The 56922-nt window shown below is 67.7% G+C and carries 57 protein-coding genes and 1 tRNA gene (2 of these 58 running past the window's edge); 36 read left to right on the top strand and 22 right to left on the bottom strand.

Features of this window, described 5'->3' with window-relative positions:
• The 5 genes from BHE75_RS05270 to BHE75_RS05250 all read left to right on the top strand — a co-directional run.
• Positions 1-557, top strand: partial view of a tryptophan halogenase family protein gene (locus tag BHE75_RS05270; protein ID WP_070932895.1) — the 3' end only. The gene continues 1009 nt to the left of window position 1, outside the view; only the last 557 of its 1566 coding nucleotides appear in the window; its start codon lies off the left edge, out of view; the stop codon is at positions 555-557.
• Positions 554-2053 carry a tryptophan 7-halogenase gene (locus BHE75_RS05265; RefSeq protein WP_070932893.1) on the top strand — a complete coding sequence of 500 codons (1500 nt, stop codon included), beginning with the start codon at positions 554-556 and terminating at the stop codon, positions 2051-2053. Before BHE75_RS05270 ends, BHE75_RS05265 begins: the two co-directional genes overlap by 4 nt.
• Entirely contained in the window at positions 2046-3086 is a 1041-nt protein-coding gene (locus BHE75_RS05260; protein WP_202192012.1) for a cupin-like domain-containing protein, read from the top strand. The genes BHE75_RS05265 and BHE75_RS05260 overlap by 8 nt, the downstream gene beginning before the upstream one ends.
• A gap of 50 nt (positions 3087-3136) precedes the next feature.
• Positions 3137-5155, top strand: a complete 2019-nt coding sequence (locus BHE75_RS05255; RefSeq protein WP_070932891.1) for a glycoside hydrolase family 97 protein — start codon at positions 3137-3139, stop codon at positions 5153-5155.
• A gap of 262 nt (positions 5156-5417) precedes the next feature.
• The gene (locus BHE75_RS05250) at positions 5418-7553 is read left to right on the top strand and encodes a sodium-translocating pyrophosphatase (protein WP_015459612.1); all 2136 of its coding nucleotides are present in this window, start codon (positions 5418-5420) and stop codon (positions 7551-7553) included.
• Positions 7554-7621: 68 nt separating this feature from the next.
• On the opposite strand, the gene BHE75_RS24375 is transcribed toward BHE75_RS05250, so the two are convergent.
• From BHE75_RS24375 to BHE75_RS05215, 7 genes are all read right to left on the bottom strand, one after another.
• Positions 7622-7795, bottom strand: coding sequence for a hypothetical protein (locus tag BHE75_RS24375; protein ID WP_191225149.1), 174 nt, complete (start codon positions 7793-7795; stop codon positions 7622-7624).
• 4 nt (positions 7796-7799) lie between these two features.
• The gene (locus BHE75_RS05240) at positions 7800-8501 is read right to left on the bottom strand and encodes a lysophospholipid acyltransferase family protein (protein WP_070935516.1); all 702 of its coding nucleotides are present in this window, start codon (positions 8499-8501) and stop codon (positions 7800-7802) included.
• 5 nt (positions 8502-8506) lie between these two features.
• Positions 8507-9037, bottom strand: a complete 531-nt coding sequence (locus BHE75_RS05235) for a YdcF family protein (protein ID WP_015459609.1) — start codon at positions 9035-9037, stop codon at positions 8507-8509.
• Positions 9038-9050: 13 nt separating this feature from the next.
• Positions 9051-9935, bottom strand: coding sequence for a cell division protein FtsX (locus tag BHE75_RS05230; protein WP_070932887.1), 885 nt, complete (start codon positions 9933-9935; stop codon positions 9051-9053).
• A 10-nt stretch (positions 9936-9945) separates the two neighbouring features.
• A complete protein-coding gene (gene ftsE / locus BHE75_RS05225; RefSeq protein WP_070932885.1) occupies positions 9946-10650 on the bottom strand; it encodes a cell division ATP-binding protein FtsE in 705 nt (234 codons plus the stop codon).
• A gap of 201 nt (positions 10651-10851) precedes the next feature.
• The gene (locus BHE75_RS05220; RefSeq protein ID WP_070932883.1) at positions 10852-11238 is read right to left on the bottom strand and encodes a hypothetical protein; all 387 of its coding nucleotides are present in this window, start codon (positions 11236-11238) and stop codon (positions 10852-10854) included.
• Positions 11239-11293: 55 nt separating this feature from the next.
• Positions 11294-12838, bottom strand: coding sequence for a M23 family metallopeptidase (locus tag BHE75_RS05215; RefSeq protein WP_070932881.1), 1545 nt, complete (start codon positions 12836-12838; stop codon positions 11294-11296).
• Positions 12839-13071: 233 nt separating this feature from the next.
• Here BHE75_RS05215 and BHE75_RS05210 point away from each other — a divergent pair, with 233 nt between their 5' ends.
• The 4 genes from BHE75_RS05210 (at position 13072) to BHE75_RS05195 (ending at position 17182) form a co-directional block, all read left to right on the top strand.
• Positions 13072-15615 (top strand): helicase-related protein, encoded by a 2544-nt coding sequence (locus BHE75_RS05210; protein WP_070932879.1) that lies wholly within the window; start codon positions 13072-13074, stop codon positions 15613-15615.
• A complete protein-coding gene (locus BHE75_RS05205) occupies positions 15608-15922 on the top strand; it encodes an RNA-binding S4 domain-containing protein (protein ID WP_070932877.1) in 315 nt (104 codons plus the stop codon). The genes BHE75_RS05210 and BHE75_RS05205 overlap by 8 nt, the downstream gene beginning before the upstream one ends.
• A 138-nt stretch (positions 15923-16060) precedes the next feature.
• Positions 16061-16399 (top strand): ferredoxin FdxA, encoded by a 339-nt coding sequence (gene fdxA / locus BHE75_RS05200; RefSeq protein WP_015459602.1) that lies wholly within the window; start codon positions 16061-16063, stop codon positions 16397-16399.
• A gap of 264 nt (positions 16400-16663) precedes the next feature.
• The gene (locus BHE75_RS05195) at positions 16664-17182 is read left to right on the top strand and encodes a CarD family transcriptional regulator (RefSeq protein WP_015459601.1); all 519 of its coding nucleotides are present in this window, start codon (positions 16664-16666) and stop codon (positions 17180-17182) included.
• 305 nt (positions 17183-17487) lie between these two features.
• On the opposite strand, the gene BHE75_RS05190 is transcribed toward BHE75_RS05195, so the two are convergent.
• Complete coding sequence (locus BHE75_RS05190) at positions 17488-18174, bottom strand: S24 family peptidase (protein ID WP_070932875.1); 687 nt, start codon at positions 18172-18174, stop codon at positions 17488-17490.
• 106 nt (positions 18175-18280) lie between these two features.
• Between BHE75_RS05190 and BHE75_RS05185 the strand changes: the two genes are divergently transcribed.
• Complete coding sequence (locus tag BHE75_RS05185; protein ID WP_070935514.1) at positions 18281-18469, top strand: hypothetical protein; 189 nt, start codon at positions 18281-18283, stop codon at positions 18467-18469.
• Positions 18466-18774, top strand: coding sequence for a hypothetical protein (locus tag BHE75_RS05180; RefSeq protein WP_070932872.1), 309 nt, complete (start codon positions 18466-18468; stop codon positions 18772-18774). The genes BHE75_RS05185 and BHE75_RS05180 overlap by 4 nt, the downstream gene beginning before the upstream one ends.
• A gap of 23 nt (positions 18775-18797) precedes the next feature.
• Here the strand turns inward: BHE75_RS05180 and BHE75_RS05175 are convergent, their stop codons facing one another.
• Positions 18798-19538, bottom strand: a complete 741-nt coding sequence (locus BHE75_RS05175; protein ID WP_139181648.1) for a hypothetical protein — start codon at positions 19536-19538, stop codon at positions 18798-18800.
• Positions 19539-19680: 142 nt separating this feature from the next.
• Between BHE75_RS05175 and BHE75_RS05170 the strand changes: the two genes are divergently transcribed.
• The 15 genes from BHE75_RS05170 (at position 19681) to BHE75_RS05105 (ending at position 32601) form a co-directional block, all read left to right on the top strand.
• Positions 19681-20700, top strand: coding sequence for a DNA topoisomerase IB (locus BHE75_RS05170; protein ID WP_070932867.1), 1020 nt, complete (start codon positions 19681-19683; stop codon positions 20698-20700).
• Entirely contained in the window at positions 20700-21875 is a 1176-nt protein-coding gene (locus BHE75_RS05165) for a mechanosensitive ion channel family protein (RefSeq protein ID WP_070932864.1), read from the top strand. Before BHE75_RS05170 ends, BHE75_RS05165 begins: the two co-directional genes overlap by 1 nt.
• Positions 21876-21927: 52 nt before the next feature.
• Positions 21928-22386, top strand: a complete 459-nt coding sequence (locus tag BHE75_RS05160; RefSeq protein WP_015459594.1) for a MaoC family dehydratase — start codon at positions 21928-21930, stop codon at positions 22384-22386.
• 36 nt (positions 22387-22422) lie between these two features.
• Positions 22423-23598 (top strand): acetyl-CoA C-acyltransferase, encoded by a 1176-nt coding sequence (locus tag BHE75_RS05155; RefSeq protein WP_070932862.1) that lies wholly within the window; start codon positions 22423-22425, stop codon positions 23596-23598.
• A gap of 340 nt (positions 23599-23938) precedes the next feature.
• The gene (locus BHE75_RS05150; protein WP_084652940.1) at positions 23939-25192 is read left to right on the top strand and encodes a tyrosine-type recombinase/integrase; all 1254 of its coding nucleotides are present in this window, start codon (positions 23939-23941) and stop codon (positions 25190-25192) included.
• An 8-nt stretch (positions 25193-25200) separates the two neighbouring features.
• The gene (locus tag BHE75_RS05145; RefSeq protein WP_139181647.1) at positions 25201-25428 is read left to right on the top strand and encodes a hypothetical protein; all 228 of its coding nucleotides are present in this window, start codon (positions 25201-25203) and stop codon (positions 25426-25428) included.
• On the top strand, positions 25425-26063 hold the full coding sequence (locus BHE75_RS05140) for a hypothetical protein (protein WP_070932853.1): 639 nt from the start codon (positions 25425-25427) through the stop codon (positions 26061-26063). The genes BHE75_RS05145 and BHE75_RS05140 overlap by 4 nt, the downstream gene beginning before the upstream one ends.
• 70 nt (positions 26064-26133) lie before the next feature.
• Complete coding sequence (locus BHE75_RS05135) at positions 26134-26427, top strand: helix-turn-helix transcriptional regulator (RefSeq protein ID WP_217494711.1); 294 nt, start codon at positions 26134-26136, stop codon at positions 26425-26427.
• Positions 26424-26678, top strand: coding sequence for a hypothetical protein (locus BHE75_RS05130; protein WP_070932849.1), 255 nt, complete (start codon positions 26424-26426; stop codon positions 26676-26678). Before BHE75_RS05135 ends, BHE75_RS05130 begins: the two co-directional genes overlap by 4 nt.
• Before the next feature lie 153 nt (positions 26679-26831).
• The gene (locus tag BHE75_RS05125; protein ID WP_139181646.1) at positions 26832-28454 is read left to right on the top strand and encodes a DUF5906 domain-containing protein; all 1623 of its coding nucleotides are present in this window, start codon (positions 26832-26834) and stop codon (positions 28452-28454) included.
• Positions 28455-28910: 456 nt separating this feature from the next.
• On the top strand, positions 28911-29360 hold the full coding sequence (locus BHE75_RS05120; RefSeq protein ID WP_070932844.1) for a hypothetical protein: 450 nt from the start codon (positions 28911-28913) through the stop codon (positions 29358-29360).
• Entirely contained in the window at positions 29347-30732 is a 1386-nt protein-coding gene (locus BHE75_RS05115; RefSeq protein WP_070932842.1) for a phage terminase large subunit, read from the top strand. Before BHE75_RS05120 ends, BHE75_RS05115 begins: the two co-directional genes overlap by 14 nt.
• A gap of 13 nt (positions 30733-30745) precedes the next feature.
• Positions 30746-31573, top strand: coding sequence for a hypothetical protein (locus BHE75_RS05110; RefSeq protein WP_070932838.1), 828 nt, complete (start codon positions 30746-30748; stop codon positions 31571-31573).
• On the top strand, positions 31570-31770 hold the full coding sequence (locus tag BHE75_RS23920; protein ID WP_139181645.1) for a hypothetical protein: 201 nt from the start codon (positions 31570-31572) through the stop codon (positions 31768-31770). Before BHE75_RS05110 ends, BHE75_RS23920 begins: the two co-directional genes overlap by 4 nt.
• Positions 31771-31998: 228 nt before the next feature.
• On the top strand, positions 31999-32601 hold the full coding sequence (locus BHE75_RS05105) for a hypothetical protein (protein ID WP_070932835.1): 603 nt from the start codon (positions 31999-32001) through the stop codon (positions 32599-32601).
• Here the strand turns inward: BHE75_RS05105 and BHE75_RS05100 are convergent.
• Positions 32590-33690 (bottom strand): DNA-methyltransferase, encoded by a 1101-nt coding sequence (locus BHE75_RS05100; protein ID WP_084652938.1) that lies wholly within the window; start codon positions 33688-33690, stop codon positions 32590-32592. The genes BHE75_RS05105 and BHE75_RS05100 overlap by 12 nt on opposite strands.
• A gap of 259 nt (positions 33691-33949) precedes the next feature.
• Between BHE75_RS05100 and BHE75_RS05095 the strand changes: the two genes are divergently transcribed.
• Entirely contained in the window at positions 33950-34216 is a 267-nt protein-coding gene (locus BHE75_RS05095; protein WP_139181644.1) for a hypothetical protein, read from the top strand.
• A 77-nt stretch (positions 34217-34293) separates the two neighbouring features.
• Here the strand turns inward: BHE75_RS05095 and BHE75_RS05090 are convergent.
• A tRNA-Thr gene (locus tag BHE75_RS05090) sits at positions 34294-34368 on the bottom strand.
• A gap of 232 nt (positions 34369-34600) precedes the next feature.
• On the opposite strand from BHE75_RS05090, the gene BHE75_RS24370 reads away from it, so the two are divergent.
• Complete coding sequence (locus BHE75_RS24370; RefSeq protein WP_170112590.1) at positions 34601-34750, top strand: hypothetical protein; 150 nt, start codon at positions 34601-34603, stop codon at positions 34748-34750.
• Between the two features lie 24 nt (positions 34751-34774).
• Here BHE75_RS24370 and BHE75_RS05080 read toward each other — a convergent pair whose 3' ends face one another.
• Together BHE75_RS05080 and BHE75_RS05075 are read right to left on the bottom strand one after the other, a co-directional pair.
• Complete coding sequence (locus tag BHE75_RS05080) at positions 34775-35383, bottom strand: glutathione peroxidase (RefSeq protein WP_070932830.1); 609 nt, start codon at positions 35381-35383, stop codon at positions 34775-34777.
• Positions 35384-35400: 17 nt separating this feature from the next.
• On the bottom strand, positions 35401-37182 hold the full coding sequence (locus tag BHE75_RS05075; RefSeq protein ID WP_070932828.1) for an aminopeptidase P family protein: 1782 nt from the start codon (positions 37180-37182) through the stop codon (positions 35401-35403).
• A gap of 74 nt (positions 37183-37256) precedes the next feature.
• On the opposite strand from BHE75_RS05075, the gene BHE75_RS05070 reads away from it, so the two are divergent.
• Together BHE75_RS05070 and BHE75_RS05065 are read left to right on the top strand one after the other, a co-directional pair.
• Complete coding sequence (locus BHE75_RS05070; protein WP_070935510.1) at positions 37257-39299, top strand: S9 family peptidase; 2043 nt, start codon at positions 37257-37259, stop codon at positions 39297-39299.
• A 111-nt stretch (positions 39300-39410) separates the two neighbouring features.
• Entirely contained in the window at positions 39411-39812 is a 402-nt protein-coding gene (locus BHE75_RS05065) for an acyl-CoA thioesterase (RefSeq protein WP_015459589.1), read from the top strand.
• A gap of 32 nt (positions 39813-39844) precedes the next feature.
• Here BHE75_RS05065 and BHE75_RS05060 read toward each other — a convergent pair whose 3' ends face one another.
• Positions 39845-40567, bottom strand: a complete 723-nt coding sequence (locus BHE75_RS05060) for an alpha/beta fold hydrolase (RefSeq protein WP_070932826.1) — start codon at positions 40565-40567, stop codon at positions 39845-39847.
• 91 nt (positions 40568-40658) lie between these two features.
• On the opposite strand from BHE75_RS05060, the gene BHE75_RS05055 reads away from it, so the two are divergent.
• Entirely contained in the window at positions 40659-41264 is a 606-nt protein-coding gene (locus BHE75_RS05055; protein WP_070935508.1) for a DUF938 domain-containing protein, read from the top strand.
• A 52-nt stretch (positions 41265-41316) separates the two neighbouring features.
• Here BHE75_RS05055 and BHE75_RS05050 read toward each other — a convergent pair whose 3' ends face one another.
• Both BHE75_RS05050 and serB read right to left on the bottom strand, forming a co-directional pair.
• Complete coding sequence (locus tag BHE75_RS05050; protein WP_070932824.1) at positions 41317-44088, bottom strand: valine--tRNA ligase; 2772 nt, start codon at positions 44086-44088, stop codon at positions 41317-41319.
• Positions 44089-44807: 719 nt separating this feature from the next.
• Positions 44808-45680, bottom strand: coding sequence for a phosphoserine phosphatase SerB (serB, locus tag BHE75_RS05045; RefSeq protein WP_070932821.1), 873 nt, complete (start codon positions 45678-45680; stop codon positions 44808-44810).
• Between serB and miaA the strand changes: the two genes are divergently transcribed.
• The 5 genes from miaA (at position 45673) to BHE75_RS05020 (ending at position 50698) form a co-directional block, all read left to right on the top strand.
• Positions 45673-46653: a tRNA (adenosine(37)-N6)-dimethylallyltransferase MiaA gene (gene miaA / locus BHE75_RS05040; RefSeq protein WP_070932820.1), complete on the top strand. Its 981-nt coding sequence runs from the start codon at positions 45673-45675 to the stop codon at positions 46651-46653. The two genes, serB and miaA, sit on opposite strands and share 8 nt — an antisense overlap.
• Before the next feature lie 124 nt (positions 46654-46777).
• Positions 46778-48532 (top strand): acetolactate synthase 3 large subunit, encoded by a 1755-nt coding sequence (locus tag BHE75_RS05035; protein WP_070935506.1) that lies wholly within the window; start codon positions 46778-46780, stop codon positions 48530-48532.
• 113 nt (positions 48533-48645) lie between these two features.
• Positions 48646-49161, top strand: coding sequence for an acetolactate synthase small subunit (gene ilvN / locus BHE75_RS05030; RefSeq protein WP_015459582.1), 516 nt, complete (start codon positions 48646-48648; stop codon positions 49159-49161).
• Positions 49162-49225: 64 nt separating this feature from the next.
• A complete protein-coding gene (gene ilvC, locus BHE75_RS05025; RefSeq protein ID WP_015459581.1) occupies positions 49226-50245 on the top strand; it encodes a ketol-acid reductoisomerase in 1020 nt (339 codons plus the stop codon).
• Positions 50246-50314: 69 nt separating this feature from the next.
• Positions 50315-50698, top strand: a complete 384-nt coding sequence (locus BHE75_RS05020; protein ID WP_070932817.1) for a nuclear transport factor 2 family protein — start codon at positions 50315-50317, stop codon at positions 50696-50698.
• Here the strand turns inward: BHE75_RS05020 and BHE75_RS05015 are convergent.
• From BHE75_RS05015 to BHE75_RS04990, 6 genes are all read right to left on the bottom strand, one after another.
• Positions 50695-51345 carry a Pr6Pr family membrane protein gene (locus BHE75_RS05015; RefSeq protein ID WP_070932814.1) on the bottom strand — a complete coding sequence of 217 codons (651 nt, stop codon included), beginning with the start codon at positions 51343-51345 and terminating at the stop codon, positions 50695-50697. The genes BHE75_RS05020 and BHE75_RS05015 overlap by 4 nt on opposite strands.
• A 66-nt stretch (positions 51346-51411) precedes the next feature.
• Positions 51412-52233: a pyrroline-5-carboxylate reductase gene (gene proC / locus BHE75_RS05010; RefSeq protein ID WP_070932810.1), complete on the bottom strand. Its 822-nt coding sequence runs from the start codon at positions 52231-52233 to the stop codon at positions 51412-51414.
• Between the two features lie 58 nt (positions 52234-52291).
• Complete coding sequence (locus BHE75_RS05005) at positions 52292-52801, bottom strand: YbjN domain-containing protein (protein ID WP_015459578.1); 510 nt, start codon at positions 52799-52801, stop codon at positions 52292-52294.
• 113 nt (positions 52802-52914) lie between these two features.
• Positions 52915-53208 (bottom strand): accessory factor UbiK family protein, encoded by a 294-nt coding sequence (locus BHE75_RS05000; RefSeq protein WP_015459577.1) that lies wholly within the window; start codon positions 53206-53208, stop codon positions 52915-52917.
• 32 nt (positions 53209-53240) lie between these two features.
• The gene (locus BHE75_RS04995; protein WP_015459576.1) at positions 53241-53795 is read right to left on the bottom strand and encodes a TspO/MBR family protein; all 555 of its coding nucleotides are present in this window, start codon (positions 53793-53795) and stop codon (positions 53241-53243) included.
• 127 nt (positions 53796-53922) lie between these two features.
• Positions 53923-56922, bottom strand: the 3' portion of a protein-coding gene (locus BHE75_RS04990) for an efflux RND transporter permease subunit (protein ID WP_015459575.1). Its footprint extends 129 nt past the window's final position; 3000 of the gene's 3129 nt are visible here — the last part of the coding sequence; the start codon falls outside the window, past its right edge; its stop codon occupies positions 53923-53925.

Raw genomic sequence — 56922 nt, 5'->3', positions numbered from 1 at the left:
TCGGCATCGGCCTGGCCGGCGGCTTCCTGGAACCGCTGGAATCGACCAGCATCTTCCTGATCCAGGCGGCGGTGATCGATCTCGCCAGCCTGATGCCCACGCCCGGCTTCGGCAATCGCATGGACCCGCGGCTGATCGCCGAATTCAATCGCCTGTTCGAGATCCAATATGATCGGGTGCGCGATTTCCTGGTGCTGCATTATGCCGCCAACAGCCGCGAGGGCGAGCCGCTGTGGGATCATGTCCGCGCCATGCGGCTGCCCGACAGCCTGACCCACAAGATCGAGCTGTTCGAGGCCAGCGCCGCCGCGCCCGATTACACTTACGGCCTCTTTTCCCGCGACAGCTGGCTTTCCGTGCTGTTCGGCCAGGGGCTGCGGCCCCGCGCCTATAACCGGCTGGCCGATCATCTTCCCCTGGAAGAGCTGGAAAGGCGGATGCGCGACCTCAGGAGCCGCATCGCCGCCAATGCCGGGCTGATGACGGCGCAGGAGGATTTCATCGCCGGCTACTGCACCGCGTCGCCCCCTGCCCCGCCGATGGAGAGCGCGGCATGAGCGCGCCGATCGAGACGGTCGTCATCGTCGGCAGCGACACGACGCTGTGGCTGGCGGCGGCCGTCCTGCGCAATGCGTTGCGACCGGCGGGGCTGGCGGTCGAGGCGGTCGAGCTGCCGGCCACGCTCCGCCCCGCCGACGTCCACGCCACCCTGCCGCCGCTGGAGGCGCTGCACGCGCAGCTCCGCATCGACGAGAAGGCGCTGTTGCGTAGCACGGGCGGCGCCTTCTCGCTCGGCCAGAACTTCACCGATACCAGCGGCGCGGCGACCGCCTTCCTGCACGCCTATGGCTCGTGCGGCGCGCCGATCGAGGATCGCGAATTCTTCGCTTACTGGCTGAAGGCCCGGCGGCTCGGCCTGGGGGTGCCGCTGGACGATTTCTCGCTCACCGCATCGGCCGCCCGCCATGGCCGGCTGATGATCCCGGATGATGAGACCGATCGTTACGGCCGCGCGGACTATGGCTATCACCTGCCCGCCCTCGCTTATGCCCGCAGCCTGAAGATGCTGGCGATCCGCGATGGCGTGCGGGCGCACGAGACCAGCGCGCTCGGCATCGCCCTCGATCCCGACAGAGGCACGATCAAGGCGGTGGAGCTGGAAGGCGGCCGGCGCATCGAGGGCCAATTGTTCATCGACGCCACCGCCGACGCCCGGCTGATCGGCCGCGCGCTCGGCGTGCGCGTGGAAAGCTGGCGCGATCACTTCCCCGTCGACCGGGTTCTCGCCGCCACCGGCCCGCGCTTCGCCTCGATCCCCATCTATGCCGAGGTGCGCGCGTCCGAAGGCGGCTGGACGGCACTCCATCCGACCCAGGCCGCGACCCATGTCGTCCATGCCTATGCCAGCGCTTCCGCCAGCGACGAGGAAGCGGCGGTGGCGGCCGCCCGCGCGGCGGGCATGCCGATCGCCGACATCGCGATACGATCGCCGGAGCCCGGACGCCGCGAAAGCGCGTGGGCCGGCAATTGCGTGGCGATCGGGGCGGCCGCCTGCACCTTCGATCCGGTCCATGGCGTCGATCTGCACGCCGCCCAGCTCGGGCTGGTGCACCTGCTGTCCTTTTTCCCCGCCGGAACCGATCATGCGGCCGAGCGCGCGGAATATAACCGGATCATGCGATCGGGCCTCTGCCGGCTGCGCGATTTCCAGTCCGCTCATTATGCGCTCAACCGCTATGGAGACGCCCCTTTCTGGACGACGGCGCGCGAAGCGGTGCTGCCGGCCGAGCTCGCGCAGGACATCGCCACCTTCCGCGCGCGCGGCCTCGTCGCGCCGCGCGAGGATGAAAGCTTCTCCCCCGATAGCTGGCGCGCCCTGTTCGTCGGCCATGGCACCGTGCCGGAAAGCTATATCCCGGCGGTCGATACCGTGCCGGCCGATATGGTGAAGGAACATTTCCGGCGGATGCTGGGCTTCGTGCGCGATCAGGTGATGCGCCAGCCCACGCACGATCAGTATCTGGACGGCATCGGCGGGGCTTCCCGTGGCTGAAGCGGCGCGCCTCGATCCCATGGCGGCGATATTCGATATCGATGCCCTGCCCGAGGTGGCGGCGATCGCGCGCCCGGCGGATATCGCGGCACTGGTCGCGGCGGAAACGCCCGTTGTCGTCAAGGGCCTCGTCGATGCCTGGCCGGCGGCGGCGATCGGCCGGCGATCGCCGCAACAGCTCAACGCCTATCTCAAGGCCATGGATCGCGGCGCGCCCGGCCCGGTGATGGAGGCCCCGGCGCGCGGCGGCGGACGGTTCGGCTACGGGCCGGACATGCGCGAATTCAGCTTCACCAGGCGCCAGGCCCGGATCGGCGAGACGCTGGACCGGATGGAACGCCTGATCGGCCAGCCCAATGCGCCGTTCGTGGCGATCCAGATGCTGCCGCTCGCCAGCCATCTGCCAGATTTCGCAGCGGCCAACCCGATGCCGCTGCTGCCGGGGGTGATGCCCCTGCTGTGGATCGGCGGCCCCGTCCGGTCACAGACCCATAATGACCGCGACCATAACCTGGCCTGCGTCATCGCCGGGCGGCGGCGCTTCCTGCTCTTTCCGCCCGATCAGGTCGGCAATCTCTATATCGGCCCACCCGATCGGCCGCCGCCCTTGTCGCTGGTCGATCCCGAGGCGCCGGACCTCGATCGCTTCCCGCGTTTCCGCGCGGCGATGGCGGCCGCCCGCGTCGCCCGGCTTGATCCCGGCGACGCGCTGTTCCTGCCCCGTTACTGGTGGCACCACGTCACCTCGCTCGATCCCTATAATGCGATGGTGAACTATTGGTGGGGCGGCGCGCCCGCCGGGATCGAGAATCCCAACGACATCTTCCAGGCGGCGCTGCTTGCCATCAAGGAGCTGCCCGACAGCGAGCGGGCCTATTGGCGCGCGATGTTCGACGCCCATGTCTTCCGCGCGGAGGACGATGCCGTCGCGCATATCCCGCCCGATCTGCGCGGCCCCCTTGGCCCGATGCGCCCTGGCCAGCGCGCCGCCCTGAAGCAGCAGTTGCTGGCCGCGCTCGCCCGATCGCCATGATGCCCGGCCGAACCTTCCCCTTTTCCTCCCCACGAAAGAGATCCGCCCTGATGATCCTCCGTCCGCTTGCCCTTATCGCCGCGCTCGGCCTGCCTGTCGCAGCACAGGCGGCCAACCGCGAATGCGCGCAGTCGCCTGGCAAGGTGATCGAGCTGTGCGTGTTCGTGGATCAGGGCCAGGCCTTCTACCAGGTCAGCCGGCGCGGTGTGCCGGTGCTGGCCCCTTCCACGCTCGGCCTCGGCTTCGCCGGCGAACCGCGGGCGCGCTACACCGCGCTCGGCAATGCGCGCCGCGCCGCGGTGGACACCCAGTGGGAACAGCCCTGGGGCGAACAGCGGCTGATCCGCGACAATCATAACGAGCTGGCCGTGACGCTTACCGGCGATACCCCGCTCAACAGCAGCGTCGGCGTCACCTTCCGCCTGTTCGATGACGGCATCGGCTTCCGCTACGATTATGGCGCGATACCCGCTGGCCAGGCCGTGTCCGTCACCGCCGACCATAGCCAGTTCCGCACGGTCGGCGCCTATCAGGCCTGGTGGTATGAGGCGCTGGGGCAGGAGCGCGACGAATATCTCTACACGCAGACCGACGCCCGCCGCATCACGCTGGCCGAAACGCCGCTGACGATGAAGGGCGAGAACGGCCTTTACCTTTCCTTCCACGAAGCCGCCCTGGTCGATTTCCCGAGCATGCTGCTGGCCGGCGACGGCGCGGGCACGCTCAGCGCGCGGCCGATGCCCTGGCCGGATGGCGTGCTGGCCCGCAAGACCGGCCCCTTCACCACCCCCTGGCGCACCGTCCTGATCGGGGAGAGCGCCGGGGCGCTGGCGGACAGCCGGATCGAGCTCAACCTGAACGAGCCCAGCCGCATCGCCGACATATCCTGGTTCAAGCCGACCAAATATGTCGGCGTATGGTGGGAGATGCACCTCAAGAAGACGACATGGGGCAGCGGCCCCACGCATGGCGCCAACACCGCCAATGTCGAACGCTACATGGATTTCGCCGCCAAATATGGTTTCGGCGGGGTGCTGGTGGAAGGCTGGAACAAGGGCTGGGACGGCGAATGGACCGAGCATGGCGACCAGTTCAGCTTCACCGAGCCCTATCCCGATTTCGATATCCGGGCGATCACCGCTTATGGCAAGGCCAAGGGGGTCGAGCTGATCGGCCATCATGAAACCGGCGGGGCGGTGGTGAATTACGCGGCCCAGCTTGAGGACGCGATGAAGCTCTATCAGGATGTCGGCGTCTCGGTCGTCAAGACCGGCTATGTGAAGCATAGCGGCGACATCCTGGACGAGAATGGCGGCAAGCAGTGGTTCGCCGGCCAATATATGGTTCGCCATCACCTGCATGCCGTGGAGGTCGCGGCCGCGCACCGGATTGCGATCGACGCTCACGAACCGGTGAAGGATACCGGGCTGCGCCGCACCTGGCCCAACATGATCAGCCGCGAAGGCGCGCGCGGGCAGGAATTCAACGCCTGGGGCACGCCGACCAATCCGCCCGAGCATACGGTGATCCTGCCCTTCACCCGCATGCTCGCGGGGCCGATGGATTATACGCCTGGCATCTTTGACATCACCCACGGCAAGGCGGAGGTGACCGAGCGGGTCCAGTCCACGCTGGCCACCCAGCTTGCCCTCTATGTGGTGCTATACAGCCCCGTGCAGATGGCAGCCGACCTGCCGGAGAATTACGAGGCGCGGCCCGATGCCTTCCAGTTCATCCGCGACGTGCCGACCGACTGGGAGACGTCCAGGACGCTCGCGGGCGAGATCGGCGACTATATCGTCGTCGCCCGCCAGCCGCGCGGCGGCAAGGACTGGTTCCTCGGCGCGCTGACCGACGAGGAAGCCCGCACCCTCGGCCAGCCGCTGACATTCCTCACCCCCGGCAAGCGTTACGAGGCGCAGATCTATCGCGACGGGCCGGATGCCGATTACCGCACCAATCCGACCGCGCTCGTCACCGAACGCAGGATCGTGACCAGCAAGGACGTGCTGACCTTCAACCTCGCGCCGGGCGGCGGCACCGCGATCCGCTTCAAGCTGCTGAACTGAAGGGGGAGGCGGGGTGCACCGTCGATCGGGCCGCATCCCGCCAGCCGCCATATCGATCTGTTGCGCCGGCACCTTCCGAGCATTGCCGAACAGCCAATAATTCGAATTGGCGACATGATGCGGACAGCCGTTTTTCCTTGTCCGTCACGGGATTGCCAAAGTCGATTCCCCCCCTATTCTGCCCGTCCAGCGTGAAGGGGCGGCACGAACGCACGAGAACGCCGGCCCGAACCTTCGCGCCCCAACAGGGGAAGGAGATCGGATGCCTATCGTCTATCTGGCCATAGCCTGCGGCGTCATCGCCATATTATACGGTTTGCTTACCAGTCGACAGGTTCTCGCCGCATCGCCCGGCAATGAGAAGATGCAGGATATCGCTGCCGCCATCCAGGAAGGCGCGCAGGCCTATCTGGGGCGGCAATATCGCACCATCGCCATCGTCGGCGTCGTGGTGGCGGCGCTGGTCCTGTATTTCCTGGGGCGCATATCGGCGGTCGGTTTCGTCATCGGCGCCGTGCTTTCCGGCGTCACCGGCTATATCGGCATGAACATCTCGGTTCGCGCCAATGTCCGCACCGCGGAAGCCGCGCGCGGCAGCCTGCAGGGCGGGCTCACCCTCGCCTTCCGCGCGGGCGCCGTCACCGGTATGCTCGTGGCGGGGCTGGGCCTGCTCGCGATCGCGATCTTCTTCTGGTATCTGACCGGGCCGGGCGGCATGTCGCTCGACATCCCCGAACAGAAGCGCGTGGTGATCGACGCGCTGGTGGCGTTGGCCTTCGGCGCCTCTCTGATCTCCATCTTCGCGCGCCTCGGCGGCGGCATCTTCACCAAGGCGGCGGACGTCGGCGCTGACCTCGTCGGCAAGGTCGAGGCCGGCATCCCCGAGGACGATCCCCGCAACCCCGCCGTGATCGCGGACAATGTGGGCGACAATGTCGGCGACTGCGCCGGCATGGCGGCCGACCTGTTCGAAACCTATGTCGTGACGCTCGGCGTGACGATGGTTTCGATCGCCCTGCTCATCACCGCGGCGCCCGCCGAGTTGGGCGCGCTGATGTCGTTGCCGCTGGCGATCGGCGGCGTGTGCATCATCACCTCGATCATCGGCACCTACATGGTGCGGCTGGGCAAGAGCCAGTCGATCATGGGCGCGCTCTACAAGGGCTTCTGGACATCGGCGATCCTGGCGGTGCCGGCCTTCTGGTTCGTCACCAACTGGGCGCTCGCCGGCTATGGCGGCATGGCGGCCACCTTCACGATCAACGATTTCAGCGGCAGCCCGATCGTCTTCACGGCGCTGGACCTGTTCTGGTGCATGCTGACGGGCCTTGCCGTGACCGGCGCGATCGTGTGGATCACCGAATATTATACGGGCACCAACTTCCGCCCGGTGCGATCGATCGCCCGCGCATCGGAAACCGGCCACGGCACCAATGTGATCCAGGGCCTGGCGATCAGCCTGGAGGCGACCGCGCTGCCGACGCTGGTGATCGTCGTCGCGGTGGTGCTGGCCTATCAGCTCGCCGGCATCGTCGGCCTCGCCTTCGGCGCCACCGCCATGCTGGCGCTGGCCGGCATGGTCGTGGCCCTCGACGCCTACGGCCCGGTAACGGACAATGCCGGCGGCATCGCCGAAATGGCGGGGCTGGACGATAGCGTCCGGGTCAAGACCGACGCGCTCGACGCGGTGGGCAACACGACCAAGGCCGTGACCAAGGGCTATGCCATCGGTTCGGCGGGGCTGGCGGCGCTGGTGCTGTTCGGTGCCTACACCACCGATCTCGGCATCTTCTTCCCGGAACTGAACGTCAACTTCTCGCTCGGCAATCCCTACGTCATCGTCGGGCTGCTGCTGGGGGCGCTGCTGCCCTATCTGTTCGGCGCCTTCGGCATGACCGCCGTGGGCCGCGCCGCCGGATCGGTGGTAGAGGAAGTCCGCGCCCAGTTCCGCGACAATCCGGGGATCATGGCGGGCACCAGCCGGCCGAATTATGCCCGCACGGTCGACCTCGTCACCAAGGCCGCGATCAAGGAGATGATCATCCCCTCGCTGCTGCCGGTGCTGGCGCCGATCGTCGTGTTCTTCGCCATCCGCGCGGTGGCGGGCGAGGCCAACGGCTTCGCGGCGCTGGGCGCGCTGCTGCTCGGCGTGATCGTGTCCGGCCTGTTCGTCGCCATCTCGATGACGTCGGGCGGCGGCGCGTGGGACAATGCCAAGAAATATATCGAGGACGGCCATCATGGCGGCAAGGGCAGCGACGCCCACAAGGCGGCCGTGACCGGCGACACGGTGGGCGATCCCTATAAGGACACCGCCGGCCCGGCGGTGAACCCGATGATCAAGATCACCAACATCGTAGCACTGCTGCTGCTGGCGGCGCTCGCCCACGCGGGCTGAATTTCCTGAAGAATGCTGGCCCGTCCGGAGCGATCCGGGCGGGCTTTCTTTTCGGCCGGGCGCGGGGCCTACCGTCCTTTCCGCTCGTCCCGTTCCTCGATCCGGTCCATCGCCTCGTCAAATTCCTCGATCGCCTCGGGCGTCGCGTCGTGGCGATTTTCCTGCTGGCTCAGGCGCCGGTTGACCTCCCAGCCGAGCATGACGGCGATGAGCAGGAACAGCAGACCGACAAGGTAGAGCACCGCATCATCCTCCTTCGGCGAGCGTATCGAGCGCATTGATCCGTTGGTGCACCGCCGTCTCTATCTCGGTGCGGGGCAGCCCTGGCGGAAGCAGATCGGCGAACCGGAAGGTGACGATGCCGGCATGGCGCACGAAGCCGTGCCGGGGATAGAGCCTGCCGCTGTCGATCGCGACCGCCGCGACCGGCAGGCTCAGCGACTTGTAGAGGCCGGCGAATCCCGCCCGCAGCGGCGGCTGCTGGCCCGGCGGAACGCGCGTCCCTTCCGGGAAGATCAGGATCGACCGCCCTTCGGCGATCGCCGCCCTGCCCGCGACCAGCATCCGGCGGAGCGCCGCCGCCGATCCGGTGCGATCCACCGGGATGGCGCCGTAACGCCGCGCGATCGTGCCCCAGCCGGGCATGTCCGCCAGCTCGCGCTTCAGCACCACGGCGGGTTCGTGAAGGACGCGGAGCAGTTCCAGCGTCTCATACATCGACTGGTGCTTGGCGGCGATCAGCACGCAGCCCTCGGGCACCGGCCCCTCGATCCGGCTGCGGATGCCGAGCAGGTTGCGCGCGCACCAGCTGTGGAAGCGCGTCCATCCCACCGCATGGCGGCGCAACGCCGCCGGGCCGGCCAGCGCCACCGGAAAGGCGACCAGCACGGCCACGACCGATCCGGGATAGAAGACCAGTGCGAACAGCAACGAACGGAGAAACGCCATCGGCTTCATATTCCCAGCGGCGCCGCCACCCGGCGCAGCAGATATTTATGATATTCGGTGAAGAGGACGCCGAGGCCCGGCTCGCTCGGCACCGCATCGGCCAGCAGCAGCACATTGCCGCCCAGCACGCGCGACAGCTCGAAACGGGCGCGGCGCATATGCCAGTCGGTGGTGACGAGCCGGACCGAGCGATAATGGTGGCGCGTCACCCATTCCACCGTCTCGTCGGCGTTGGATCGGGTATCGACCGCCTCATTGCCCAGATCGACGCAGCAATCGACCAGCTTTAGCGGTGCGCCATAGGCCTCCGCGAACTCGGCCGGGCGCACACGGCGGTCGGCGCCCGATACCAGCATCCGTTTCGCCTTGTTGCGTTCGAGCAGGTGCAGCCCGCGCTGGATGCGGCCCGGCCCGCCGGTCAGCACGACGATCGCGTCGGTCGTGCGATCGTCCGCCGGGCCGGGCATCGCGATGGCGAACCAGGCGAAGCCCAGCATCCAGAGGAGCAGCGCGCCGGCGACGATGCGCGAGATCATGGCCGCCGCCCCTTCATAACATCCGCCTCAATGCCGCCACGACCGTCCAGCGGGCGGCGAGCATCGCCATCACCATGCCCGCCAGCGGCAACGCGGCCAGCAATGCCCAATGCATCGGAGAAAGCGCGAAGGCCCCCACCAGTTCCGAACCGAGCGCCGCCAGCCGCGTCCCCAGCAGGGCGAGCACGGCGACAGCGGCGGCCAGGCCGAGCAACCCGCCCGCCAGCGCGTCGATGGCGATGCGGCGCTGGAAAAGGCGCGCGATCTGGACGTCCGTCGCGCCCAGAAGATGCATCACGTCGATGGTCGGGCGGTGGTTGTTGAGCGCGCCGCGCGCCGTCAGCACCACCACGGCGGCGGTGGCCCCGGCCATCAGCAGCACCAGCACCCCGGCCAGCCATTTGAGCGTGCCGATCACGCCGGCCAGCGGCGCCAGCGCGCGGGCATGATCGTCCACCCGCGCCGCCGGGGCGACGGGGGCGATGGCGGCCGCGATCCCTCCGGCATGGCGGCCCGGCTTCAACGTGGCATCGATCAGCACCGGCACCGGCAGGTCGCCAGACAAGGTTTCCTTGCCCAGCCACGGCGCCAACAGCGCCTGCATCTCTGCGTCGGTCACGCGGTGGACGGACGCGATGGCGGGGTGACGGACGAGCACCGCCATCGCCCGGCCGGCCTGTGCTTCGCGCAGGTCGGCGTTCGCTTCCACGATCTGCACGGTGATGCGACCGACCAGGTCGCCGCCCATGGCCCGCGCGGCCCCCGCCATGGCGAGGCCGCCGGCCGCCGCCAGCACCATCAGGAACATCATGATCGCGATCACCCAGGGCATCGGCCCCGCCAGCCGCGCATCGGGCAGCAGCCGCCCCTGGCCGGCGATGAAGGCGGGTAGCTTCACGGCCGCCTCCTCATGCCGGACGCGTCGGCGGATGGCGAAGCGCGCCGGTGGGATCTTCCAGCCGCCCGCGATCGAGCCGCATCATCCGCGCATGGCCGATGCGGTTGATAAGATGCGCGTCGTGCGTGGCGACGACGATCGTGGTGCCCAGCTTGTTGAGTGCATCGAAAAGATGGATCAGCCGCCCCGCCATTTCGGGATCGACATTGCCGGTGGGCTCGTCCGCCACCAGCACCTCCGGCCGGCCGATCACCGCGCGGGCGATGGCGACGCGCTGCTGCTCGCCGCCCGAAAGCGTCGCCGGCCGGGCGGCGGCGCGGTTGGCGAGGCCCACCCAGGCCAGCATCTCGCGCACCGGCTCGTCCAGCTCGCGTTCGGAGACGCCGGCCACGCGCAGCGGCAGCGCCACATTGTCATAAGCAGAAAGATAGGGGACCAGCCGGAAATCCTGGAACACCACGCCGATGCGGCGGCGGAAGCCCGGCAGGCGGCTGCGCGGCATGGTGACGATATCTTCGCCGAAAAGCTGGATCAGCCCCCGGCTCGGCCGCTGGGCGAGGTAGAGCAGCTTGAGCAGCGACGTCTTGCCCGCCCCCGACGGGCCGGTCAGCACGTAGAAGGCGCCCGCCGCCAGGGTGAAGCTGATGTCCGACAGGGTTTCCGCGCCCGTGCCATAGCGCAGACCGACATTATCGAACTGGACGATTCCGCCCATGCCTGCCCCGCCTGCTCCCCACTATGCGCGGATACGCCCCCGCTTCCGTCCCATGGCACGGGCGGGGCGAGAAGGTAAAGGCGGTGGCGACGTTTCGCGATGGGACGGCATCGCAAAGGCTTGCGGCCATTCGATCCGGAGGCCGGCCGGCCCCGCGTGAAAACGATATGCCGGGCGGCGGACGGCACCGGCCGCGGGGCTTCAATCCCCCGGATTGGCCTCGGCGACGGCCTCGGCGACGGCTTTGGCGATCCGCGCTTCGAGATCCGCCTTGGCGAGGTTCAGCAGCAGCCCGTCTTCATTCTTGCCGAAAGCGGCCAGCGGCACCCGCGTCTTGCCCGCGCTCGTCGCCAGCACCGCGCCCGCCGCCTCCACACTTTCGATCGTGCCGATCACCTCGCCATCCTTGTCGCGCACGGTGCTGCCGGCGGTGACGTCCTCGGCCTTGGCCGGCCCCGCCTGCGCCTTGCCCTTCCGGGACGAATGGCCGGCGCCATCCTTGCCGTCGTCCCGCGCCGCCGCGGGCATGGCGACCGCCAGCGCGCAGCCGATCAGCATGGCGCCCGTCATGATCTTCGGCATGTTCATTTTCCCCCTCCCCTTATGATCCCATCCGGGCGCCGGCTCGACGAAGGAGGGGCGCTCAGCCGCGTGTCGCGGGTTTCCGGGCTTCCGCCGACTTCTGCGGCTCCGGCGCGTCCGCGCCCGCCGGGCGCACCGCCAGCAGCCGGCCGAGCTGCGCCTTGAAGCGGGCGAGATCGCCGCCGGCGAGCTGCGAGGTGGTCGTGAAGCTCATCGTCGCCGGGTTGACCGCGACGTTGTTCTTATAGACCTCGTAATGGAGGTGCGGGCCGGTCGACAGGCCGGTCGATCCGACATAGCCGATTACCTGTCCCTGGGCCACGCGCTGTCCCGGCCGGGCGACGATGCGGCTCATATGCGCATAGCCGGTGGCCATGCCGCTGCCGTGGTTCAGCTTCACATAATTGCCGTGGCCGCCATGCCAGCCGGCGAAGGCGACGGTGCCGTCGATCGCGGCGAGGATCGGCGATCCATAGGCCGCGCCGATATCCATGCCCTTGTGCAGCCGGCCATAGCCCAGCAGCGGGTGCCGGCGCATGCCGAAGCTCGACGTCATCCGCCCGACCACGGGCATCCGCATCAGCCCCTTGCGCTCGCCGATGCCGGACGCTTCATACCATTGGGTGCTGCCGGCGGCCGTCCATTGCATCAGCCGCGTCTGGCGCTTGCCCTGGTCCAGCCCGGCGAAAAGCAGCTTGCCGACCTCCACCTCGCCCGTTTCGGCGCGGCGATGCTCGACGATGATGTCGAAGCGGTCGGTGGAGCGGACGTCGCGTCCCACCGACATGCGGCTGCCGATCGCGCGGATATAGGCTTCGACCGCCTTGGCCGGCGCGCCCGCCGCCCGGGCCGCGCGATAGAGGCTGGAGCCGGCGAAGCCCTGAATGCGCAGCGGCGTATCGTCGACCGCGATCGGGATGCGCTTCAGCGCCAGCGCGCCGTTGATCCGTTCGACGCCGAGCTTGAGATCGAAGCGGGCGCGGAACAGCAGGTGATCCAGCGGGCGCGGATCGGATTTGCGGGCGCGGCGGCCGAGGGTGAGGTCGATCCGCGTGCCCGCCTTGATATCGGCGAGCGAAGCTGCGCCGGACACCATCTTCGCGACCGCCTGCGCCTCCGCCTTGGCGACGCCGGCGCGTTCCAGGACGCGGGCGAAACCGTCGCCCTGGCCGATGGTGGCGACCAGATCGATCGACGGGCGCTCGGGCGTGTCGGCCAGCGGCTGGGCGGTGTCGGTCGGCGCCATGCGGCGGCCGGTGTCCGCGCCCAGGCCCAGCGGCGCGATGGCGATGGCGCGCGCCTCCTGCCATTGCGGCTCCGCCATCGGCGCAGGCGAGGGCGCCGGCAGCGCGGCGAATTTCGGGAAAAAGGCGATCGGCGCGGCGCAGAGCGCAAGGCACGTGGCAAGCCCGCGAAACCAGTGCAGGCTGCCGATGCGCGCGCCCAGATCGACGACCAGATCGAGATCGTGGATCACGGCGCGCCAGCCGGCAAGTTCGGGAAGGACGGGAGCGGCAATGCCCAGCGACGATCGCGGACCGCCATCCAGCGCCAGCGCCACGGCGCCTCCGCCCTGGCCGAATCCGGCTTCGTCCCGCTGATACAAGGCTGGCTGCCCCCGATCCTGTTGAAACCCCCGCCCGCGTTCACAATGGTCGCGCGGCCGGTGCATAGGACTCTTGCGAAAAGGGGTTAAAGTCAAATTAAAGGGCGGAATCCGGGGATTTTCTTGCGACGAGCCGGGGGCCGGCCACGACAAGCCGAATCGCACGCCCGGAACGAAACGGTCCCGTTCGCCCGCCTCTTGTGTTTGTCGAAGCCACGGACAATCTTGGGCGCATGTCGCGCTTCGCCGCTTCGCCGATCGCCGCCGTGCTCGGCCCGACCAATACGGGGAAGACGCATCTCGCGATCGAGCGGATGTGCGGCCACTCGTCCGGCATGATCGGCTTCCCGCTGCGGCTGCTGGCGCGCGAGGTCTACGAGCGCGTCGTCGCGATCAAGGGCGCGGAACGGGTGGCGCTGATCACCGGAGAGGAGAAGATCCTGCCGCCCCATGCCCGCTGGTTCTGCTGTACCGCCGAATCCATGCCGATGGACCGCGAATTCGCCTTCGTCGCGCTGGATGAGGCGCAGCTGGGCGCGGACCCGGAGCGCGGCCACGTCTTCACCGATCGGCTGCTGCGCGCACGGGGCCGAGACGAAACGATGATCCTGGGATCGGAAACGCTGCGGCCGATGCTCCGCCAGCTCATCCCCGATGCGGAGATCATCAACCGTCCCCGCTTCTCCACCCTCACTTATGCCGGCCCGGCCAAGCTTTCGCGCCTGCCGCCGCGATCGGCGATCGTCGCCTTCTCCGCCGAGGAGGTCTATGCCGTGGCGGAGATGCTGCGGCGCCTGCGCGGCGGCGCGGCGGTGGTGATGGGGGCGCTCAGCCCGCGCACCCGCAACGCCCAGGTGGCGATGTTCCAGGCGGGCGAGGTCGATTATCTCGTCGCCACCGACGCGATCGGCATGGGCCTCAACATGGATGTCGCCCATGTCGCCTTCGCATCGCTGCGCAAGTTCGACGGCAAGCGCAGCCGGCGGCTCACCGTTTCGGAAATGGCGCAGATCGCCGGGCGGGCTGGCCGCCACCAGCGCGACGGCACCTTCGGCACGCTGGCGGTGGAAGGCGGGCGCGGCGGCTTCGAGGAAGAAGAAGTCGAGGCGATCGAGCAGCATCATTTCCCGCCGCTCGACCATCTCTACTGGCGGGAGGGCGCGCCCGATTTCTCCAGCGTCGATGCCCTCATCGCCTCGCTGGAAAGACGCCCCCAGGCGGCCGTGCTGCGGATGGCCCCCCAGGCGATCGACCTTGCCGTGCTCAAGCGGCTGGCGGACGAGGACTGGGTGCGCGATCGCACGCGCGGAACCCGGCTGGTGCAGCGGCTATGGACCGCCTGCGGCCTGCCCGATTTCCGCAAGACCGGCGCGGAGCCGCACAGCCGCCTCGTCGCCCGCATCTATCGCCACCTGAGCGAAGGCATGGGCCATATCCCCTCGCAATGGTTCGCCGAGGAGATCGCCCGGCTGGACAGCGTGCAGGGCGACGTCGAAACGCTGTCGGACCGGATCGCGGCGGCGCGGACCTGGGCCTATATCGCCCACCGCGCCGATTGGCTGGACGATCCCGCCAAATGGGCGGAGCGCACCCGCGCGCTGGAGGAGAAGCTGTCGGATGCGCTTCACCAGAGGCTCACCCAGCGCTTCGTCGATCGGCGCACGGCGGTGCTGATGCGCGATCTCGGCGCGCGGGGCGTGGATGCCCTGCCCGTCACCGTCGCCGAGGACGGACAGGTCGCGGTGGACGGCGAAACCATCGGCCGGCTGGAGGGATTCCGCTTCAAGGCCGATCACCTCGCCCGCCATCACGACATGAAGCGGCTGATGGCGGCGGCGGAGCGGCGGCTGGGGGGCGAGCTTTCGCGGCGCGCGCGCGCGCTGGTCGCCGATGGCGATCCCGCCTTCAGCCTCGATACCGATGCCGGCCGGCCGGTCGCCATCTTCTGGCGCGGCGATATCGTCGCCCGGCTGGAGCGCGGCCGCGACCTCCTCACCCCGCGCATCACCCTCTACAAGGCGCTCGACGCGCTCGCCCCCGACGAGCGCAAGGCCGTGAGCGACAGGCTCGCCCGCTGGATCGGGTTCGAGGTCGATCGCGTGCTGAAGCCGCTGGCCACGATCAGCGCGGCCGCGCGAGACAGGGATGTGCCACCGGCGCTGCGCGGTCTCTACGCGCCGCTCGCCGAAGCCGGCGGCATCGCCTCCCGCCAGCCGCTGGAAGCCGCGATCGCCGGCATCGATCGCGACATGCGCCAGGCGGCGGCCAAGGCCGGCATCAAGCTCGGCACGCTCGACGTCTACATCCCCGCGCTGCTGAAGCCCGAACCGATGCGCTGGCGCCTCGCGCTTGCCGCCGCGTTCGACAATGGCGTCATGCCGCCGCTTCCCGCCCCCGGCGCGGCGGCGCTGCAGACGCCGGCGGACGGCGAGATATTCGCCGCCTTCGCCCGCGCCGGCTATCGCCCGCTCGGCGCGCAGATGCTGCGGATCGACCTTGCCGAGCGGCTTGCCCGCATCGCCCACGACCGGCGGCTGAGCGAGGGCCGATCGGGCCGCGCGGCCTTCGCGCCGGACCCGGCGCTCGCCACGTCGCTGGGGCTCAGGCCGCCAAGTTTCGCCCAGCTCATGCTCGCGCTCGGCTTCCGCCCCACCGAGGCGGAGGACGGTGCGCGGCCCCATTGGAAATGGCATGGCGCCCGCCGCCCGCGCCGCGCGGAGCGCACGCGGCCCGGCAACGCCTTCGCCGTGCTCGCCACCATGCGGCCCCATGAGTGAGACGATCAGGATCGACAAATTCCTGTGGTTCATCCGGCTCGCGCGGACCCGCGGCCTGGCGCAGGATATCGTCGCCGCCGGCCGGATGCGCGTCACCGGCCGCATCGTGGAACGGGCGCATACCGCCGTCCGGGTGGGCGATGTCCTCACCTTTCCGATGCACGGACGGGTAAGGGTGATCCGGGTGGAGATGATCCCGACCCGCCGCGGCCCCGCCGTGGAAGCGCGCGCCTGCTATACCGACCTGTCGCCGGCGCCCGTGCCGGAAGGGGATCACCGCGACGCCGACCTCAACGGACAGGCATGAGACCCCGGCCCGCAGCCCCCACCCGGCGTGGCACCGCGCCAACACCGTCCCTGCGAACGTCTCGCAGAAATAAGGCAAATATTGACGCGCCTGCCGTGGCACCATAGCAGAGCGGCGTTCGAGGAGAGAGAAGCGACCATGACATACGTCGTCACCGATGCCTGCATCCGCTGCAAGTATATGGATTGCGTCGAAGTTTGCCCGGTCGACTGCTTCTATGAAGGCGAGAACATGCTCGTCATCAACCCGAACGAGTGCATCGATTGCGGCGTGTGCGAGCCCGAATGCCCCGCCGAGGCGATCCTTCCCGATACCGAAAGCGGCCTGGAAAAGTGGCTGGAGGTCAACGCCACCTTCTCCGCCCAGTGGCCCAACCTCACCCGCAAGGGCGAGCAGCCGGCCGATGCCGACGAGCATAAGGGCGAGGAAGGCAAGTATGAGAAATATTTCTCGCCCGAACCCGGCCAGGGCGACTGATAGCGCTATAGCCGGCTGACGGCTTTTTACCCCGCGCAACCCCTTGGAACAAAAGGCTGCTGACACCGTTGTCCACGGTGCTGGCCTTTTTCCTGCGAATCTGTTACAGTTCGCGGGTTGGGTGTGTGCGTAACATAAGTAACGTTGATCGCACCGTTCGGGACGCATTGATTCGTCGTCGCTTGCTGCTGCCGGCAAGGCTACCCATATGGATGGCCTGACCGCGCAGGGCGCGGCGACAATTCCAAGGAAGGGTCGAAATTGATGGCTGCCAAGGCGCTGAGCTTCGTTGTCGGCGATTATGTTGTGTACCCCAAGCACGGCGTGGGTCGTGTGATCGAACTTCAGAGCCAGGAGATTGCTGGCGCCAAGCTCGAACTCTACGTTCTCCGTTTCGAGAAGGAGCGGATGACGCTCCGCGTGCCCACCAACAAGGCGGAAGCCGTCGGCATGCGCAAGCTGTCGTCCAGCGTGACGCTGCAGGAAGCGCTGCAGACGCTGAAGGGCAAGCCCAAGATCAAGCGCACCATGTGGTCGCGCCGCGCCCAGGAATATGAGGCGAAGATCAATTCGGGCGATCTCGTCTCGATCGCCGAGGTGGTGCGCGATCTATTCCGGGCCGACGACCAGCCGGAACAGAGCTATTCCGAACGCCAGATCTTCGAAGCGGCCACCAGCCGCCTCGCCCGCGAGCTGGCGGCGATGGAACAGACCGACGAACCCGCCGCGCAGGACAAGATCCTCGATATCCTCCGCGCCGCGGCCGCCACGCACAACAAGTAAGCGCGGCACTGCGATACCGGCCCTCGCTCGGGCCGGACGAGAAAGGGGCGGCCTGTGGGGGGCCGCCCTTTTCGTTTGAGTGGAGGGCCACGGCGCCCTGGGCGCTTTGTCCGCCACTCCGCGAAGGCGGTCCTTCCGCGCGATGCGAAGCCCGATTTCGGCCTTCATCGCCTCCGAGCCTGCTTAACGGACCATTTCTCCAGATCACGCGCACGGCCCGAGCAGCCCCATGGATGCCGGAGCGACGGGAATGACGGTCCTGCTTCAAGGTAGAGGAAAGTAGCTTTCCGGCCACGGAGCCCGCTTCAGCGGAACCGCCGGCCGCCCCAGATCACCCGGCCGACCACCCCGATATCATCCAGCGCGCAATCGGGGATCGGCGGATAGGCCGGATTGTCGCTGGCGATCGTCACCCGCCGCGCGGCCGGGTCCACCAGCAGCCGCTTGACCAGCAGCACCTCGCCCATCCGCAGCACATAGATGCCGTCACGCAGCCGATCCGGCCCGTCGCCGCGATCGACCAATATGTCGTCGCCATCGGCCAGGGTCGGCAGCATGGAATCGCCCGATGCGCGGATCAGCGAGAGGCCCGCCGTGCCCGCCGTCGCCACGGCCCGCAGCCAGGCAGCGTCGAACAGGAAGGGCTGGCCGATCTCCCCTTCCGCGGAGACCGCCCCCGGCCCCGCCGATGCCCGCACCGCCAGCCGGGGCACCGCCACGAAATCGGCATCGCGCCGCGCCGCGCCCTTCGCCGCCGGCGCGATGCGCGGCGCAGGCTGCCGTTCCGGCCCGCCGAGCAGCGCCTCCTCCACGCCCAGATATCGCGCCAGCGTCGCGCGATCCTCCTCGTCCAGCTTGCGGGGCACGCCGCGCTTGATGAACTGCTGAATATAAGCGGGGTTGCGGCCGATCAGCCGGGAAAGCGAGGTATAATCCTCCCCGCGCTCGCGTATGAGCGCATCCAGCACCGCGCGGGGATCCCCATCGGACATGCCTGCACTCTACAGATAGGAAAATTCCTAGACAAGTAGGATTTTCCCCATGAGAACATATAGCGAACATCTCTCGCGACTCGCGGGACGGAAGATGGAGATGGCGATGCACCTCTTGTCCACGATCGAACGGCACCTCCGCCGCAACAGAGTGCCCCCGACGCGCTTCGGGCGCGAGGCGGTGAACGATCCGCGCTTCGTGCTCGATCTGCGCCGGGGGCGGGAACCGCGCGCGGCCACGCGGGATCGGGTGCTGGCCTATATCGCCATGCACCGGGAACAGGCCGGCGCATGACCGTGGCCGCAACGAAGCAGCTCGCCGCCGCGCTGGCGGCATGGCTAGGCCCCATCGGGCCGGTGGAACTGATCGATCATCGGACGGCCGACTGGGCGAGCGCCACCTTCGTCGGCCAGCGCCACGATATCCGGCTGCGGATCGCCACCGCCGCGCCGCTGCCGCCCGGGCTGACGGAGGATCTTGCCGAGGCCGATCTGCCCATGGCCGGCCATGTCGCCGCCGATATCCTGCTGGCGGGCATCACCGCCGGCGACGGCGCCGTCCTGCTCGATATCGAGGCTCTCACCCTCGTCGATGCCTGAAGCGCGGAGGCCGCGCCCGCCTTTCAGCCCCGGCGCGCCGCCAGCCTCTGCAGGTCCAGGATCGCGGCGCGCAGCGCATCCTCATCGGGCACGGCCGCTGCCGCCGGGGGCGCATTCCCGTGGCGGGGAAGCGGCCGATGGCCTTCCGCATCGCGCGGCCGCAAGGCGGGCGGCGCCAGCGTGCCCATTTCGGCCGCAAGCTTTTCCATCAGTTCGGCAATCGGCACGTTCATGCCGGATCGCGCGGGCTCCGGCTCGTCGTCGATCATCTCGTCGAGCAGCAGTTCATCCGATTCTGGCGGGGGGAAGCAGGGGGTGGGCGGGAACGCCGCCGGCCCTTCCACCGGCGCGGCCGTATCGACCGGAAAATCGGCTATCGCATCCAGGATCAGCGGCCTCACCACCACGGGTTCGGGCTTCACGATCAGTGGCTCCTTGACCCGGCGGGCCGGCGGGGTCAGCCAGTCCTCCTGATCGTCCCCCTCATCCTCGATCCTGGCGCGGCGCGCGGCGCGCGCGTCAAGCCCGCGGAATATCGCCCAGGTCGACGCTCCGGTCGCCAGCGCGGGGATAATGATGAAGGCGGTGCGGGCATCCGCGCCCGCCGGCAGCCCGAGGCCCTTCAGCCACAGCCATACCGTCATGTCCGGGATCGACCAGCAGAAGAACGCCGTCGCGCCCGCCAGCATCCATGCCGCCATCCCGGCCACCGGCCATGTTTCGATCCGCGCCCCCGCGCGGGCCATCCAGCTTGATCCGCTCACCGCGTCCGCCTGCGAACTGTTGATGGGAAACGCGTAAACGGCAATGCTTAACGCCCCCTTGTGCCAGACATGCCCCGCAGGAACGAAGCGCGCAAGCCGCGCGTTCGACCGGCGCGCTTCGCCAGGGAGAATCCCGCCGCTTATGCTCCATTATGTCGATGATGCCGACCCCGGCATTACCCGCCAGCGGATCGGGCCGGATGGAGCGCAGACCAGATGGGCCTATTTCGACGCCCGGGGCCGCCGCATCACCCGGCGGGCGGAAATCGACCGGCTGAACGCCATCGCGCTGCCGCCGGCCTATGTCGATGCCTGGTTCTGCCCCCGGCCGAACGGCCATATCCAGGCGATCGGCTGGGACGAACGGGGGCGCAAGCAATATCGCTATCACCCCGATTTCCGCGCGGCGCGCGATGCCGCCAAATATGATCGCTGCGCCGATTTCGGCCGCGCGCTTCCCGCGATCCGCGCCGCCGTGGAACGCGATCTCGCCCGGCCCACGCTGGGCCGGGATCGCGTGGTCGCGGCCGTCGTCCGCCTGCTCGACCTCGGCCGCGTCCGCGTCGGCAACGAAGCCTATGCGAAAGCCAATCGCAGCTTCGGCGCCACCACCCTGCGCCATCGCCACGCCAATGTGCGCGGCCACAGCATTCACTTGGAATATATGGGGAAATCCGGGAAGCTTCGGCGGCTCTCCATCCGGGATGCGCGGCTCAGCCGGCTGGTGCGGCGCTGCCAGGACCTGCCCGGCCAGCATCTGTTCCAATATCTCGACGCCGATGGCACGCCCTGCCCTGTCACCTCGGGCGACGTGAACGATTATCTGCGCCGGGTGAGCGGCGGCGATTTCACCGCCAAGCATTTCCGCACCTGGGGCGCCAGCGTCATCGCCTTCGGTGCGCTGGTCGCGGCCGGCGGCCACATATCGCTGAAGGCGATGCTGACGCCCGTCGCCGAGGCGCTGGGCAACACCCCCGCGATCGCGCGCAAATCCTATGTCCACCCCGCCCTGATCGAACTGGCGGGAAATCGGGGAGATTCGCCCCTCGCGGGGTTGAAGCTGCCACGCCGCACGAAATATCTCTCGTCACTGGAACGCGGCCTGATAGCCTTTTTGGACAATCTCGCCGATCCGCCCGAAACCATATCGAAGGCAGCCTGATGACGACAGCCAGCAACAGCACCGCCCCTTGGCCGGCGGGCGGGGAACCCTTCGACGCCCAGATCCATCGGCTGTGGACGGACTCGCTGGCCTGGACGACGCAGCACGGCCTCCAGATCATCGCGGCGGGAATCGGCGCGGCCATCATCGTGCTGCTGCTGGTGGCGCTCAAGCGCTTCGGCCTCCGCCTCTGCCGCAACCACACCAACCGCAACGAATGGCCGTTCATCATCGGCCAGGCGCTCGGAAAGACGCGGCTGTGGTTCATGGTCGCCGTCGCGGCGCAGCTCGTGGCCACCTATGCGGACGCCCCCGTCTATCTCGGCCGCACGATCGCCTTCTTCTTCACGGTTGCCTCCGTATTGCAGGTGGCGGTGTGGGCGCGGGTGCTGATCCTGGGCCTGATCGCCCACCGCGCGGGCGGGGCCGCCAATGCCAGCAGCCTCGGCAGCGCGATGGGGATCATCCGGCTGCTCGTCACCATCGCGGTGTTCGCGATCGCCGCGATCGTCATCCTCGACAATCTCGGCGTCAACGTCACCGGCCTGATCGCCGGCCTCGGCATCGGCGGCATCGCCATCGGCCTCGCCGCGCAGGGCATCTTCCAGGATCTGTTCGCGGCGCTTTCGATCCTGTTCGACAAGCCGTTCCAGCGCGGCGAAGGGATCAGCTACGATACGACCAGCGGATCGGTGGAGGCGATCGGCCTCAAGTCCACGCGCATCCGTTCGGCCACGGGGGAGGAGATCGTCATCTCCAACGCCAACCTCCTCAACAAGGAGCTGCGGAACTTCACCCGCCTCAAGCGGCGGCGGATGATCCACCGCTTCGGCGTGATCTACCAGACGGCGCCCGACGTGCTGGCATCCATCCCCGCAAAGGTCCGCGCGATCGTGGAAGCGGAGCCCAAGACCGAATTCCTGCGCTGCGGCATGGTCGGCCTCGGCGCCTCCAGCCTCGATTTCGAGCTGCAATATGACATCCGATCGACCGATTATGAGGAGGTGTTCGCCACCAACCACCGCGTGCTGATCGCCATCCTCACCCAGTTCAATGCCGAGGGCGTGGATTTCGCCTATCCCACCCAGACGACGTTCACCGCCGCCCCGGACGGCCGCATGGTGATGCCCTATCCCGAACCGGCCGGACACGACACCTCGCCCGCCGCCACTTGACGTTAACGTCAGCACTGCCCACAAACTTCGCCCGACAAGAATGGAGGGGATGATGGGCACGATCAGCGTGGCGGATTATCAGGCGAAGGTCGGCGAGACGGTCGGCTCGTCGGAATGGATATTGATCGACCAGGCGATGATCGATCGCTTCGCCGATGCGACGGGCGACCACCAGTTCATCCACGTCGATCCCGAACGCGCGAAGCAGACGCCGTTTGGCGGCACCATCGCCCACGGCTTCCTCACCCTCTCGCTGCTGCCGGTGATGCGGGAAAAGAGCGACGTGCCCACGATCGAAGGGCTGAAGATGGGCCTCAACTACGGCGGCAACAAGGTGCGCTTCCTCACCCCCGTGCCTTCCGGATCGCGCGTGCGCGGCCATTTCAAGCTGCTGGAATTCGCGGAGAAGGGGCCGGGCCGCTACCAGGAGACGGCTGAGCTTTCCGTCGAGATCGAAGGCAAGGACAAGCCGGCGCTCATCGCCGAATGGATCGCCCAGATCTTCGTGTGACACCCGCAGCCCTGCCGGAACGGAAAGGATAATCCGATGCGTGATGCCGTGATCGTTTCCACCGCCCGCACGCCGATCGGCCGTGCCTATCGCGGTGCCTTCAACGCCACCCCATCCCCCACGCTGGCCGCGCACGCGATCCGTGCGGCGGTGGAGCGCGCCCGGCTCGATCCGGCGGAAGTCGACGACGTGGTGATGGGCGCGGCGCTCCAGCAGGGCGTGCAGGCCACCATCGGCCGCACCGCGGCGCTGCGCGCGGGCCTGCCCGTCACCGTCGCCGGCATGTCGGTGGACCGGCAATGCGCCTCGGGGCTGGAAGCCGTCGCCATCGCCGCGCGCAAGGTGATCGTCGACAAGGAGGATGTCGTCGTGGCCGGCGGCGTCGAATCCATCTCGCTGGTGCAGACCAAGGACATGCGCGTCGGCTTCGATCCGGAACTGATCGCCATGCACGACGATGTCTACATGCCGATGCTGCAGACGGCGGAGGTCGTCGCCAACCGCTACGGCATCAGCCGCGCGGCGCAGGACGAATATGCCCTCCAGTCGCAGCAGCGCACCGCCGCCGCCCAGGCCGCCGGACGCTTCGATGCGGAGATCATCCCCGTCACCGCGACGATGACGGTGACGGACAAGGCCACGGGCGAGGTTTCGCAAAGGCAGGTCACGCTGGCCAAGGACGAAGGCAACCGCCCGGAAACCACGCTGGAAGGGCTGGCCTCGCTCCAGCCCGTCGTCGGCCCGCAGGGCTTCATCACCGCCGGCAATGCCAGCCAGCTATCCGACGGCGCATCGGCCTGCGTGGTGATGGAGCGCGGCCTGGCGGAAGCCCGCAACCTCGCGCCGCTCGGCCGCTTCGTCGGCATGGCGGTAGCGGGCACCAAGCCCGACGAGATGGGCATCGGCCCCGTCTTCGCCATCCCCAAGCTGCTCGAACGCTTCGACCTGCGCATGGCCGATATCGGCCTGTGGGAGCTGAACGAGGCCTTCGCCGTGCAGGTGATCTACTGCCGCGACACGCTGGGCATCCCCAACGACCTCATGAACGTGAACGGCGGCGCGATCTCGATCGGCCACCCCTATGGCATGTCGGGCGCCCGCATGGTCGGCCACGCCCTGATCGAGGGCAAGCGGCGCGGGGTGAAGCATGTCGTCGTCACCATGTGCGTCGGCGGCGGCATGGGCGCGGCCGGCCTGTTCGAGGTGCTGTAAGGCCCGCCCGGCATGGCAGGGACAAGGCGCCGGGCCGGTGGAACCTCACCGTCCGGCGCTTCCGCACGAGCGCCGAGCGACCATGCGCGTGCCGGCGGGAAGCCGGTTTAGTTTCCAGATTCTCGGGGAGAAAATGGTGCTGCCGGGGAGGATTGAACTCCCGACCTCAGCCTTACCAAGGCTTTGTTCGGCAGGCCCGTCCGGTTCCCGCCAGAAACTTTCATGACATTCTAAGTGCTTGCCTTTGCTGGCAATACTGGGCACGGTTCGTTCCGTCCGGTTCCGGGGAAGCCCCTGCAAATCTGCTCCCCCGGTGCTCCCCCGGCAAGAGAGGGCAGCGATGGCAAAGGGTTTGAAAAAGGCATTCACCGAGGAAGGCGTGGCGCGCATGTCCGCGCCGCGCGGCACCCGCCGCGAGATTGGCGACGCCGTGCAGCGGGGGTTGGTCCTCCGCATCGGCGAAACGGGCGTGAAGTCGTGGTCGGTCATCTACAAGGTGCCCGGCGAGCGAGGCGTTAGCCCGACCGGCCGACCGCTCAAGGGGTCGCAGAAGCGCATCACCATCGGGCAATATCCGATGGTCGGCGTGGCGGCGGCGCGGGCGGAGGCCAGCCGGATCATCGGGCAGGCCCTCACCGGGCGCGACCCCCGCCCGGAGCGGCGGGACGCCAACCTGCTGCGCCACACCAACAGCGTCGAGGCCGTGTCGAAGCGCATGATCGAGCTTGCGAAGAAGCAGGTCGAAAGCTGGCCGAAGATCGAGCAGATTTTGAAGGACTACGTCTGGCCCTCTCTGGGCACCCGCCCCATCGTGGACGTGGCGCAGGCCGATATTCACAAGCTGCTGGACGATCTTGTTGCCCAGGACAAGCACGGCACCGCCCGCGAAGTCCGCAAGATGATGTCGCGCCTGATGAATTACGCGGCGGAGAAGTCCCTTATCCCGGCTTCGCCAATGGCGGGCATGAAGCGCCGCGACCTGACCTTGCAGCCCAGCGAGCGGGCGCTGACGGACGAGGAAATCAAGGCGGTGTGGGCCGCGACGGAGGAAATGGGCTATCCCTTCGGCACCCTCGCCCGGACCATCCTGCTGACCGGCCAGCGCAAGTCGGATTGGAGCGACGCCCGCTGGTCGGAAGTCGAGGCGGCGGNGCGGTGGCTGTCCATCCCGATGGAACGCTTCAAGAGCCGCCGGGGGCATGTTGTGCCGCTGGTCGGCGCGGCATGGGAGCTTGTCGAGGGCCTGCCCCGGTGGAACGGCAAAGACCCGCACCTGTTTTCCACCACCGGCGGCGAGAAGGCGTCCGAGTTGGGCCAGAAGCCCGTCGCCAAGCTGCGGGAGCTTACCCTCAAGCATCTGCGGAAGCTGCGGGACGACCCGGAGGCGGAGCTTGAGCACTTCACCCCGCACGACTTCCGGCGCACCTGCGAAACGCGCCTCGCCCGGCTGGGCTATAATCAGGAAGTCCGCGACGCCGTGCTGGGCCACGCCAAGGCGGGCCTACAGCGCACCTACAACAAGCACGATTATCTGGCGGAGAAGCGGGCGGCGCTGGCCGCCTACGGCGACCACATCATGGGGCTGGTGAAGTGAGGCGGGCCGTGCTGGTAATGGTCGCCGCGCTACTGGACGGCTGCACCATGCGCCCGGAAGGGCTTAACTGGCTCCCGCCCGAAGCCCACGGCTCCCGCCCCGATCTGGCCGTGGCGGGCGGCGGAACGACCGGCGGCACTTCTATCGTGCAGCATGGCCGGGTGATCGCCACCATCCCCGGCGAAGGGCGCGGCGGCTTCATATATCTGCCGCCGAGCAAGGGGGACGACCGATGATCGACTACGAAGCGGACATTCGCCTTCGCGTCGAACGGGCGTGGGTTGGTGGCGACCGTGCGGCGGAACTTGCCGCGCTGGCGGACGTGCCCGGCGAGCGGGAGGCCGTCGCGGCGATGCTCAATGGCGTCGTCGGCGTCTATGTCGGCGCGATGATCGCGGAGGCCGCGCGGGACAATCCGCCATCGCACGAGCTTCCCAGCCCCGACCCTTGGGCGGATTGGCGCGGCGATGACGGTTGGAGCGATGGCGACCATAGCGCCTTGCTCGCCAAGGGCGAGGGTGCCGGTGGCGTCGGCCAGCCCGCGCGGAATGCCCTCTTGGCCGTGTATGAAACCCTCTGGGCATGGTGGGAGGATTTGCCGCCCCCTCCGGGCATGAAGCGCCGCAACCTTTGGCGACCGGAGTTTTTCCGGGATGCGGAGGCCGGGCTGACCTTGCCCAAGAACGTGCCGGGCGAAGTGTTCCTGTTCGTCGCGCAACACTGCCTTGACCGCGCAATCACAGCGTCGCATTGCAATAGCGTCGTCTCCCGCGTGAGAGAGCGCCGCAAGTCGCCCGAAGGGAAGGCCAAGCGGCGGGAAAGCAACAGCGCGCGCGCTGCGCGTCATCGCGCAAAGGCGCGGGGAGAATAACCCTCCGATCTTTTGGCTCCGGCCCGAACCATCATCCCCGCCGGTTACTTCAATTGGTGGAGGCGCGGCGGTGGCTGAGCGTTTCATTACGATGGTGGAGGTCCGGCAGCGCGTCGCGCTGTCCAAGACCGAGATCTACCGCAAGATCAACAAGGGCAATTTCCCCCGCCCCGTCCCGCTAGGTTCGCAGAAGGTGGTGTGGGTGGAAAGCGAAGTCGCCGCCTGGATGGCGGAGCGGCTGGCCGCGCGGGAAGCCCAGGAAGGGGCGGAAGTCCGTGCCGCCAGCGGGCGGAGGGCGCAGGCCGCGTCCTATGGCGGTCAGGCGCGGTTGATCGACCGGGTGGTCGATAGGGGCGCGGCATGAAGCCGTTTTCGGCATTCGTGCGGTCGCACCATTTCGACCGCTGGCAGGGGGACGGAGCCGATGGCGCCGAGTTCCGCTCCCGGCTCTCCCGCGCCAAGATCGCGTCGCTCTGCGAGCTACAGACGTGGACGCGGGAACGCTATCCCAATTTCTATAAGCGGCGTTCCATCTTCTTGGACGGGCGCACCGGCAAGGAAGTCATTGGCGACATTTGGGCCGACTATCTGCGCTGGGCTGAATGCCCCGCATAGAAAAGCGGCCCGCGTCCGGGGGCAATGGACGCGGGCCGATTGGCAAAGCCGGGCCGCACAACCCGAACGGAGATACGGATTATGCCTATTGATTCATGCCCAGAGGGCAACGGCGCGGCAATCACTTCCGGCGCGCGCGCCCTGTTGCTCCCCGTGACCGGAACGCTCCGCGTCGTCTCGCCCGAATACATCAACGCCATGCCGTGGGTTCAGCGCCAGCGCATGACCTACGAGGCGTTCTGCGCCCACGCGGCAGCTCAGGGCCTTCCCCTGCCGACGACCGAACAGTGGCTCGACACCTACAGCCTGACCCCCGCCGAAATGGACGAGTTGCGGGCGATGATCGACGCTTGCGACAACACCCCCGCCGGGTTGCGCGAGTTGGACGGGCATTTCTTCATCCGCAAGTTCGGCAACAAGCCCCGCGTGTGCTGGCGGCAGGCGGACGGGCGGCTGGGCCAGATGTCCGTGGACGACTTCAAGACGGCCTACGGGGACAAGTATGTTCAGGCCGGGCAGAACAAGCAGGGGGTGCCGATCTTGAAGCCGCTGGCCGAAGCATGGCTCAAGCATCCCCGCTCCCCCCGTTACGACCGCGTAGAGTTCCTGCCCGGCCAGCGCCATTGGGAAGTGGCGGAAGGCACCTACAACCTTTGGGCGGGCTGGCCGGACGGCCTCGCGCGGGAACGGGATATGCGCCCCGCGCTGCTGGGCGACGTGCCGGAGCCGGACGACGAGTTCGACGGGGACAGCGAGCCGGAACAGTGCCAGCTTCTCCTCGCGCACCTGCATGACAATGTCTGCGGCAGCGATCATGAAGTCTATATGTATCTTCTCGGCTGGCTGGCCGATGCCCTGTTACGCCCCGGTCCCAACGAAGTTGCGGTGGTGATGACCGGCCCCAGCGGCAGCGGCAAGGGCACCGTCGCCAATCTGTTCGGGGAGTTCTTCGGGCCGCATTTCTTCGTCGCCAACCGCCCGGAGCAGATCGAGGGCAAGTTCAACCGGCACCTGATGGAGACGCAGTTTCTGTTCGGGGACGAAGTGGACTTCGGGCGGGGAGAGGCCGCGAACAAGCGGCTGCGGAACCTTGTCACGGAACCGACCGTGCCTATCGAGCCGAAGGGCGTTGACGCCTTCCATGCCCGCAAGTGGTTCCGCATCATGCTCGCCACCAACGATGAACACGCGATCGGCGCTCTCAAGGATGATCGCCGCTACCTTGTGCTGAACGTGGATGCCGGCGAACACAACCGGGACCGCCCCTACTTCGCCGCGATCCGCCGGGAATGGGAGAACGGCGGCAAGGTGGCGTTCTTCCGCTGGCTGACGGGCCGCTCGTGGCGCGAGTATCTGGAAAGCGGCGGCTGGGACGTGGGCAAGCGCCCAGAGACGGATGCGCTACAGGAACAGAAGGTGCTCAGCCTGTCGGCTGCTGACCAGCTTCTCTTGGGCATCTTGGAGGATGGCCGTTTGCCCGCCGAGCATCCGGTAAACAGGAATGCGCCACCTAACACCGTCTTGTCGCAGCCCTTGTTCGAGGCAATGCGCGAGCACTCGCCTGACCTGCGTTTCTGGTCGGATCAGAAGCTCACCACCATGCTGAGGGGCTGGCGCTGCGAGGGGTGGAAGTCGAATAGCGAACGTGGCTGGACCTTCCCGCCGCTGGGCGAGATGCGGGCGGCATGGGTAACGCGCATGGGCGAATATAGCTGGCCGGACGAAGCCAGCGACTGGCATGTTCCCGATTGGCGCGATCCGCAGACGCCGTTCTAGGTCCGCCCTCCGCCCTTCGCTCCGCCCTGCATTAACCTTCCGCAATTGCAGCATTATTCGCAAATCAGGGCGGAGCGGGCGTGTAGGGCGGGTTTGCTCCCTACCCGGTCCCCCTAGGCCCAGGGGGGAGGGGTAGGTGGAGGTATATAGTCTTTCCTTCTAGAATAAGAAAAAGTCCGCCCTCTCCGAACTGTGCGCCCTACGCATTGTATTCCTTGGGCTTTTTGGAGGGCGGATGCAGGGCGGAGTTGGGGCAGGTCCGCCCTGCCTCTGGGCAATTCCCAGCCCACCCCGCTTTCCTGTCAGCTAAAAAAGGGCTGTCTCAGCACTTAACGGGCCGTTTCCCGTCCCTGCTCCCCCGATGCTCCCCGAATGCCCACTTCTCTGGTCTAAGTTACCGAAATGCAAGGAATAACCCTCCGAGCGCGCGGCCCTAGGTAGGCTAAGCTCCGGGGCATGAACACCGAAACCAGCCCCCCGGCCAGCCTGCCCACGTCGCGCGACGGCAAGCACGGCACGGCGGTCATTCACGCCCCCGGCCTCGCCACCATTACCGACATGGCGCGCAACGGCCACCCGGCCAACGGCATCGCCGCTGCGCTGGGCATGTCCGGCGAAGCCTTTCGCCAATGCCGCAAGCGCCAGCCGGAAGTGGAAGCGGCGATGGCCGAGGGCCTCGCGGGTCTGGAACAGGAGCTAGTGCATAGCCTGCTGGTGGCGGCGCGGAAGGGCCAGATTGCCGCCGCCATGTTTCTCTTGAAGTGCCGCCACGGCTACCGCGAGACGGGGCAGACCGACACGGCCCCCAAGGTCGCGGTGCAGATCAACCTGCCCGCCGCGATGGAGGCCAAGGCTTACGCGGCGATGGTCGAGGCGGAAGGGGGAGCGCGCGATGGCGACGCCTAAGCTCACCACCCCGACGCCTTGGCAGGAACGGGTGCTGGCGGTGCCCGAAGACCTGAACCTTGCCCTGCTGGGCGGGCGCGGGTCCGGCAAGACGACCGCGCTGGCGCTGCTCGCCCTGCGGCACTGCGTCCAGTATGAGGACAAGGCCCGCGTCCTCATCCTCCGGGCCACCTACAAGAGCCTCGCCAATCTCTGGGACGAGCTTGAGGCCCTGTTCCGCGACGCCTTCCCCGGCGGCATCACCAGCAACCGCGCCGATTTCGTAATCCGCTGCCCGAACGGCGCGGTCGTCACGCTGGGCAACCTGTCGTCGCAGAAGGACGTGGCGAAGTGGCAGGGGCAGGAGGCGAACCTGCTGGCGGTCGATGAGATCACCAATTTCACGACGCTGCGCCACATCAACATGCTGCGCGCCAACCTGCGCGGCCCGGCGGGCATCCCCACCCGCATGATCGTGCTGGGCAACCCCGGCGGGCCGCTCCACGCCACCATCGCCCGGATGCACGTTCATGGCCGGACCCCTTGGAAGCCCTACGAGCTACCGGACGGCTCGCGTTGGGTATATGCGCCTTCCACCTACATCGACAATCCGACCATCGACACCGAGCGTTACGCCCGGTCGATCATCGCATCGTCCGGCGGCGACCGGGCGCTGGCCGAGGCATGGCTGAACAACAACTGGAACGACCTTGCCGGGGCGTTCTTCGCGGACGTGTTCGGGGACCATCTCATCATCCCCGACGACCCCGGTTTCCGGGTGCCGAAGGGCAAGGGCCACGGCTGGTATAGCGCCGTCGCGCTGGACTGGGGTTGGTCGGCCCCTACCGCCGCCGTGCTGGCCGTTCACGCCCGCCAGCCCGGCCTCATCGGCCCCGCCGGTCGCGTCTATCCCAAGGGATCGTGGATCATCGTGGACGAAGTGCATAGCGCCCGTTCCGACGACCCCTCTCTGGGCAAGGGCTGGCCGCCGCAGATGGTGGCGGAGGAAGTGTTGGCGGCCTGCGAACGCTGGGGCATCCGGCCGCATGGCGTGGGCGACGATGCACGCGGGTTGCAGAACGACACGCTGCTGGAACAGCTTGGCCGCCACGGCCTGCACCTGACCAAGCCGACGAAGGATCGCATTAGCGGCTGGGTGAAGGTGAAGGCGCTCATGGCCGCCGCCCGCGACGGCGACCCGGACACGCCCGGCCTCTGGATTTCCGAACGCTGCCGCTACGGCCTCGAAACCCTGCCGCTGCTGCCCCGCGACGATGTGCGGATGGAGGACGTGGACACGTCCGCCAACGACCATTGGGCGGACGCGCTCCGCTACCTCGTCAACTCCGCACCCCGGATCGTCACGTCCGGCCGGACCATCGGCCATTACTGAGAAGGAGAAGCCCATGCCGACGCCCCTTGATGAGAGCACCCCCGTTCGCGGCGACGTACCGCTGTCCATGCACCCCGACGCATTGCTGAGCATCAGCGACACCCTCACCCGCCCCGACACCCTGGGCATTCCCGCCCTCGCTGCCGCCCGCGAAGCCATGCGGCTCTGCTACGACTGCTACGGGCGGCTGAATGACGCGGAGCGGGATTTGCAGGCAATGGCCGAACCAGCGGTGCGCCGCCAGCATCCCGCTGACCGGGGCGGGCACACGGAAGTCAGCGGCAATGTCCGCATGGTGAACGGCAAGCCCACCCGCATTGTCGATGCGGAGGAGTTCATCGACGCCGCCAAGCGCGCATTGGACCGCGTCGCTCCGGCGGTTGACCGTCGCATGACGGAATTGAAGGGCTACCGTGACACGCTGGCCCAGCGAGTGGCAACCGCGCTGGACCTGCCCGCCCGCAAGACGCCCGAGGGCCTTGCGCTGGCCTCCGAGGTCCGGGCGCACATCAAGGCGATGAAGCAGCCCGCCGCGCGGGGCAAGTTCGTTCTGGACGCGGTGGAGGCGGGCGACCTGCCCACGGTCGCCGCCGTGCTTCATGCCCCGCCCTTCCTCTCTGGGCTTGATGCCGGAACCCATGCCCTCGTCCGCTCGCGGGCGGCGGCAAGGTTCGCCCCGGTCGATAGCGGCCAGCTTGAGGCAACGGAAGTTGCCATTGCCCATGTTGCGGCGGCGGGCAGCGCGACCACCCGGCGCTTCGGGGACGTGCTGGCCTTGCGGACCACGCCCGCCGTGAAGGCCGCAAAGTCGCTCAAGGCCCTGTCGGGGGCTGGCGCGTGACCCTCTCCGTCGCCGCCGCCAACCGCATCGCCCGCGCGGCGGCGGCACGTCGCATGGCGGACGAAGCCCGCCGCCTTGCGGCGCTGGCGTTGCGCGGGGCCTACGACCCGCCCCGCTGGGTGCTGGACCGGCTCACGCGCGGCGACCGGATGGAATACGAGGCCGCGCGCGATGAGGCGCGGAAGGGCAAGGCGTGACCAAGCCCCGGCAGGTCGGTCAGAGCCGGTTGGCTGGGAGCCGCGCGCCAGTCACGACGGTCCGGCCCTGCATCACCTGCGGCAAGCCTTTCCCCAGCGAAGGGCCAGGCAACCGCATGTGCCACCATTGCCGTGCCTGTCGGGACACCAACCCGTTCGAGCCGTAACCCTCGACAGCCTCTCGCCAATGATGCAGTGTCGCCGCCCATCAGAGGGGCGGAGGGATGAGTGTCGGTCAGAGAAACTGTCAATCGCGATTGGTTCAATCCGAACATCGAGCTTCCATACCAACTGCGGCTGGATGACTTCGCGCTCGCGATGCAGGACGTGTATGACTTTTTCTTCGACGTGAACACGCTCTTCAACGACCGAGGCCTACCACGACTTGAGGAAGTGCTGCGACCAGCGAATATGTCAGGCACCATCTCCGACATGATGACCGCGAGCATGGCGCGACACTCGCGCTCCCTCTGCCAGAACAACTATCACAACGGCCATCCCGACCTGATCGTGCGAGGGCGCTATCAGCTCGACAGCATCCAAGCTGGCGAGGAGGGCGTCGAGATCAAAACGACCCGGAATAGAGGCGGCTCCGTCGATACGCATGGCGCGCGCGAGCAGTGGCTGTGTGTCTTTGTCTATGAGATCGACAAGGTGACAGAGCCAGCGGTCCAGCGGCGAGCAACCCGCTTCACCGAGGTTTATATCGCCCACGTCACACGGGAGGACTTCCGGCGGAACGCGCGGGGCGAACTGGGCACTCGCACGGCCTCTCTGCACCGGGAGGGCCTCCAGAAGCTCCGCAATAGCTGGGTCTATCTAGCGCAGTGAGCCAAGCCTCGGGATGGCGTCTGCGGCCAGCCTGACGAACTTAGGGTCAGCCTCCACGCCGATGCTCTCGTAGCTCACCGCGTTCGCGGCGGCCAGTGTGGACCCCGAGCCGGCGAAGGGATCCACCACTATGCCCTCCCCCAGCGGAAGGCAGCCGCGCACGACCTGCCGCATGAACTCCTGGGGTTTGAGCGAGGGGTGGGGCGCGATGGCTCGCTCCGCCGCTGATGTGGGGCTGGACCTTATCACGTCGCCGAAGGGCCGGTCCTCGGAGGGACGACGGAAGCCCCCCGTCTTCCATTTGCGGAGATTGTCCTGCACCCGCCCCTCCAACGGGCGGCGCAATACGACCCACGGTTCCCACTGCGATCGGGGCATGACGCTGACTTCGTCGAATTCCTCGTGTGCGTTCTTCGGCCGGTCCCCGCCCCGCATGGTCATCGTCAGCCGCGCGATACTGCCGCGCAACTCAAGTCCGCCCTCGCTCATCGCCGATGCGACGATGTGTTGCAGGAGGGGATTGGTTGCCACGATCACGTTGCCGCCGGGCACAATCGCTCGGGCGACCAGCGCCCCAAACCGGCGGAAGAAGCCATGCAGTTCTTTCCGGTCCTGATCGGTCATGATGGTGAAGCGCGGAAGCGGCGACCGCCGATGCCCGTCGAACGAGGGCGGAACCCTCCACACGCCTCCCTGTCCCGCCCGGAGCTTCGTCAGCTCCTTCTCGCTATACTCAGTGAGGCCGTAGGGCGGGTCGGTGACAACGGCGTGGATGGACGCCTCCTCACGGGCGGCGAGCCAGTCGAAGCAGTCCGCGTGGAATAACACCGCCTTCTCATGCTCGACGGCAGGCTCCAGCCCCACACGATGCACATTCTCCGCATCCCCGACGAGACGATAGCGCCCGCGCGCAGTGCGCTCGAATACACGGCCGACATTGAGGTTGAGATAGGAGCGGACAGAGGAGGGCGGCACTGGCCCTAGCTGAGTGCTGATCGCCTCCATGATCTGCTTTATCGAGGCGTCGCTGCCACACGCCTCCATATAACCGATGATAGAATCACGAATTTTCCCCGGCGCTGCTGCCATGTTCTGCTCCCTCGAACACGATACGCGCCTTTTTGACGTCCAGACGTCAAACTGTCAAGTTCATTGTTTGTTCTTCTTATGTTCGCTCCGGCATTTGTGTCAATGGATATGCTCTCAGGCCTGCCTGCGTTGTGTCGCCTTCCCCGCCCGGCTCCCCTCTGGGCACCGAATAACCCTCCGAGCATCCCCACGGCGCATGTGCGACCTGTCCTTTCGCGCCCGGCCAATGGTGGCGGGGCGGGAAGAACGGAGAATGTATATGACTGATTCGACGACTGCCGAACGGGCCTCGCCCTTCGATAAGGCCGACATGAAGGCACTCGTTGCAACCGCCCGGCGGCTTGACAGCGTAAGTGAGGGTTTGGCCCATGCGGAAGCGTGTCAGCAGGAAGTCGGCCCCGACGCGCCGACGGATGTTGCCCTTTACGACGGGACCACCTGGCACAAGTATCGGGTGCCCCTCAGTAAGTTTATCGAATTGCTTCGCCCCGTCGCGGCGGAGGAAGCGGCGCGCTTGGCCGCGTAACCCCCACGCGCACCGCAAATCAATGGCCGCCGGGCATCCCCGCCCGGCGGCCATTTTTGCGTTATTTGTCAGGGGGATGGTGCTGCTGGGGAGGATTGAACTCCCGGCCTCGTCCTTACCAAGGACGCGCTCTACCACTGAGCTACAGCAGCGAAACTCTTCAAATCTGCTCCCCGGCCTGCTCCCCCGAGCCTCCGAGGCTATTCCTAACCACCTCTAATCTCACCACTTTCGATCTTGGGACGCACCCTTACCAAGGATGCGCTCTACCACTGAGCTACGGCAGCACTACGGTTCGGAACCGCGTTAGAGGCGCGCCTATGGAGAATGCTGGCGGCCGCGTCAAGGCTTGCCGCGCGCGATATTCGCCTTCACAGGAAAAAGATGGCGAAAGACGATCCGGAACGCGCCCGCAGGCTGGCGGAGGCGCTGCGCGAGAACCTCCGCAAGCGGAAGGCGCAGGCCCGCGCGCGGGACGATGCGCCGCCCGTGCCCCGGGATTTCGCGGAAGATGAAGGATCGCACGCCGGCTGATTCCGCGCCGGCGCGGACCGGCGATCAGCCCTTGGCCTTGAGCGCGGCCTCGATCGCGCCCGTCACCTTGGGATCGGTGGGATCGGTGCGGGTGCCGAAGGCGGCGATCAGCTTGCCGTCGCGCCCGATCAGATATTTGTGGAAGTTCCATTTGGGCGTGTTCTGCGGCCCGAGCTTGGCGGCCGCCCAGCGATAGATGGGCAGCGCATTGGGGCCGACCACGTCGGATTTCTCGGCCAGCGGGAACTTCACCGCCTTGGTCTTGCAGAAGGCGGCGATTTCGCTGTTGGAGCCATATTCCTGATTCTTGAAGTTGCCGGAAGGCACGCCGACGATGGTGAAGCCGCGCCTGGCATAGGTATCCTGCACCTTCTGCAGGCCTTCATATTGCGGGGTGAAGCCGCACATGCTGGCGGTGTTCACCAGCAGCACCACCTCGCCCTTGAACTTCTTCATCGGCAGCGGCGCGCCGTCGATCGCCGTCAGGTCGAAATCCCAGGCGGTGTGCTTCTGCGCCTCGGCCGCCGCCATCGGCGGCGTATCGGGCACGCTGGGGAACTGGGCATAGCCCACCGCCGCCATGGCGCCGATCGCGATCGCCGCCGCCCCACCCAAGGTCCATTTCTTGTGCATCACGCCAAGCCCCTTCCTCACAGCGGGCGGGTCACGTCGTCGAGCCAGGCCTTCGCCTCGCCATCGAGCTGCGGGCCGATCAGGTCGCGCACGCGGGCATGATAAGCATCCAGCCATGCGCGCTCCGCGGGCGAAAGCGCGCCCGCGTCGATCAGCTCGCGGTCGATCGGAGCGAAGGTGAGCGTTTCGAAGCCCAGCATCTCGCGTTCCGCGCCCGCTATCTCACGCGTCTCTACCAGAACAAGATTCTCGATACGGATGCCATATTCGCCGGACTTGTAATAGCCCGGCTCGTTCGAGAGGAACATGCCGGCCTGGAGCGGCTCGTCCCCGCCGCCGAAGGTGGCGATGCGCTGCGGCCCTTCGTGGACGGAAAGATAGGCGCCCACGCCATGGCCGGTGCCATGGGCATAATCCAGCCCCGCCTCCCACAGATATTGCCGCGCCAGCACGTCGAGCTGGCCGCCGCGCGTGCCCGCCGGGAAAATGGCGCGGGCCAGCGCGATATGCCCCTTGAGCACGCGGGTGAAGCGATCCTTCATCTCCGCCGTCGGCGTGCCGATGGCGACGGTGCGGGTCACGTCGGTCGTGCCGTCCTCATACTGGCCGCCCGAATCGATCAGGAACAGCGAGCCCGGCTCGATCGGCCGGTTGGTCGTCTCCGTCACCCGATAATGGACGACGGCGCCGTTGGGGCCGGCGCCCGAGATCGTATCGAAGGAAAGGTCGCGCAGCTTGCCGGTGCCGCGGCGGAACTCCTCCAGCTTGTCCGAGGCATCGAGCTCGGTCAGCCCGCCCTTGGGCGCTTCCACCGAAAACCAGTGGAGGAAACGGGTCAACGCCACGCCGTCGCGCGCCTGCGCCGCCTTGTGCCCGGCAATCTCCGCCGGATTCTTGATCGCCTTGGCCAGCACGGTGGGATCGCGCGCTTCCACCGTCTTCGCGCCGGCGGCTTCCAGCGCCTCGAAGATCGCGGCCACGGCGCGCTCCGGATCGACGGCGATCACGCGTCCGCCCTGCTCCGCCAGATAGCCGGCAAAGGCATCGCGCGGATGGATGCGCACGGCGTTGCCCAGATGCTTGCGCACGTCCTCGCCCAGCTTCTCGGGCGCCACGAACAGGTCAGCCGTCCCGTCCGCCTGCACGACGGCATAAGCGAGCGCCACGGGCGTCCGCTCCACATCCTGCCCCCGCACGTTGAGCAGCCAGGCGATCGAATCGAGCGCGGAAACGACGACGGCGTCGGCCTTGCGCGCCGCCAGCCAGTCCGCCACGTCCTGCCGCTTCTCGGCCGAAGACTTGCCGGCCAGGTCGTCGCCATGGGCGATCAGGCGCGCCTTGGAAGGCTCCGGTCGGTCAGGCCACACGGCGTCCACCGGGTTGGTGTCCACCGCCACCAGTTCCGCGCCCTTTTCCCGCAGCGCGGCGCGCGCCGCCTTCACCCAGCCGCGCGTGTGCAGCCAGGGATCATAGCCGATCCGCCCACCTTCCGGCGCATGCGCTTTCAGCCATTCGGCGATGCTGGTCTGGGGAACCGACTGATAGCTCCAGTGCGTGCCGTCCACCTGCTCGCGCACCTGCAGGGTGTAGCGGCCATCGACGAAGATCGCGGCTTCCGCCGGCAGCACCACGGCCGACCCGGCCGATCCCTGGAAACCCGTGAGCCAGGCCAGCCGCTGGGCATAGGCGCCGACATATTCGCTCATATGCTCGTCGGTCAGCGGCACGACGAAGCCGTCCAGCTTCCGCTTCGCCAATTCCTCGCGCAGTGCCTTCAACCGATCTTCGTAGGTGGACATCAAAACCCGGCCTTCTATTTTCGCTGCGCCTAGATAAGCCCTTGCCGGGCCTATTGCCAGTTAAGAGGATGTCGATGACCGCCACGCCCCCGGCCGCCGCGAGGAAACCGCACAGCTACACCCGCCACGGCCGGACAGTCGAGGATCCCTATGCCTGGCTGAAGGACCCGTCCTACCCCACGGTCAACGATCCGGAGATCCTGGACTATCTGAAGGCGGAGAACGCCTATTTCGAAGCGCAGATGGCGCCGCAGGCCGATCTGGTCGAAACCTTGTTCCAGGAGATGAAGAGCCGCATCAAGGAGGACGATGCCGGCGTGCCACAGAAGGACGGCGACTGGCTCTACTGGTGGGCCTTCCAGCCGGGCGGGCAATACCGGCTCTGGTATCGCAAGCCCGTGGCGGGCGGCGAGGCCCGGCTCCTGCTCGACGAGCCGGCCGAGGCCGAGGGCAAGGAATATTTCCGCCTGCAGGTGCTGGAGGTGAGCCCCGACGGGCGCCTCGCCGCCTGGTCGGCGGACGACAACGGATCGGAACGCTTCACGCTGCGCATTCGCGATCTCGCCACCGGCAAGGATATCGAGACGATCACCGCCGTCGCCAACGGGGCGGTGGTGTGGAGCGCCGATTCCGCCGCCGTCGCCTATACCGAGGTCAACGACAATTGGCGCACCTATCGCGCGCGCCTCCACCGCCTCGGCACCGATCCGGCCGGCGACGTCACCCTCTATGAGGAAGCGGACGAGGGCTTCCGCGTCGCGCTCGGCCGCACGCAGGACCGGCAATGGATCGTGCTCGCCACCGGCGATCATGAAACCAGCGAGGTGCGCCTGCTTCCCACCGCCGATCCGGCGGCCGTTCCCCTCCTCGTCTCGCCCCGCCAGCCAAAGCGGCAATATTCGGTGGATTCGGCGCAGGGCCGGCTGTGGATCCTCACCAACGACGATCATGTGAACTTCCGCCTGGCGGAGGCCGATCCCGCCCGGCCGGCGGAATGGACGACGGTGATCGCCGGGTCCGACCGCCATTATCTGCGCGGGGTGACGAGCTTCGCGAAGCATCTCGTCATCAGCGAGCGGGTGGACGGGCTGGATCAGATCCGCCTGCGCACCTATGGCGGCCACGAAAGCCGCATCCCCTTCCCCGAGGCGAGCTACACCGCCTCGCTCGGCTCCAACCCGGAATATGATCCGCCGGCCTACCGGCTGGCCTACACATCGATGGTGACGCCCAACACCGTGTTCGATTTCGATCCGGTGGAAGGCGGCCTCACCACGCTCAAGGTGCAGGAAATCCCGTCCGGCTACGATCCCGCGCTCTACGCGACCGAACGGCTGATGATCGAGGCGCGGGACGGCACCCGCGTGCCGGTGTCGGTCGTCTACCGTCGCGATTTCGTGAAGGACGGGCAGGGCAAGCTGTTCCTCTATGCCTATGGCGCCTACGGCTTCGCCTATCCGCCGGCCTTCTCCACCCTGCGGCTCAGCCTGCTCGATCGCGGCTTCGCGGTCGCCATCGCCCATATCCGGGGCGGCGACGATCTCGGCTATCGCTGGTATCTGGACGGCAAGGCCGAGAAGCGCTGGAACACCTTCCACGATTTCGTCGACGCCGCGAAGGGGCTGATCGCCGCGGGCTTCACCCGCGCCGGCCGCATCGCCATCAACGGCGGATCGGCGGGCGGCGAGCTGATGGGCGTGGTGGCCAACACCGATCCCGGCCTGTGGGGCGCGGTGGTGGCGGACGTGCCCTTCGTCGACGTGCTCAACACCATGCTGGACGACAGCCTGCCGCTCACCCCCGGCGAGTGGCCCGAATGGGGCAACCCGATCACCGATCCGGCGGCGTTCGATCTGATCCGGAGCTACAGCCCCTATGACAATGTGTCGGCGCAGCCCTATCCGCCGATGCTGATCACCGGCGGGCTCAACGATCCCCGCGTCACTTATTGGGAGCCAGCCAAATGGGCGGCGCGCCTGCGGGCGACCAAGACGGACGCCAACGTCCTGCTGCTCAAGACCAATATGGGCGCGGGCCATGGCGGCAAGTCCGGCCGCTTCGATTCCCTGCGCGAGGATGCGGAGGCCTATGCCTTCATCCTGACGCAGATGGCGTGAGAACGTCGCCTTCCCCGCTCGTTCCCGGCGCGAACGGGGAAGGCCGGCCGGCTGCAACAGCCGCGTCACACCGCTCGACTATGCCGGGCCTGAACGGATAGGATCGGAACCATGTCTTCCGCCCCGGCCTTCACCCTCGCCTTCACCGCCCGGCCGGAGGACATTGACGAGCTGGGCCACGTCAACAATGCCGTCTGGGTGCGGTGGATACAGGATGTCGCCACCGCGCACTGGCAGGCGGTGGCCGATCCCGCCCATGTCGCCGCCTATATCTGGGTCGTGACCCGGCACGAGATCGATTATCTGCGCGCGCTCGGCCCCGGCGGGACGGTGACGGCACGCACCTGGATACCAGACGGCCCCAAGGGCGCGCGGTTCGACCGGATGGTCGAGTTCGTCGACGCGGACGGCAAGCCCCATGTTCGCGCCCGCACCACCTGGGCGATCATCGACAAGGCGAGCGGCCGGCCCATCCGCGTGCCGGCGGAGGTGGCCGCACCCTTCATCGGCTGAAAGGCGGAGGAGGATTATATCCCGCCACAGGCTCAGGCTTCGAGCGCGTCGAGGATCGCGGCAAGCGCAGCCGGGGCGGTGACGAAATCGATGTGCCGACACGCCACCCGCATCACATGATCGGCCTCACCGGGCTGGCCGTGCGTGGTCGCCGGCGCCACGATCCCATCCTGGGCCGACCAGAGCGCGAAGGTCCGCACGGGCGGCTTAGCCGGCAGATCGACCGGAATCGGTAGCCGATCGACCGGGTGGCCGTTCAGCGCCTCGTAGCGCCGCCACGCCCGATTGGCGCGGGGATCACCGGAAAAGGGGCTGCCGAGCGTGATCACCCGATCGACCAGATCGGGCCGGAGCTTTGCCATTTCGCGCGCATAGAGGCCGCCCAGGCTCCAGCCCACCAGCGATATCGGTCCGGCATCTGCGCGTGCGACATGTTCCAGCCGCCCCTGCATCCTGGCCAGCAGGTCTGCCGTCACCCCGCGATTGAAGCCCAGCCCCCAGCCATGGGGCGCATAGCCGGCGATACGCAGCATTCGCCGCAACCGGCTGGTCATCGGATCGCCGGCCAGGAAGCCGGGGATCACCATCACCGCGCGCCCGTCGCCGCGCCGGGCCGCGGCGATCCGCCGCGCGGTCCTGGCGGTGAAGGGCCATGTCACCAGCGCCGATCCTTCGGCCAGGAACCGCCCCAGCGGCGGAATGGTGGCATCGGCCACGGCGGGATAATCGGAAGGCGGCGACATCGGATCGGGCATGGGGACGAGCCTATTGCATGGACCCGAATGGCGGAAGAGCGCTTGGCGTCCTCCGCTTGCGGCCCGCCCGATCATGCCGAATAAGCAGGCCATGACCGATCCCGTCCGCCGCCACGCGCCTGCCACCGCCCGCAATCGCGATCCGATCCTCGCGGTGCTCCGCGATGTCCTGCCCTCCGCCGGGCTGGTGCTGGAGGTGGCGAGCGGCACGGGCGAACATGCCGTCCATTTCGCCACGGCCCTGCCCGGCCTTGTCTGGCAACCGAGCGATCCCGATCCGCAGGCCCGCGCCTCGATCGCCGGCTGGGCGGCGGAGGCCGGCCTCGCCAATCTCCGTCCGCCGATGGCGCTCGATGCGACGGCAACGGACTGGCCGATCGACCGTGCCGACGCGCTCGTCTGCATCAACATGGTCCACATCAGCCCATGGGCCGCGACGCTGGGCCTGTTCGCAGGCGCCGCCCGCATCCTGCCGCCGGGTGCGCCGCTGGTCCTTTACGGCCCCTATTTCCGCGCCGAGGTCCAGACCGCGCCCGGCAACCGCGCCTTCGATGCCGACCTCAAGGCCCGCAACCCCGAATGGGGGCTGCGCGACCTTGCCGAAATCGGCGCCGTGGCTGCGGATGCGGGCTTCGCCCGTGAGGCGGTGGCCGAAATGCCGGCGAACAACCTGACAGTCGTGTTTCGGCGAAGCTGACTCCACACCCGTCATGCTGACGATGCGGGAGGAGGGAGGCGTTGCGCCTCCCTTATCCCAGCCGCTTGAGCGCCGCGCCCAGCCGTTCCACCTCGGCGGAACGTTCGGCATGGTCGGTCCGCGCCTTGGCGACGGCCTCGGGTTTGGCCTTCTCGGCGAAGCCCGGCGATTCCAGCCGCTTGGTCAGCGAGTCGCGCTCCTTCTCCGCCGCCGCGATCGCCTTGGCGAGGCGGGCCTTTTCCGCCGCGAGGTCGATCACCCCTTCCAGCGGCAGCATGTAAGTAACCTGATCGACGACCAATTGCAGGCCGGGCGAAGTTGCCGCCGTATCATCGCTGGTCCGATCGCGTGACGCACCTGTTTGAAGATCGAACCGCGTACCCGAATTAAAGAACGTAACGGTATCTATCCGCGCTAATCGATAGAGCGCCTGCCGGTTCCGGCTGACTTTATCTCGAAGATCTAACGACGGAACGCCGGAGTGAAGATGGCCGGCATCTGTAGTCGCGTGAGTAAGAACCAGTAACTCAGTTCTTGCCCCCGGCGGCACGTTCAGCTCGGAGCGCGCGGCGCGCACCTCGCTCACCAGACGGATCAGCCAGTCGATCTCCTTCTGCGCCGCCGGATCGAGCGCGCGCGCATCCGCCATCGGCCATTTCGCGAGGATCAGGTCGTAGGGCCGTTCACCAAGCGCGTGCCACAATTCCTCGGTGATGAAGGGCATGAAGGGGTGGAGCATGACGAGGATCTGGTCGAGCACCCAGCCCGCCACCGTCCGCGTCTCGGCCGCGCCCGCGCCTTCCTCGGCGAACAGCGGCTTGATCAGCTCCAGATACCAGTCGCAGAAGGTCGCCCAGACGAACTGGTAGATGCTGTTGGCGCTCTCGTCGAAGCGCAGGTCGGCCAGCGCGATATCCAGCGCCTGCACGGTCTTCACCGTCTCGGCGATGATCCAGCGGTTGACGGCGAGGTCGGCTGCCGGCGGCTCCAGCGTGGCCGATGCGCCGATCCCGTTCGACTGGCAGAAGCGCGCGGCGTTCCACAGCTTGGTCGCGAAGTTGCGATAGCCTTCGACCCGCTTCTCATCCAGCTTGATGTCGCGCCCCTGGCTCTCCATCGCCGCCAGCGTGAAGCGCAGCGCATCCGCGCCATATTTGTCGATCAGGCCCAGCGGATCGACCGTGTTGCCCTTGGACTTGGACATCTTCTGCCCCTGGGCATCGCGGACGAGGCCATGGAGGTAGAGCGTCTTCCACGGCACTTCCTTCATGAAGTGCAGCCCCTGCATCGCCATCCGGGCATCCCAGAAGAACAGGATGTCGAAGCCGGAGATCAGCACATCGTTGGGATAATGCTTGGCGAGCTTCGCGGTATCTTCCGGCCAGCCCAGCGTGCCGAACGGCCACAGCGCGGAGGAGAACCAGGTATCGAGCACGTCGCTGTCGCGCGTGATCGCCTTGTTGCCGGCCAGCGCCTGCGCCGCTGCCTCGTCCTCGGCCACATAGACCTGGCCGTCCTCGTCATACCAGGCCGGGATCTGGTGGCCCCACCAGAGCTGGCGGCTGACGCACCAGGGCTGGATATTCTCCAGCCAGTTGAACCAGGTCTTCTTCCAGGTTTCCGGCACGACGCGGATGTCGCCGTCGCGCACCGCCGCGATCGCGGGCTTGGCCAGCGTCTCGGCATCGACATACCATTGGTCGGTCAGCCACGGTTCGATGACGACGCCCGAACGGTCGCCATAAGGCGTCTGGATCGTCCGGGGCTCGCCGTCATGCGCGTTGCCGTCCTTGTCCACATGGGGGATGAGGACGCCGTCCTGCTTCAGCCGCTCGATCACCAGCTTGCGCGCATCGAAGCGATCCAGGCCGAGGAATTCGTCCGGGATCAGCCCGTCGGCCGTCTGCACCACCTTCGCATCGGCATCGAGCATGTTGAGCATGTCCGCCGGGCGGAAGCCGGCGCGCTTGCCCACCTCGAAATCGTTGAAGTCGTGGCCGGGCGTGATCTTCACCGCGCCCGATCCCAGCTCGGGATCGGCATGGGCATCGGCGACGATCGGGATCAGCCGGCCGGTGATCGGCAGGCGCACATTTTTGCCGATCAGCGCGATATATCGCTCATCCTCCGGGTTCACGGCGACGGCCATGTCGGCCAGCATCGTTTCCGGCCGGGTGGTGGCGACCGTGATGGTGCCGGAACCGTCCTCCAGCGGATAGGCGAAGTGCCAGAACCTGCCGCTGACCTCCCTGGTCTCGACCTCCAGGTCCGAAATCGCCGTCTTCAGGCCCGGATCCCAGTTCACCAGCCTTTTGTCGCGATAGAGCAGGCCCTGATTGTAGAGATCGACGAACACCTTGATGACGGCGCGGCTGAAGCCCTCGTCCATCGTGAAGCGTTCGTTCGCCCAGTCGCACGATGCGCCCAGCCGGCGGAGCTGGCGAGTGATCTGGCCGCCGCTCTCGGCCTTCCACTCCCACACCTTCGCCACGAAATCCTCGCGGCTGTAATCGGTGCGCTTTTCACCCCTGGCATTCATCTGCCGTTCGACCACCATCTGGGTGGCGATGCCGGCATGATCGGTGCCGGCCACCCACAGCGCATCCTTGCCCTGCAGGCGGGCATGGCGGATCAGGATGTCCTGCAGGCTGTTGTCCAGCGCATGGCCGATATGCAGGCTACCCGTCACGTTGGGCGGCGGCATCACGATGGTATAAGGCTCCGCATCCGGCCGCTCAGGGCGGAAGCGCCCCTCCCCTTCCCAATGGGCATACCAGCGGGCTTCGATGGCGGCGGGGTCGAATGTCTTGGCGAGTTCGGTCATGTCGGCGGCTTTAGAGCGAATCCGGGGCGGATGGAAACAGCCAAGGATAGCCTATCCACGCCGGCCGCGGCCCCGCATTCATTTCGGATCGCATACATCCCCGATTTCCCCGTTATCCACAGGGGGTATCGCCCGATTTCCGCTTGGCCGACTCGCCGGTTCATGAGAGCCTCAATGCGTGGTCGAAAGAGATAGACCCTCCGGAAACGGCAGTCTTTTCAACTAGATCGCAATGCCGAGCCGCGTGACCAGATCCCGGCCCCAAGCCTGAGGATCACGGAAGCAGAAGGCGAGGCGGGCTTACGCCCGAACGGCACCAGCCAGCGGAATGCCATATGGCATCCACCGCCCGGCCCGGACCACGAAGGCAGAGCCAGGCGGAAGCGGTTACGGGCCATCCGGTCCGGCCATGCGCCGCCAAACGCCAGGGAGGCGAACCCGCCCGCAAGGCGCGGACAAGCCATGAACCGGCGCAATGGGGGTTGGCGGCGACGCCAGCCCCCATTGACCTTTCCGGGAGGTGGCCCTGCAGGGCCTGCCGGGGATCGGCCGTTCCTTTTCCATCGCGCTTGGGGCTTGAACCGGGGCCGGGCGACGGGCGACGGGCGTGAAAGTCTCTAGGCAGCGGTCGGGAACAGGCCGCTCCCGAACCAAGACAGGATCACGGCGCCTTGCTGGTCGGGTAAGCTGCCCCCGGCGCATCCGCAGGGGGGCCAGCCTTATTCCACCCAATCCTTGCGCGCATATCCCTGCGCATAAAGCAGCGCCGTCAGGTCGCCGCGATCGATCCGCGCGCCCGCTGCGGCGGCCGTCCTGGGCTTGGCATGATAAGCGACGCCCAGCCCCGCCGCCTGGATCATCGGAATGTCGTTGGCGCCGTCGCCCACCGCCAGCGTCTCCGAAAGGTCGATCCCCATCGCCGCGGCTTCGGCGACCAGCGTCTCGCGCTTGGTGGCGGCGCCCACGATCGGCCGGGCGACGGTGCCGGTGAGTTTTCCATCGGCCACGCCCAGCGTGTTGGAAAGCGCGCGATCGAAGCCGATATCCGCCGCCACCCGATCGGCGAACACCGTGAAGCCGCCGGACACCAGCACGCAGCGCGCGCCATGGGCCTTCATCGTCCGGATCAGCGGCTTGGCCCCGGCCATGATCTGCACGCGCTCGACATGGCAGCGGTCGATCGCGGCAGCGTCGAGATCCTTGAGCAGGGCCACGCGGGCATCCAGCGCCGCCTCGAAATCCAGCTCGCCGCGCATCGCGCGCTCGGTGACTTCGGCGATCTCGGCCTTGATCCCGGCATAATCGGCCAACTCGTCGATGCATTCGATGGTGATCATGGTCGAATCCATGTCCGCCACCAGCAGCCGCTTGGCCCGGCCCGCCTCCGGCTGCACCACCACATCGGCCATCGGCTCCAGCACGGCCCGCGCCGTCCCGGGATCGGCGGCGAAGGCGAGGTCCAGCGCATAACCCTCGTCGATCCAGCGCCCCACCACGGGCGCGCAGCCCGCCTCCGCCAGCGCGAGGCGCGCGCGATCGGAAATTTCGGGCACGAGGCTGCCGTCCGTTGCTATCAGCGTGGCGATGAACACGAAGGACTCCCTGGGAATCGAGGCCGGAGGATCGCCGGACTCCGCAAGGCCGGCGGTGGCGCTCATCGCAGGGCCGACGGCCAGCGGCAAGTCGGCATTGGCGCTGGCGCTGGCGGAAATTTCCGGCGGGGTGGTGATCAACGCCGATGCCTCGCAGGTCTATCGCGACCTCCGCATCCTTTCCGCCCGCCCTTCCCCGGCAGAGGAAGCCCGCGCGCCCCACCGCCTGTTCGGCCATGTCGACGGCGCGGAAAGCTGCTCCGCCGCGCGCTGGGCCGATGAGGCGAAGGCGCAGATCGCCGCCGCGCACGCCGCCGGCCGCCTGCCGATCCTCGTCGGCGGCACCGGGCTCTATATCCGCACGCTGCTGGACGGCATCGCCCCGGTGCCCGATATCGATCCCGACATCCGCGCCACCGTCCGCGCGCTGCCCGTGGCCGAGGCTCATGCCGCGCTCATCGGCGAGGACCCGGCGGCCGCCGCCCGCCTGCACCCCGCCGACACCACGCGCGTCGCCCGCGCGCTGGAGGTGATCCGCTCCACCGGCCGGCCGATCGCCGCCTGGCAGGCCGCGCGCGAAGGCGGGATCGGCGATGCGGCGCGCATCGTCCCCGCCATCCTGCTGCCGCCGCGCGACTGGCTCCGCGCCCGCTGCGACGCGCGCTTCGAAACGATGCTGGATGAAGGCGCGATCGCCGAGGTGGAGGCCCTGCTGGCCCGCCGGCTCGATCCCGGCCTGCCGGTGATGCGGGCGATCGGCGTGCCGGAAATCGCGGATTTCCTGGCCGGGCGAATCGACCGCGCGGCCATGGTCGAACGCGCGACCGCCGCCACCCGCCAATATGCCAAGCGCCAATATACCTGGTTCCGCCAGCAGCCCCCCGCGCAATGGCGAAAGGCGGATGCGCAACTCGACAACGCGACGATCGCGAGTCTAGCAAGATTATTACACGATGAGGCGTTGACAGGTTAGTTTCTTGCCACTAGGCAACCCGATCTTTGGCGCCATTGTGCGCCGCGAAGGGAAACGGGTGTTTCGGCATGGTGCCGATGGCGTTATGCCGCCTGCTTGTTTGATGGACGAAAGGACGAATGCGATGACTGCCGAACGTTCCGGCGCGGACATCCTGATCGAGGCGCTGACCGATCTCGGCGTCGAGATCGTGTTCGGCTATCCGGGCGGAGCGGTGCTTCCCATTTACGACGCGCTCTTCAAGCAGAAGAAGATCCGTCACATCCTCGTCCGCCAGGAAGGCGGCGCGGCGCACGCGGCGGAAGGCTATGCCCGCTCCACCGGCAAGCCCGGCGTCGTCCTCGTCACGTCCGGCCCCGGCGCCACCAATGCCGTCACCGGCATTGCCGATGCCCTGCTCGATTCCATCCCGATGGTCGTCATCACCGGCCAGGTCGGCACGCCGCTGATCGGCACCGATGCCTTCCAGGAATGCGATACCGTCGGCATCACGCGGCACTGCACCAAGCATAATTATCTGGTGAAGGACCCCGCGAAGCTGGGCGACATCGTGCACGAGGCGTTCCACATCGCCACGTCCGGCCGGCCCGGCCCGGTCGTCATCGATCTGCCGAAGGACGTGCAGGTCGCGACCGCGCCCTATCGCAAGCCCGCCCCCGGCGCCGTGCTCCACAAGGGCTATCGCCCGCAGGTGAAGGCCGATCCGGTCGCGATCGAGGCTGCGGTCGAGATGCTGGCCGCGGCCGAGCGCCCGGTGCTCTACACCGGCGGCGGCATCATCAATTCCGGTCCGGCGGCCGCGCAGGTGCTGCGCGAGCTGGCCCGCATCACCGGCGCGCCCGTCACCTCCACGCTGATGGGCCTCGGCGCCTTCCCGGCATCCAGCCCGCAATGGCTGGGCATGCTGGGCATGCACGGCACCTATGAAGCCAATCTGGCGATGAACGAGGCGGACCTGATCGTGGCGCTGGGCGCGCGGTTCGACGATCGCGTCACCGGCCGGCTGGATGCCTTCGCCCCCCATTCCCGGAAGATCCACGTCGATATCGATCGATCGTCGATCAACAAGATCGTCCGCGTCGACCTGGGCATCGTCGGCGATGTCGGCCGGGCGATGGAGGATATGGTCAAGCTGTGGAAGGTGCGCCAGCACCAGCCGCAGGACCTGAAGCCCTGGTTCGCCCGGATCGATCAGTGGCGGGCGAAGCAGTGCCTGGCCTACCCGGAATCGATCAAGGAGATCATGCCCCAGCACGCCATCCGGCGGCTGTGGGAAGCCACGCGCGACCGGAACCCGATCATCACCACGGAGGTGGGCCAGCACCAGATGTGGGCCGCCCAGCATTTCCACTTCGAAGGGCCGAACAAGTGGCTCACCAGCGGCGGCCTGGGCACGATGGGCTATGGCCTGCCGGCCGCGATCGGCGCGCAGGTCGGCAATCCCAACGCGCTGGTGATCGACATCGCCGGCGAGGCATCGATCCTGATGAACATCCAGGAAATGTCCACCGCCGCGCAATATCGCCTGCCGGTGAAGGTGTTCATCCTGAACAACGAATATATGGGGATGGTCCGCCAGTGGCAGGACCTCACCTATGGCGGCCGTTATTCGGAAAGCTATTCGGCCGCCCTGCCCGATTTCGTGAAGCTGGCCGAGGCTTATGGCTGGACCGGCCTGCGCATCGAGGGCACGCAGGAACTGGATGCCGGCATCGAGCAGATGTTGAGCACGCCGGGTCCGGTGATGGTGGACTGCCGGGTGGCGAAGCTCGCCAACTGCTTCCCCATGATTCCCAGCGGCGCCGCCCATACCGACATGCTGCTGCAGGCGGACGAGGTATCGGGCGAGATGGACGACGAGGCCAAGGCGCTGGTGTAGCCGAAGGCGGAACCGGCGCCGCAGCCCCGGCGAAGGCCGGGGCCTCACTCCGCAAACCGCACATTTGCCGCACGAGATCCCGGCCTGCGCCGGGATGACGAGAGAAGAGACGAATGCATATCAGGGAAGAAACCGTCGAGCGCCATACGCTCTCCGTCATCGTCGACAACGAGGCGGGCATCCTCGCGCGGATCGCCGGCCTGTTCTCCTCGCGCGGCTACAATATCCAGAGCCTGACCGTCGCCGAGGTGACGGAGGACGAGACGATCAGCCGCATCACCATCGTCACCTCCGGCCCGCGCGCGGTGATCGACCAGATCATCGCCCAGCTCGACCGGCTGGTGAACGTCCACAAGGTGACCGACCTGACCGAGCTTGGCCCCCATGTCGAGCGCGAGCTGGCGCTGGTGAAGGTGAAGGGCACGGGCGATCATCGCATCGAGGCGCTGCGCCTGGCCGAGGTCTATCGCGCCCGCGTGGTCGATGCGACCATCTCCAGCTTCGTGTTCGAGGTGACGGGCGGATCTGAGAAGATCGACAAGTTCCTCGAGCTGATGCGCGAGGTCGGCCTGGTCGAAGTCGCCCGCACCGGCGTCGCCGCCATCGCCAGGGGCGCCGAGCCCGCCTGAACCCCATCCACATTCATCCCATCCCTCCGGGCATGAGCCGGGAGCATCTCCACAGGAGCATATGATGCGCGTTTATTACGACCGGGACGCCGATATCGGCCTGATCAAGACCAAGAAGGTCGCCATCGTCGGCTATGGCAGCCAGGGCCACGCCCATGCCCAGAACCTGCGCGATTCCGGCGTTACCGAGGTGGCGATCGCGCTGCGCCCCGGTTCGGCCACCGCGAAGAAGGCGGAAGATGCCGGCTTCAAGGTGCTGAGCAACGCCGAGGCCGCCAAGTGGGCGGACATCGTGATGATCCTCGCGCCCGACGAGCATCAGGCCGCGATCTACGAGAACGACCTGAAGGACAATCTGAAGCAGGGCGCGGCCATCGCCTTCGCCCACGGCCTGAACGTGCATTTCGGCCTGATCGAGCCGCGCGCCGACCTCGACGTGTTCATGATCGCGCCCAAGGGCCCCGGCCACACCGTGCGTTCCGAATATCAGCGCGGCGGCGGCGTGCCCTGCCTGATCGCGATCGCGCAGGATGCGAGCGGCAACGCGCATGACGTGGCGCTCTCCTACGCCTCCGCCGTGGGCGGCGGCCGTTCGGGCGTGATCGAGACGACCTTCAAGGAAGAGTGCGAGACCGACCTGTTCGGCGAGCAGGCCGTGCTGTGCGGCGGCCTTTCCCACCTGATCCAGGCGGGCTTCGAAACGCTGGTCGAAGCCGGCTACGCCCCGGAAATGGCCTATTTCGAATGCCTCCACGAGGTGAAGCTGATCGTGGACCTGATGTATGAGGGCGGCATCGCCAACATGCGCTATTCGATCTCCAACACCGCCGAATATGGCGACATCACCACCGGCCCGCGCATCATCACCGATGAGACCAAGGCCGAGATGAAGCGCGTGTTGGCCGACATCCAGCAGGGCCGCTTCGTCAAGAACTTCATCCTCGACAACCGCGCCGGCCAGCCGGAGCTGAAGGCCAGCCGCAAGCTCGCCGCCGAGCATCCGATCGAGAAGGTCGGCAGCGAGCTGCGCGCGATGATGCCGTGGATCGGCAAGAACAAGCTGGTCGACAAGACCAAGAACTGATCGGCGGCGGGAGGGGCCGCGCGCCGGCCCCTTCCCTTTCGTTTCCGCTTCACCATCCGGGATGCCGCCATGCCCCCGATCGACTGGCAGGCCTTTGCCGCCAAATGGTGCGAAAGCTGGAACGCCCACGATCTCGATCGCGTGCTCGATCATTTCCACGAGGACGTGCTGTTCACCTCGCCGGTGGCGGCCAGCCTCTTTCCCGAAACCGGCGGCACGATCCGGGGCAAGGCCGCGCTCCGGGCCTATTGGTCGGAAGGGCTGAAGCGCATCCCCGACCTGCATTTCACCGTCGAGCGGATCTTCGCCGGCGTGGACACGCTCGTCATCCAGTATCGCAACCAGAAGGGCGTCAGCGTCAGCGAGGTGCTGGTGTTCGAAGGAGGCAAGGTGCGCCGGGGCCACGGCACCTATCCGCTTGCCACGGACGATCCGGCCGGAACGTCCCGCTAGCGCCTTGAAACGGCCCCCAGCCGGCGATCCGCCGCGATGACGACGAGGCACAGCAGCAGGAAAAGGGCGAGCAACCCCGCCACATTGGCCGCCACCCGGCCATAGCCGAGCGCGGCAGCGTCCAGCACCGGATAGGGATATTCGCCCACCACCGCCCCGCGCGCGATCGCGTAGAGCGCATAAGCGAACGGCCACGCCGCCATCGCGCCTGCCGAGCGCCAGCTCGTCCGGCCATGCGGGGCGAAGATGAGCCACCAGCCGGCATAATGAAGCGGCGTGGCATAATGGAGCGCCACGTCCGCCACCTTGAACCAGCCGGCCGGCGCCCAGCTTGCCGCCAGCACGAAATGGTAGAAGGCCATCACGAACAGCATCGCCGCCATCATGCCCGCCCGCACCGCCGGCCGCCGCAGGACGGCCAGCGCCGGCGCGCGGCTCGCGGTGGCGAGATGCACCGCCGCCAGCACGCCGTTGCTCAGGATGGTGAAGAAGCTGAGATAGAAGAGGATGGCGCCGCCGAGGCTCCGGCCGTTCGCCATCCCCGCCGGAATGGTGAGCCCGGCCTGCAGGGCGAGCGCGGCCAGCCCGAGCAGGCAGCCGAAGCCGGCCGCCGCCCTGCCCGCCTTGCCCACCGCGTCGTCCGCCATGCCGCCCTCCCGGCCCCTCGCGGCGATCATGGCGCGGGCCGGCGGGAGGTCAAGGACGGCGCGGTCCTATCCGCGCGCGGCGGCCGCCATCTCCGCATTGCGCCGCGCCGAAGCCGACAGCGTCCGCGCCATCAGTTCCTTCAGCGCGCCGTCATGATCGAGCACGTTCATGCCCTCGCGCGTGCTGCCGCCGGGGCTGGCGACGCGATCGGCAAGCTGGCCCGGCGTCTCGTCCGATCCGGCGGCGAGCAGCGCCGCGCCCTCCNCCGTCGCCAGCGCGAGCCGCGCCGCCTGGTCGGCGGGCAGGCCCAGCGCCGTGCCGGCATCGGCCATCGCATCGATGAAACGGAACAGGAAGGCCGGCCCGCAGCCCGAAAGGGCGGTCACGGCATCGAACTGGTCCTCGCGCGCGATCCATTCCACCAGCCCCAGCGGCGCAGTCAGCCGCCCGGCGAGGTCGGCGGCGCCGTCCGAAAGGCCGGCGCCGTGCAGCGCCATGACGCCCTTGCCGATCGCGACAGGCGTGTTCGGCATCACCCGCACCACGCCTTCCGGCGCGGGGAAACGCTGGCGGAGCGAGGCGACCTCCACGCCGGCGAGGATCGATATCAGCAGCGTCTCCCGCTCCAGCGCGGGCGCGATGGCGGGCGCCACGGTATCGAGCAATTGCGGCTTCACCGCCAGCACCACCACCGCCGGGGCCGCGCCATCGGGCGGGGGCGCGGGCCAGGCGATCACGCCTTCGGGCAGGTCCTTCGCGCCGGGATCGATCACGATCACCTGATCCGGGTCCATGCCGGCCGCCAGCCAGCCGCGCAGCATCGCGCCGCCCATATTGCCGGCGCCCACCAGCCATAGCGGCCCTTCGAGAAGCTTCGACACACGCATCTCCCTTGATCGTCCGATGCGCGGATAATGGGTGCGGCGGTCCTTGCCTACCCGTCTCTCAGGCTTCGCCCTGCGTTTCGATCAGGGCGGCGGAAATCGCCTCCTGCGGGGTCTTGTCGGCCCAGAGCACGAACTGGAAGACGGGGTAGAAGCGCTCGCACTCGTCGATCGCGGCTTCCACCAGCGTTTCCGCCTGCTCGATCGTCAGCACCGATTCCTGGTTGCTTTCCAGAAGCGCGGCATGGCGGAACAGCAGCATGCCGGACGTCGCCCACATTTCGAAATGGCCGATCCAGAGCTGCTCGTTGATCAGGCCGATCGTCTCGTAGATCGTCGCGCGCTTGTCGGTGGGCACGCGGATGTCGGGCAGGGCCAGGAACTGGAGGACGCGATCCTCCTCGCGCCACACCGCCCGCAGCTCATATTGCGTCCAGCTTCCCTGGAAGGTGGCGACGATCTCCTCATCGCCGTTGCGCTCGTGATTCCAGCCATGGGCCGCGAAATATTGCTCGAGCATCTCGATCGGCGCGCTGGCATCCCGGCCGCTTTCGAAATCATCGACGGTCATAAGCCCCTCCCCACGGGCGCTGGCCGCTCATGGTGAACAAGGCGGCGGAACGTCGCAAGCGTCCGGGTGGGCAACCGGGTCGCTTAACCACGATTAAATTGTGGATGATGGCCTCAGGCTGCGGGCGGCTCGCCACCGGACTTCGCCTTTGCGCTCCTGGCCTTGCCGGTCGCCCCCTCCAATGCGTCCAGCCGGGCCTTCAGCGCGTCCACCTCGTCGCGCGCGGCGGCGGCCATCGCCTTCACCGCCTCGAACTCGTCACGGCTCACGAAATCGAGGCCGCCGATCCATTCCTTGGCGCGCGCGCGCGCGCCCGCTTCCGCCTCGCGGCCCATGCCCGCCAGCGTGCCCGCCGCGCCGTTCAGCATCTTCACGAGATCGTCGAAAATGCGGTTTTCCGATTGCATGACCCTGCGTTTCCTGTGTGCTTAATGGATTATTATAGACTGATCTGGGTCCGAACGCGCCCCGGCGCAAGCGATTCCGCGTCCGGGTTGGCCTGGAGGATCTGGAAGTTCAGCAGCGCGGCGAACAGCAGCCAGGCCAGATAGGGCAGCAGCAGCAGCCCCGCCAGCTTCCGAATTCCCCAGAAACGCCACATCGTTACGGCAACGACCAGGATGAGGACCAGGATCAGCCCCAGCGCCGCCGTCACCTGATGCGCCCCGAAAAACAGGGGCGACCAGGCGAGATTGAGCGCGAGCTGCAGCACGAAAAGCGCGATCGCCGCGCCCCGGCCCCGCGCGCCGCGGGCGGACAGGATCAGCGCCAGCGCGAAACCCATCAGCACGTAGAGGATCGTCCAGGCGACGGCGAACACCCGGCCCGGCGGCATGATCGCCGGCTTGCGCAGCGCATCGAACCACGGATTGCCGTAACCGGAATTGGCCAGCCAGCCCGATGCGATGCCCAGCAGCAGCACCAGCGGCACCATCACCAGCGCCCAGCGGACGAACGCCATGCGAAGCTGCCCTTGCGACGCGATCTGCCCCATGCCGTCCCCTGCTCCCCCCAGAGCGATCCGCGCCCGCGGGAATCACGGGCGCTACAGAAATCGCGGCATTAAAGTCGCCCGTGCGGCGCCATGCAATTGGAAATCCGTCACTTGCGCCGTCCCGGCCTTATTCGGCCGGATGCGCCTGCCCACCGCCCAATGCCGCCTCCAGCTTGCGCGTCACCGCCAGCGGCGATCCGGTGCGGCGCGCCATCAGCACGTAGAGCACCGGGATCATGAACAAGGTGATGATCGTCGCGATGCTGACGCCCCAGACGACGACCACGCCGATGGAACGCCGCGCCGCCGCGCCCGCGCCGCCCGCCAGCATCAGCGGCACCGCGCCGGCGACGGTGGCGATCGACGTCATCAGGATCGGCCGCAGCCGGCGCACCGCCGCCTGCCGGATCGCATCCAGGAAGGCGACGCCCTCGTCGCGCAACTGGTTGGCGAATTCCACGATCAGGATGCCGTTCTTCGCCGCCAGGCCCACCAGCATGACGATGCCGACCTGGCTGTAGAGATTGAGCGTCTGGCCCATCACCGCCAGGCCGACGATGCCGCCCGCCACCGCCAGCGGCACGGTGGTGATGATCACGCCCGGATGCACGAAGCTTTCGAACTGCGCGGCCAGCACGAGGTAGACGAGCACGATCGTCATCAGGAACACGATCAGGATCGATCCGCCGCTTTCCTTGAAGGCCTGGCTTTCGCCGCGATAGCCGACCGCCGTCACCTCGGGGGATGCGGCCGCCTGCTCCTCCAGGAAGCTGAGCGCCTCGCCCAGCGAATAGCCGGGGGCGAGCCCGCCCGAAAGGGTGATGGCGCGCATCTTGTTGAACCGCCCCAGCTCGCGCGCATCGGCGCTGTCGCGCACGGTGACGAGGTTGGCGAGCGGCACGAGCTGGCCGGACATGGACCGCACATGCACCCGGCCCAGATCCTGCTCCACGCTGCGGCCGGAAGGATCGGCCTGCACGATCACGCGATATTCCTCGCCGCGATCGACATAGGTGGAAACGCGGCGCGAACCCATCAGCGTCTGCAATGCCTGGCTCACCGCGTCCACCGAGACGCCGAGGTCGCCGGCGCGCGCGGTATCCACGTCGATCAGCAGCTGCGGCTTGGTTTCCTTATAATCGGAATCGAGGTTGATGATGCCGGGGTTGTTCGCCGCCGCCGCCAATATCCGGTCGCGCGCGCGGGCCAGCTCCTCATAGGTCGTGCCCGCGATCACGAAGTTCAGCGGCTGGCCGCGCCCGCGGCCCAGCGCCGAAGGCGTGCTGGCATTGCCGCGCATCGCCGGCAGTTCGCTCAGCTTGCCGTTCACCACGTTGATCACGTCCTGGGTGGTGACGGTGCGATCCTCCCAGGGGCGCAGGAACAGGGTCATCGCGCCGCTGTTGAAATCCTCGGTCGCGCCGAAGCTGCCGGGCACGCGGGTCACGGCCCGGCGCACCGCCCCGCCGCTTTCGCCGCCGTCCTGGCCGACCAGCGGCAGCACCAGCTTCTCCACTTCCTGCATCTGGCGGTTGAGCTCGTCGAAGCCCGTGCCTTCTGCGGTGTTGAGCTGGAGGAGGACGATGCCCGTATCCTCGGTCGGCGCCAGTTCGGACTGCAGCGTGGTGTAGAGGGCGCCCGCGCCCGCCAGCACCAGCGCCACCGCGCCCAGCACCAGCACCGGCCGGTCGATCGCCTTCGCCAGGGTCCGCGAATAGGCGCTTTCGATCCGGCGGAAGCGATCGTCCACCCATTGCGCCAGCCGGCCGCGTTCCTCGTGCCTGAGCAGCTTGGAACAGAGCATCGGCGCCAGCGTGAGCGCGAGGAAGCCCGAAAAGGCGACCGCGCCGATCATCGCGGCGGCCAGCTCGCGGAACAGCAGGCCCGATTGGCCCGCGATGAACATCACCGGCAGGAACACCGCGCACACCACCACGGTCGTCGAGATGACGGCGAAGCCGACCTGCCGGGTGCCGAGATATGCCGCCGCCAGCGGGTCCTCGCCCTGCTCTATGCGGTGATAGACATTCTCCAGCACCACGATCGCATCGTCCACCACCAGGCCGATCGCCAGCACCAGCGCCAGCAGGGTCAAAAGGTTGATGGAGAATCCGAACACCCACAGCACCGCGAAGGTCGCCAGCAGGCAGATCGGTACCGTCACCGCCGGGATCAGCGTCGCGCGCCAGCTTCCCAGGAACAGGAAGATGACCGCCACCACCAGCACCGCCGCCTCGCCCATCGTGTGATAGACGGCATCGATCGCGCGGGAGATGAACAGCGAGCTGTCGCTGCCGATCTCCATCGTCATGCCCTTGGGCAGGTTGGGGCGCACCTCGTCGGCCACCTTCTTGGCGGCTTCCGCCACCGCCAGCGTATTCGCGCCCGATTGGCGGACGATGCCGATACCCACGCCCGTCTGGCCGTTGGCGCGGAAGGAGGAATAGAGATTCTCCGGCGCTTCCTCCACGCGGGCGACGTCGCCCAGCCGCACCAGATAGCCGCCCTGCCCGCGCCCGACGACGAGCTGGGCGAACTCAGCCGCCGTCGCGAAGGGGCGGTTCACCCGCACCGTGACATTCTGGCGCTGCGCCTCGATGCGGCCGGCCGGCAGCTCCACATTCTGCGTGCGCAGGGCGGTCTCGACATCGCCGGGCGTCAGGCTGAAGGCGGCGAGCCGCTCGGGCTGCAGCCACACGCGCATCGCCGGCCGCGCCTCGCCGCCGATCTGCACGCGCGCCACGCCGTCGATGGCGGAAAAGCGATCGACCAGCGTGCGGTCGACATAATCGGAAAGCTGGACGCGCGACCATCCCGGCGGCGCGGAGAAGGTGAACCACAGCACCGGCTGCGCATCGGCGTCCACCTTGCGGATCTCGGGCGGCAGCGCGTCGTCGGGCAGATCCTCGGCCACGCCGCCCACGCGATCGCGCACGTCGTTGGCGGCATCGTCGATGTTGCGACCGGGGCTGAACTCCACGGAGATGTCGGAGGTGCCGTCGCGCGATCGCGAGGTGATCGTCTGGATGCCCTCGATGCCGGCCAGCCGTTCCTCGATCAACTGGGTGACGCGGCTTTCGACGACGTTGGCGGCGGCGCCCGTATAGGTCGTCTCCACCGACACGAT

It is taken from the genome of Edaphosphingomonas haloaromaticamans (assembly GCF_001853345.1).
Taxonomy (GTDB): Bacteria; Pseudomonadota; Alphaproteobacteria; order Sphingomonadales; family Sphingomonadaceae; genus Sphingomonas_E; species Sphingomonas_E fennica.
This window is presented reverse-complemented; position numbering and strand designations above follow the sequence as displayed.

Excerpts from the sequence above, each read along its gene's own strand:
- BHE75_RS05020 (WP_070932817.1), top strand. The coding sequence starts at position 50,315 with ATGCCCCCGATCGACTGGCAGGCCTTTGCCGCCAAATGGTGCGAAAGC.
- ilvN (WP_015459582.1), top strand. The coding sequence starts at position 48,646 with ATGCATATCAGGGAAGAAACCGTCGAGCGCCATACGCTCTCCGTCATC.
- BHE75_RS05255 (WP_070932891.1), top strand. The coding sequence starts at position 3,137 with ATGATCCTCCGTCCGCTTGCCCTTATCGCCGCGCTCGGCCTGCCTGTC.
- BHE75_RS05000 (WP_015459577.1), bottom strand. The coding sequence starts at position 53,208 with ATGCAATCGGAAAACCGCATTTTCGACGATCTCGTGAAGATGCTGAAC.
- BHE75_RS05160 (WP_015459594.1), top strand. The coding sequence starts at position 21,928 with ATGGGCACGATCAGCGTGGCGGATTATCAGGCGAAGGTCGGCGAGACG.
- BHE75_RS05100 (WP_084652938.1), bottom strand. The coding sequence starts at position 33,690 with ATGGCAGCAGCGCCGGGGAAAATTCGTGATTCTATCATCGGTTATATG.
- BHE75_RS05060 (WP_070932826.1), bottom strand. The coding sequence starts at position 40,567 with ATGCCCGATCCGATGTCGCCGCCTTCCGATTATCCCGCCGTGGCCGAT.
- BHE75_RS05055 (WP_070935508.1), top strand. The coding sequence starts at position 40,659 with ATGACCGATCCCGTCCGCCGCCACGCGCCTGCCACCGCCCGCAATCGC.
- ftsE (WP_070932885.1), bottom strand. The coding sequence starts at position 10,650 with ATGGGCGGAATCGTCCAGTTCGATAATGTCGGTCTGCGCTATGGCACG.
- BHE75_RS05050 (WP_070932824.1), bottom strand. The coding sequence starts at position 44,088 with ATGACCGAACTCGCCAAGACATTCGACCCCGCCGCCATCGAAGCCCGC.
- BHE75_RS05005 (WP_015459578.1), bottom strand. The coding sequence starts at position 52,801 with ATGACCGTCGATGATTTCGAAAGCGGCCGGGATGCCAGCGCGCCGATC.
- BHE75_RS05075 (WP_070932828.1), bottom strand. The coding sequence starts at position 37,182 with ATGTCCACCTACGAAGATCGGTTGAAGGCACTGCGCGAGGAATTGGCG.
- BHE75_RS05155 (WP_070932862.1), top strand. The coding sequence starts at position 22,423 with ATGCGTGATGCCGTGATCGTTTCCACCGCCCGCACGCCGATCGGCCGT.
- BHE75_RS05185 (WP_070935514.1), top strand. The coding sequence starts at position 18,281 with ATGCACCTCTTGTCCACGATCGAACGGCACCTCCGCCGCAACAGAGTG.
- BHE75_RS05095 (WP_139181644.1), top strand. The coding sequence starts at position 33,950 with ATGACTGATTCGACGACTGCCGAACGGGCCTCGCCCTTCGATAAGGCC.
- BHE75_RS05195 (WP_015459601.1), top strand. The coding sequence starts at position 16,664 with ATGGCTGCCAAGGCGCTGAGCTTCGTTGTCGGCGATTATGTTGTGTAC.
- BHE75_RS05120 (WP_070932844.1), top strand. The coding sequence starts at position 28,911 with ATGAACACCGAAACCAGCCCCCCGGCCAGCCTGCCCACGTCGCGCGAC.
- BHE75_RS05235 (WP_015459609.1), bottom strand. The coding sequence starts at position 9,037 with ATGATCTCGCGCATCGTCGCCGGCGCGCTGCTCCTCTGGATGCTGGGC.
- BHE75_RS05170 (WP_070932867.1), top strand. The coding sequence starts at position 19,681 with ATGCTCCATTATGTCGATGATGCCGACCCCGGCATTACCCGCCAGCGG.
- miaA (WP_070932820.1), top strand. The coding sequence starts at position 45,673 with ATGAACACGAAGGACTCCCTGGGAATCGAGGCCGGAGGATCGCCGGAC.
- BHE75_RS05035 (WP_070935506.1), top strand. The coding sequence starts at position 46,778 with ATGACTGCCGAACGTTCCGGCGCGGACATCCTGATCGAGGCGCTGACC.
- BHE75_RS05070 (WP_070935510.1), top strand. The coding sequence starts at position 37,257 with ATGACCGCCACGCCCCCGGCCGCCGCGAGGAAACCGCACAGCTACACC.
- ilvC (WP_015459581.1), top strand. The coding sequence starts at position 49,226 with ATGCGCGTTTATTACGACCGGGACGCCGATATCGGCCTGATCAAGACC.
- BHE75_RS24370 (WP_170112590.1), top strand. The coding sequence starts at position 34,601 with ATGGCGAAAGACGATCCGGAACGCGCCCGCAGGCTGGCGGAGGCGCTG.
- BHE75_RS05180 (WP_070932872.1), top strand. The coding sequence starts at position 18,466 with ATGACCGTGGCCGCAACGAAGCAGCTCGCCGCCGCGCTGGCGGCATGG.
- BHE75_RS05130 (WP_070932849.1), top strand. The coding sequence starts at position 26,424 with ATGAAGCCGTTTTCGGCATTCGTGCGGTCGCACCATTTCGACCGCTGG.
- BHE75_RS05115 (WP_070932842.1), top strand. The coding sequence starts at position 29,347 with ATGGCGACGCCTAAGCTCACCACCCCGACGCCTTGGCAGGAACGGGTG.
- BHE75_RS05210 (WP_070932879.1), top strand. The coding sequence starts at position 13,072 with ATGTCGCGCTTCGCCGCTTCGCCGATCGCCGCCGTGCTCGGCCCGACC.
- BHE75_RS05220 (WP_070932883.1), bottom strand. The coding sequence starts at position 11,238 with ATGAACATGCCGAAGATCATGACGGGCGCCATGCTGATCGGCTGCGCG.
- BHE75_RS05240 (WP_070935516.1), bottom strand. The coding sequence starts at position 8,501 with ATGGCGTTTCTCCGTTCGTTGCTGTTCGCACTGGTCTTCTATCCCGGA.
- BHE75_RS05110 (WP_070932838.1), top strand. The coding sequence starts at position 30,746 with ATGCCGACGCCCCTTGATGAGAGCACCCCCGTTCGCGGCGACGTACCG.
- BHE75_RS04995 (WP_015459576.1), bottom strand. The coding sequence starts at position 53,795 with ATGGGGCAGATCGCGTCGCAAGGGCAGCTTCGCATGGCGTTCGTCCGC.
- BHE75_RS05250 (WP_015459612.1), top strand. The coding sequence starts at position 5,418 with ATGCCTATCGTCTATCTGGCCATAGCCTGCGGCGTCATCGCCATATTA.
- BHE75_RS05065 (WP_015459589.1), top strand. The coding sequence starts at position 39,411 with ATGTCTTCCGCCCCGGCCTTCACCCTCGCCTTCACCGCCCGGCCGGAG.
- fdxA (WP_015459602.1), top strand. The coding sequence starts at position 16,061 with ATGACATACGTCGTCACCGATGCCTGCATCCGCTGCAAGTATATGGAT.
- BHE75_RS05015 (WP_070932814.1), bottom strand. The coding sequence starts at position 51,345 with ATGGCGGACGACGCGGTGGGCAAGGCGGGCAGGGCGGCGGCCGGCTTC.
- BHE75_RS05205 (WP_070932877.1), top strand. The coding sequence starts at position 15,608 with ATGAGTGAGACGATCAGGATCGACAAATTCCTGTGGTTCATCCGGCTC.
- BHE75_RS05165 (WP_070932864.1), top strand. The coding sequence starts at position 20,700 with ATGACGACAGCCAGCAACAGCACCGCCCCTTGGCCGGCGGGCGGGGAA.
- BHE75_RS05080 (WP_070932830.1), bottom strand. The coding sequence starts at position 35,383 with ATGCACAAGAAATGGACCTTGGGTGGGGCGGCGGCGATCGCGATCGGC.
- BHE75_RS05140 (WP_070932853.1), top strand. The coding sequence starts at position 25,425 with ATGATCGACTACGAAGCGGACATTCGCCTTCGCGTCGAACGGGCGTGG.
- BHE75_RS05265 (WP_070932893.1), top strand. The coding sequence starts at position 554 with ATGAGCGCGCCGATCGAGACGGTCGTCATCGTCGGCAGCGACACGACG.
- BHE75_RS05190 (WP_070932875.1), bottom strand. The coding sequence starts at position 18,174 with ATGTCCGATGGGGATCCCCGCGCGGTGCTGGATGCGCTCATACGCGAG.